Raw genomic sequence first — 57671 nt, 5'->3', positions numbered from 1 at the left:
ACGACGCGATAGCTAAGGTCGCTAAGTCCATGACTCTCTCCCCAGGCCGAGTACATAACGTGAAGAGCGGCCGGCCGATCACCACTCCAGCAACATGATGCCCCATCAGGACAGCGCATAGCAACTGACTCTCTACCGATTGCACCGGCGACGCTGAGGCAGACGAAGGCAAGCAGGACGAGGCCTCCTCGGCCGCAGCATGGCTGGTTGAACGCACGGCTACTTCTGCGCGTCCACGTGCCCGCTGCGTGTGATGCGTACTTCGTGAACCGCACACGTCACACACCATCGGCAAGAACGGATCGGAGTGGCGGCTCCTCACCCGACCTTCAGCTCCAGAGACCGTGGGCAACATCATCAAGCTGCCGATCACTGACCGGATGCCGTGCAAATCGGGATACGGAACAAGGCAGAACGGATCGATGTTCTCGACTGGAACGCCTCGCACGGACCCGCCGAACACACCGGTGTTGACGTACGGTTCGGCACCGAACTGTCGGCGCGGACGGCGACGGCGTCACGGCGACAGTGCGCACCCGTGAAAACCAAGGGGACTATCGCATCCGTGCCGACTACGCGAACGCTACCGACGGCCGTGCAGGCGCCCGGAAGCAGTCGGGCATCGGCGAGGACGGTCCCGGAGTGCTTCTCGAAAACGTATCGTTCATCTTCGAGGTCGATCTCGCCGTTCCCTACGGGAACGTGGCTTCCTCTCGCCTGCGTCGGCCAGCCGCGCACCGGCACGACTCCGGTCCCGTTGCAGTCGCTCGGCGTGCCGCGATGGCCCGCGCCACCGTGGAGGCCCCGATCTTGCCCAGGAGTTCGTCCGGCCGGTTCCCGAATGGCCGCACACGATCATCACCAGCACCGCGGGAGCCGGGGTCGCAGGCGCTACCGCAAGGACACGTGTTCATGGCCGGGGACGCCACCCACGTCGTCCCACCTTTGGTCTCCTCCGGTGCAAACACCGGCATCGCCTAGGCACACAACCTGGCCTGGAAAGTCGCAGCAGTTCTCCGCAGGCGGGCCGGCGCGGAGCTGCTGGACAGCTACGAAGCCGAGCGCCGCCCCGTCGCGGAGGTGAGAGCACGGACCGCGATTCAGCTCCTCGCAGATCGGCCTGCGGGCACCGGTGGCGACGCAGCGCGCTTCGACGACACTTCGTCCACCGGGTCGGCGACACACTCCACGACGCACAGGCCGAGTTCGCGCGCGTACGGCATCACCGACTCCGGCGCCTGGCTGCTACGGCCGGACGGTTTTGTCGTCCGGCGAGCTCGGACATTCCCCGAACAGCCGGAGCGCCGACATCAGCAGGCTGTCGCCGGGGCTTTCACCCGCTGAACCGAAGACGGCGGGACGTTCGAGCCGTCATCGGTGTAGGCATCGGCAAAGACGAAAGTCCTGCCGGAGGCCGTGCTGCTGCTCGTCGCTCTCACATCCGACGAACCGCCCATGGATTCCGGCCGTGTCCAAGAAAGTGGCCTCCACCCCGTGCAAATCGACTTCGTCTCGTTCGCCCGCTCTTCGATGCGGAAGTCGCACATACCCATGGCGCCGAGTCCGGTGCGTGAGACGTCGACGCCTCTGATTCGAGGAGGTATTCCGAACGTGGAACTTTTTCCTTCGCTCGCGTCATCCAACTCCTTGAAAGCACGGGGGACTGTTGGTCGGCACGGTCCGGCCTGTACTAAAGGAGGGACGTATGAAGTCGCGGCGTACCCGAATCGCCTACGGCCTTGCTGTCGCTGCCGCAGTGGTCGCGGTTCCGTTTTCGGCCGGCTCCGCCGCTGCCGACAGCTGGAGGACGATCGGCGGCGGTCCCCAGGTGTTCAGCAATATGCAGGAGTGCGAGGAGTACGCGGAGCAGGCGAAGGACCGGTACAAGGACACGCGCTGCTACGAGACCGAGAACGGCATCTACATGGACGCGCTGGTCTGAAGCCGTAGCCGGCTCGCGCGCAACAGGGATCACGCCACGCTGTTGGTGATGCGGGCGCTCGGTGACGTCGGCCTTCGAGACCCGGTTGCGGTCTTGAAGACCGACGTTCGTTCGCCAGCCCTGCGTTGTGCTCTCGAGCCAACACGCGGACTCGACGTGCGAGAGCACCGCTTTCCGTTATGGCACGGGCCGGTCGTCGGCTCCGTGAACACATCGCCGACTGCGGGAGGCGACGTCTTCCTCCTCTGGCACGCAACGGAAAGGGAAACCCGATGGAGCAGCAAACGCCCGACTGCAAATCCGGCACGACCGTCGAGTTCGAGGGGGACGTCTTCCTGCTGTTGCTGGAGGCGATGCGCCAGGTGGCCAAGCAGGAACGCGCGGACGTCGGCACGGAAGTCCTGCTGAGCGCGCTCGTATCGGGCGACTCGGCCGCGGGTTCCGCGATAGCTCCCGGTATGAACGCTTCCAGCTCACTCGCCGTTTCGATCGGGTGCCGGGCAGCATCCGTATGGATCAGCGACGACGCGGAGGACGGCGCGGCCGAAACCCCGGACGACGAGCGGGAGATCGACGCCTTCTGGCGCACGGTCCGGCAGGAGGAGGCCAAGAAGCTGCGCCGAAAGAACCGGAAGAAGAAGGAGCAGAAGCCGGAAAGCATCCAACTCCCAACCATGACCGGTGCGTTGCGGTCCTGCTTGCGCAAAGCGCTGGAGTCCGCACGGGAGGAGGGCACCGTTTCGGTACGCGTCCGCCACGTGGCGCGCGCGCTCTTCGAACTGCCCGATACGCGTGCCCGCGAGGCCATGACGGTGGGAAAGTTGAACATCCCCGCCGTGTCGAACGCGCTCGACGCGTTGCCGCGAGAGGGCGAACGGCCGGAGCCCGGCACGGTGTTGATACTGCGCAAGGCGGGAACCTTCGGGAAAGCCGGCAACCCGCTGACCCGCAAGTTCACCGCCTGGGTTTTCGGAGGCGGCGCGGGGTTCGGCTCCGCGATCGTGGGCGTGGTGCACTCGGAGGCACGGCGGGCGGCGGTGCGACGCGGGGCGTCGAAGCCGGAACCCGTCGACGTACTGCTGAGCATCCTGGCGCTGGACCGGTCGTTGACCGTCGCGGGACGTACGTTGCCCGAGCGTCTGACAGGAGCGAACCAGGGCGCGGAACTCCTCCGCCGATACGGCGCACGGCAGGACGCCGTCGTCCGGGTGCTGCTCCCCTCCACCGGCGTCACGGAGGAGCAGCCCCCGGAGATCGCCGACACCACCGACTTCGGCCGGCGGCTCCTGCACGTGGCGGAACTCACCGCCGCCGCCCAGGACTCGCCCACGGTCGGCACGACCCACCTGCTGGCCGCCCTGCTCGACGAGACCGGGACGGACGCCGAGTCCGCAGCGGAGGTCCACCGTGTGCTGACCGAGAGCGGGGCGGACGTCGCCGGACTGCGGGAGGAGCCGGAGCTCCAGGTGCCGCACGGAGCGGGACGAGCCGGCTGAACCCGGCTGTCGGCAGCCCGAGGACCGATCGGCATCATGAGACCGCCCGAGGGATGAGTCCGTTCGGTCCTTGCAGCCACCGCGAGCGGCCTTCCGTTCCCCGGGGCGGAAGGCCAGTCGGAACGACCGTGCTGCCCGACGGCGGCCGTGACGCGCACGAGGACGTTCCGGCAAGGTCCATCCGGTGACGTGATGGCCTCCGTCGACGTGGCAGCGCCGTATCCCGCTGCTCGCCTGTCAGTGTCTGCGTGATCTTCTCCGATCGACTGCTCGCCGAGCGGCCGCCGAGGCCGGTTGCCTGCGGAGCGGACGTCGATCGGCGCGGGCCGACAGCTTCGGCGGGAACGAGGAACTGGTGCAGATCGGATACAAGCTGTTCACGGAGGCGTTCGGGCCTGACGAATTGGTCCGGCAGGCCGTGCTCGCCGAGCAGGCCGGCTTCGATTTCGTGGAGATGAGCGACCACTATCATCCCTGGCTCGAGGCCCAGGGGCATTCGTCGTTCACATGGACGGTGTTCGGGGTGGTTGCTGCGAAGACCGAGCGCATCGGGCTCGCCACCGGCGTGACGTGTCCGACGGTGCGCTACCACCCGGCGATCATCGCGCAGGCGGCCGCGACGCTCGCTCTCGTCTCGGGAGGTCGGTTCACTCTCGGTGTGGGGGCCGGTGAGCGCCTCAACGAGCATGTCGTCGGCCAGGGGTTCCCGAACTCCGTGCCGGAGCGCCACGCCCGGCTGCGGGAAGCACTGGAGATCATCCGGCTGCTCTGGAGAGGCGGATACCGGTCCTACCGCGGCCACTACCTGCACCTGGACGATGCCCGGGTGTTCGACCTGCCGGAGGAGTCGCCGCTCATCGCGGTGGCGTCCAGCGGTCCGCTCTCCGCTCGCATCGCCGCGGAGCTGGGTGACGGGCTCTTCGCGACCGAGCCCAAGACGGAGATCGTCGGCGCTTACCGGGCGGCCGGGGGCGACGGACCGCGTTACGCCGAAGTGCCCATGGCCTGGGCTGCTGACGAGGAGACGGCCGCTCAGGCGGCGCTGAAGACGTCTCGGTGGGCGGTCGGGGGATGGAAGGTGATGAGCGAGCTGCCCAACCCGGTCAATTTCGCGGCGGCCACGACGACCGTCACCCAGCAGGACATCCTCGCCCAGTTCGCGTGCGGACCCGATCCGGCACGCTACGTCGAGGTCGCGCAGCCCTTCGTCGACGCCGGCTTCGACCGGCTGGTGCTGCAGAACAGCGGGCCGGACCCGGACGGGTTCCTCGACTTCTACCAGCGAGAACTGAGCGAGCGCCTGCGCGCGCTCACCCCGTCCTCCGGCTGACGAGAAGGCGGGGCAGGACAGCCCGCAGCCGCGGTCCCCGCACTCCGTCCGGGAGGAATCGCCGAGCCCACTCCCCCGGCCCCGTTCTCGGCCACGCCGCCGCCCGTAAGGCCGTCGGTCCCGCGCAGGACACCACGGGCGCACACGTCACCGACCGGAACACCCCCACGAACCCTGCGAACCGGCGCGACGCCTCAGGAGGTGTCCGACGTCAGCCAGTTGGCCGCGGTGGCGGAGCCGATGCTGTCGCCGCCGTCGACCGGCACGCTCTGCCCGGTGATCCATCCCGCGTCCTCGCTCAGCAGCCACGTGATGGCGGGCACGATGTCCCCGACGCGGGCGACGCGTCCCTGGGGGCTGGCGGCGGACACCGCCTCGACGTACTCCCTCGGCACCGGGCTCAGCGTGGATCCGACGTCGACGAATCCGGGCGCGACGGCGTTGCAGCGCACCCCGAGCGGTGCGGTCTCCAGAGCGAGACCGCGCACTACCGCCTCCAGCGCCGCCTTGGACGCGGCGTAGGCGGTGGTACCGGGACGAGCGCGACGCGCGGCGCCGCTGGAAACGAACACCATGGAGCCGCTGCGTCCGTCGGCCGCGCAGAGCCGAGCGAACTCGGCGCCCGCCATCAGCGCCGAGCGGGCGTTCACCGCCAGCAACCGGTCGAAGACGTCCTCGCTCGTGTCCAGTGCGTGATGGGCCGGGTAAAGGCCGGCGCAGTGCACCAGCGCGTCGAAGCCACCGGCGTCGGCCCAGGCGGCACGGACGAAGGGAGCGGCAACGCCGGGCCGTGCCAAGTCGACGTCGTCCTGCCCGGCGCCGGTGACGCACGAGCCGTGTGCTTCCAGGCGAGCGCGGACGGCCCGACCGATGCCTCCGTCGGCTCCCAGCAACAGGGTCCGCGCGGGTGTCCCGCTCATCGGACCGCCGCCAACAGCGCCGGACCGTGTTGCCGGGCGACGTCGGCACAGGCGGCGAAGCGGACACCCAGCTCGCGGCACTGCCGGAGGAACTCCTCCAGGGCGAGCATGCGGTCGCCGCGGCCGATCGCCTGCGGATGCAGGGTGACGGTCAGGACGCCGTCCGGCTCGTTGCGCACCATCCAGCGCACGTCGCCGAGGAAGCGGGCGAACATCGCGTGCGGGTCCTGCAGGCCAGGCATCACCATGCTGCCCGTACGCACGAACTCCAGGTGCGGATAGTCGTCCAGGGTCCAGGACACCGGCAGCTCGACGATCCCGCTGGGCCGACCGAAGACGTACGGGCCGTCCGGATCGTGACGATCGCCCGTGCGGGCCAGGTAGGGCTCGCTGTCGGTGCCCATCAGCGAGGAGTCGTAGGCGACGCCGATCTCCTCCAGCAGGTCCACGGTGTGCGGAGTGAAGTCGAAGCTGGGGGTGCGGTGGCCCGCGGGCGGGGACCCGGTGAGCTCTTCGACGAGGGCGGACGAGCGGCGCAGTACGGCCAGTTCCGCCTCGCGGTCGAGTGCGGAAACCGGTTCGTGGAGATAGCCGTGGAGGCCGATCTCGTGGCCCGCGGCGTGGACGGCGCGGCACTGCTGGGGGTAGGTCTCGACGGTGTGCCCGGGCACGAAGAACGTGGAGGTGATGCCGTAGGTGTCCAGCAGGCGCAGGATGCGGGGTACGGCGTGCGCGCCGAACTCGCCGCGGGAGACAGGCCCGGGGGTCGTCATCGCGCGGGCGGCCCACAGTGAGATCGCGTCGAAGTCGAAGGTGAGGCAGACGGTTCCTCGCTCAGGCATCGGCGGGCACCTCCGGGGGGAAGTCGACGGCGGGTTCGGCGCCGTGGTCGAAGAGGGTGTCCAGGTCCCACCGGGTGTAGGCATGCTCGCGGGGCGGGCCGGGGGCGATCCAGAAGGTCCGCGCGCTGAGGTCCATGACCACGGAGTAGACGGTGCAGACCTGGTCGGCGAGCGGTACGTCCGCGTCGGGGTAGCGGCAGATCCCGTCCGGGTGGGACCAGTCGTCCCGCAGGACCGCGACGACGTCGGCAGGACGCACGGTGCCGGCGGCCGCCGCGGGGGCGAGCAGATGGCGGGCGCGGCTGGGGCGGAGCTGGGTGAGCGCGCTGGTGGCGCCCTTCAGGTCGGTCAGCGGCAGGTCGGCGATGAAGTGGTTGGCGTGGGTGAGCAGGCCGTCCTCGGGCAGCAGGGTCGCGAAGACATCGGGTGCGAGTTCGAAGTCGACGGCTTCGCCCACGGCGTCGGCGAGCATGATGTTGCCCGAGGAGATGCGCTTCACGGGCAGCAGTTTGCGGTGCGCCTTGGACATGGTCGGCGCGTTCAACGCGCCGCGCAGCAGGAAGTGGTAGGGAACGCCGTCGCCGCCGGTGTCGCGGTCGGAGACCAACAGGTTGGCGCAGATGCCGAGTCCGGCGGAGTTCAGGCCGCTCTTGGCGAGCATCCCCGCCTCGGTCAGTGACAGCGCGGTGAACCCGGTGGTGTCGCGGGTGGCGAGCAGGAAGGTCACGTCGGCCTGTTCGGGATGCCAGTCCCAGTTCTGGGCGAGCAGCGTGTGGCCGTCGGCCGTCCGGGTCGGCAGTACCGACAGCGAGGTGCAGCCTTCGTCGCGGTAGCCGGTGCCGTAGAGGAGTTCGGTGCGTGCGTTGAGCGCGGCGAGCCGGTGGACGCTCTGTCCTGAGCCGACGGCCATGCCCTCGAGCATCGCGGCGATGGCCGGGTCGTAGGCGCGGGCCACCTCGTAGTAGCGGTGTCCCCAGCGGTCGATGTCCGCGTCGGCGAGACCGGCCTGGTGGCGGAAGCGTGCGTGGTAGGCGTCCAGGTTTCGGGCGATCATGTCCGCGGTGCGCGAGCCGAGTTGCTCGCCCATGTCGTGGTGGTCGCCTTGGACGGCGACCAGGGCGGGGCGGGTGGTCATGGCGCGGTTCCTTTCAACGCAGCGGGGAGCGGTAGGACTCGGGCATGGTGCACACGGTGAGGAAAGTGACGAGGGCGGCAGCGGCGGGCAGTGCCGCGACGGCGAGAGGGACACCGGTGGCGGCAACGATGCCGGAGGCGATGAAGGCGGCGGTGCCGCCGAAGGCCATGACGGAGAAGTTGTAGCCGATGCCCAGCGCCGAGTACCGCACGGACGTGGGAAAGAGCTCGGCGAGAGCGGCCGGGCCGGGGCCGGAGAAACAGGCGAGTGTCAGCGCGATGAGTATCTGCCCGATGTAGACGGCGGCGGCGTGGCCGGTCCCGAACAGCATCATCACAGGGAACGACAGGACGACGAAGCCTCCCGAGCCGACCAGCAGGAGCCTCTTGCGGCCGATCCGGTCGGACCACAGCCCGAACAGCGCGATGGAGACGGTGAGCACTCCCGTGCCGACCAGGTTGGAGACGCTCACGACGTCGGGGTCGATACCGGCCTCGGTACGCAGGTAGGTGGGCAGGTAGGTGAGGAAGAAGAAGTAGGCGACGGTCCAGCCGACGGTGAAGCAGAAGCCCTGGAACATGGCGGTCTTCTGCTGCGCGAAAGCGGTCCGCAGCGGGCTGCGGCGGGCCCCGGCCTCCTCGTCCTCCACGAAGGCCGGTGTCTCCTCGAGGCCCATGCGCAGCAGCACGGCGACGGCGGCGGTGATCCCGCCCAGCAGGAACGGCACGCGCCAGCCGTACGCGAGCATGGCTTCGTCGCTGAAGACGGCCGAGTTCGCGGCGACGACGGCCGCTGCGACGAGGAAGCCCGCCGCGGTGCTGACCTGGTTGAAGCTGCCGAAGACACCGCGCCGTCCGGGCGGAGCGAACTCGACGAGCATGGCGGCCGAGCCGGCCCATTCACCCGCTACCGCGAAGCCCTGGAACAGGCGCAGGACGACGAGCAGGACGGGGGCGAGGGCACCGATGGAGTCGTAGGTGGGCAGGCAGCCGATCAACGCGGTGGCCAGCCCCATCACCACGACGCTGAGGACCAGGGCGGGACGGCGGCCGAGGCGGTCCCCGATGTGCCCGAAGACGATGGTGCCCAGCGGCCGTGCGAAGAAGCCGACGGCGAAGACCGCGAAGGTGGACAGCACTCCCACGGCGTCGTTCTCGCTGGGAAAGAACAGCGCACCGAGAACGGTCGCCGAATACGCGTAGACGAGGTTGTCGTACTGCTCCATGAGATTGCCGACGCTGCTCGCGGCAAGCGCGCGCCGATGCTGTCGCAGGCTGGTGGGCGGTGCGCTCACCGCGTTCGTCGATGTTGACACGGCGCCTCCTGGAAGTGGTTTGAGGAAGGGGGTTGGCGAGTGGCGAGGCCCTCTAGGAGGCCGCGAGGTAGCCGCCGTCCACGGGGATGAGTGCGCCGGTGACGAACGAGGCCCCCGGGCCGGCCAGGAGTTCCACCACCGGTCCCAGTTCGGCGCTCTCGCCGGGCCGGTCCAACGGGGCGCCGCCGACGCGGACTTGGAACTCGTCGGGCGGAAGGTCGGCGAGCAGTTCGGTGCGGAAGACCCCGGGAAGGACGGCGTTGACCCGGACACCGCGTGGTGCCAGTTCCACGGCCGCGACCTTGGTGATCTGGTGCACGGCCGCCTTGCTGGCCTGGTACGCGACGGAGGAGGGGGACACCTGCGACGGAGGAGCGGTGGTGGCGCCGTAGACGGAGCCGACGTTGATGACGCAGCCACCGGTGGCGGCGAGATCGTCGGCGAACGTCTTGATTCCGCGCCACACGCCCCACACGTTGACCCGCAGGATGCGGGCGAAGTCCTCGTCGTCGGTGCCGACCACATCGGCGCGGGCGCTGATGCCTGCGTTGTTGATGAGGACGTCGAGGCGGCCGGCGCGCTCCCGGACCCGGGCGGCGAGACGCTCCCAACTGTCCGCGTCGGCGACGTCCAGAGCGACGCGGTCCGGCCAGTCGTCGCCGGGGAAGGACCGGTCGGCCCGGATCACGTGGGCCCCCGCCGTCTGGAGGCGGTCGGCCACGGCCGCGCCCAGCCCGCGGGCGGCTCCGGTGACCACGAGGACCTTGTTGCGCAACGTCACGGTGCATCCTTCCCTTCGAAGTGCGGATCACCGTAGGCGGGGGACGAGCCGCGGGGATCGGGCATCTGCCCGATGTGCGCCGGCGCCCGGGCGTGCTCTGCGGGTCGCGGGCGGACGCTTTCCTTGAGGCGGTACCGAGGTCGGCCTAAACTCGCCGACGGAGACCCCAGCAGCATGCGCGGTGGCTGGGCCCGGGCAACTTCCTGGACGGCTTCCGCCCCGGCCGGACCGGAGAGCACGCCTTCATGCCCGACACCACCGCACGTTCCTCGCCCTCTCCTCCCTCGCCCGAGCGCCGCTTCATGGAGATCACGGCGGCCGGTCGTCGCTACGTTTCCGACAGCGGCTTCTTCGCCGCCCGTCCCCACCTGGAAGAGATCGCCGGCCGCGCTCTGTCCCGCGCCGAGGACGAACCGGTGGGGTTCCTGGACGTCCGCGGCTCGTCGCTGATGCGGATCACCGTGGAGAGCACCGGTGGGCCACCGCGCACAGTGCGTCTGGAGGCGCAGCCGGCAACGCCCCCGTTCGGACTGACCGGACGGGAGCTGCAGGTGGCCACGTGCATGGCCGGCGGTCTGACGACACCCGAGATTGCGGGCGCGCTGGGCTGCTCGCGCACTACCGCTGCCACGCACACGGAGCACGTCCTGGCCAAGAGCGGCCTGAGGTCCCGGGCGGCCGTCGCCACGATGATCACCGCACTGCGGGCCCACACCCTGCCGGTCCCCACCGACGACCTCGTGCTCCCGCCCGCTCTGGCCGAACTGCTGAAGGCGCCCGTGCGGAACGTCCCGGCGCGGACCGGGCCGGAACGGCAGCCGATCACAGTGGGCCTGGTCTACCCGGCTGGTTCGGCGGCGGGCGTGACGGACCAGCGGCCGATGCGCCAGGGAGCGCTGCTTGCACTGCGCGAGCTGGAGGAGCGCGGCCTCGCCGGGCGCGCTGTGCGGTACACGGCGGTGGAGGCCACGGCTGACCGGCTCGCGCACGCGGTGGGCACCCTCGCCGAGGCGGGCGCGAACGCCGTGTTGCTGGGCAACTTCCAGGGCACCGCGGTCCCCTCCGCTGTTGCCCGTGCGGCGGGGCCGGGGACGCCGGTGCTGCACTCGATGATCGCGCCGGCACTGGCGGCGGCCGTCGACCGCGACCCGCACACGCTGAGCCATGTCTTCCAGGCCTGCGCCGACGAGAACGCGTATCTGTACGGGTTCCTGCGTACGCTGCGCGTCCTGGAGGCTTCGAGGGCGTGGCGTCCGCGCGCCAGGCGGCTGGCGCTGCTGCTGCGCCGCAGCACCTTCGACGACGTCTTCGTCGACGGGCTGGCACGGGCGGTGGAGCGGGCCGGGTGGGACTTGGCCTTGGTGGAGCGCGTCGACGAGCAGCACACGGCTTGGGACGCGGTCGCGCAGCGCTTGGAGCGCGCCGACCCCGCCGCGGTCTTCTTGTCGGTGCTGCCGGAGCACGCGCTGCGGGACTTCCTCATGACGACGGTCGCGCTGCGCACCCGCACACTGGTGCACACGGCCTGGGCTCCGACTGCGCCGGGATTCACCGAGCGGCTGGGCAAGCTGTCCCAGGGACTGGTGTGGTCCACCATCGTCGGGGTGCACGACACCCCGCAGGCCGCCGCGTTCGCACAGCGCTACCGCGCCTCCTACGGCGGCGACCCGGGGCTCGGCGCAGCGGCCGTCCACTACGACTTGGTGCACGCGCTGGCGGCGGCCTGGGCGAGTGTGGACCGGCCGTGGAACCACCGCGCGGTCCAGCAGCACCTGCGGACCGTCCCTTACCGGGGGGTGGCGGGCGTGTGCTCCTTCGCCGGCCCCGGCCAACGGGGCCTGGCCTACCCGGACGACACCCACGACCCGTCGACCGCACACCCTCACCTGGCATACCGCATCACGGGCGACCGACACCATCTGCTGCCCGGCTGATCGGCGGGGTTGGGCAGCTCCGCGGGCCACCGGCCGTCTCGGCCCTCCGGCCTCGACCCGGAAAATCGGGTCCTGCTCTCGGCCCCGACCGGTGACTCGCGAGACGACGCTCGACGAGCCCGCCGGCCGGAGCCGTGCGGCGACGCGGGCGCTGTCCGAGGGCAGGCCATCGTTGCGGCACCAGGGGTACCGCAACGATGTTCACCAGGACTGCGTGCTCCTCATCGGCCGCCTCGACCCCGGCCGGGGGTGATCGGATCGCTGGGCTCGCTTGCTTCGCCGGGGCCGGCCATCGTGCGGGCGGTGACGGTGAAGGTGTAGCGCTCACCGGTGTCGAGGCCCGGCACCTTTGCGCGGGTGGCGTGCGCCCCCACGCGGATCGGGTGCAGTGCCTCGCCGTTGCGGTGGGGCGTGACCAGGTAACCGGTGATCGGGGCGCCGCCGTCGAACTCCGGTGCCTTCCAGGTGACGGTCGCGCCGCCGTCCGCGGGCTCGGCAGCCACCCGGGTGGGGGCGTCGGGGGCCGAGGGTACGGAGTGCACCTCCAACTCGCGGAGTCCGTTGTTGCCTTCGCCGCCGCCCTCGCCTGTGAAGCGGACCCAGTCGAAGGTCTTCATGCCGAACGTGACCTTCTTGGAGCCCCCCGCCGGAATGTCGTCGACACGGATTTCGCTGCCGTCGGAAAAGGTGAGCACACCGCCCTTGATGTCGTCCACGGTCTCGCGGTCGGACAGCACGATCCGGTCCGCGCGGATCTTTTCGGACCAGTCGAGTCGGACCCACGGTTCGCGTTCGCCCTTCGAGGCCCAGTCGTCGTCCGAGCCCCAACTACCGTCACCGTTCTGGCCGTCGTTCTCGCCCTCGCAGCCGTCGTACACGTTCGTTGCCGGGTACTCGTCGCTGTATTCCGACGATGCGGTGGCCTCGACGTCCGGCCGGCAGGCGGCGTTGCCGCGGAGCAGCTCGACGTCGAGGTCGAGCGCGATGAGGGCAGAGGTCCGTGCGTCACCGCTGTCGGCCGAGCGGGCGGTCACCCGCACCTTTCCGCTGCGGTGGTTGGCGGTCAGCTTTCCGTCGTGGTCGATGGTCGCCTTCTTCGTCGGTGAACCGTCGGGCTCTGTGACCTTCCACGACACTTCCTTGAGGTTCGCGTCGTCGGGTTCGACGGTGGCGTCGAGGTCCAGCGAACCGTACGGCTCCCTCAGCTTCCTCGGTCCTTCGATCTCGATGTCCGAGACGTGGGTGGGCGTGCGGCCTTCGGACTTCGACTCGGAGGGCGGGAGTTGCTTCGTACCCCAGTTCTTGTCGGGCTTGTCGCCCATCCAGAGTTCCAGTGTTCCTCCGTCGGCGAATTCGTCGTGGTGGAAGAAGGCGTTGTCGAGTCTCTCCCCGTCGAGCTCGGCCTTCTGGATGTACTGGTTCGCGGCCGAGTTGCCGTGGGTGACGATCCGGAACTTGTCGCCCTTGTAGTAGTCCTCGTGGAGATCGATGGTGATCTCGTCGAAGACCGGTGAGGTGATGTCGTAGACCGGGTTCTCGTGCCCGCCGCCGGTGACCTCGAACAGGCCGATGGCCATCAGCGCGCTGAGGGAACCCATCTGGCCCTGGTCCTCGTCGTGGTGGCCGTAGCCGTCGGTGGTGCCGGTGGAGCCGTAGGTCTTCTCCTTCACCTGCCGCACCCAGTGCTGGGAGAGCCATGGCTTGCCCACGTAGTTGAACAGGTGGGCCATTTCCAGGCCCGGCTGGTTGCCGTAGGAGACGAAACCCTCGCCGTACTTGCCGATGAAGTCGTCCTTCTCCGACTGCTCGAAGGCGTAGTTGAGCTTGTCGGCGTAGGTTTCCTCGCCACCCATGAGGTTCGCCATGCCCATCACGTCGTGCGTGGTGAACCAGGTGGACTGCCACGAGTTCGCCTCGACGAAGTCGTCGTCTGCAAGCGGGTCGAAGGGGGTGCGCCAGCTTCCGTCGGCGTTCTTGGGACGGATGAATCCCGACTCCGGGTCGTAGAGGTCGCGCCAGTTCGTGGATCGTTCCTTCAGGTATTCGTGGACGTCGGTGTCGTCCCAGGCCTCGAACTCGTTCAGGCCCACGTTCGTTCCCTGACCGCCGGTGGCGGTGAACTTCACCGACGTCACCTCGCGCGGTGCGAACTCGACGGTCTTCTGCTTGCCGTCCGCCGGGACGTCCCGCACGTCGACGCTGGAGCCGTCGGAGAACTCGAGCGTGCCCGAGCCGACGTCGCTGCCGGCTTCCGGCCGGTCGCTGAGCTTGACCTTGTGCAGCGTACGCGGCTTCTTCCAGGTCAGCTCCAGCCACGGCTGCCGCTCGCCGTCCGACGCCCACTGCCGGTCGTCGGGGGCACGGCCGGGCCTGCCGTCGACGGCACGGGCCGCGCCGTGCGCCTCGTCCAGCTCGGACGATGCTTCGGCCTCGGCGTACTGGGCGGCGTTGATCCCCTTCTTGCCCAACTTTCCCGCCAGTTGGGCAAGCGCCCAGTCCTGGTGTGCGTACTCGAGCGTCTGGCCGGCGCCCTGTCCTGTCGTGTCGTTGGACACATGGCCTCGGTCGAGGTAATCGCGGATTCCGCCGGTCCCCCAGTTCTCGTAGTCGAACCACGCCTTGTCGAACAGGCCGCCCACGGAATGGGCGTCGAGCATCGCCTCGTAGGCGAGGTCGACGTCGAAATCACGGATGCCCTTGTTGAGGGCGCCGGTGATGAACGACGTCACCGGGGATCCGGACATCACCATCGAGTAGTTTCCGGCAACCGGTCCGCGGGGCAGCAGCCCACCGTCCTTGTACATCTGCAACTGCGACTTGACCAGACTGGAGTAGATCTCCGGATAGGCCAGTCCCAGCACGGAGTTGAGGTTCCACTGGGTCAGCCACAGCGCGTCGTAGTTGTACATCGCGAACTCGGGCTTGCCGTCCTTGCCGAGCGGAATCCGCTTGACCCGGCCGGCGCCCCAGGTGTCGTCCATGTATCTGCCGTCGACGTCACTGATGGCGCTGCGGCCTGCGAGCGCGTGGAACAGATCGGTGTAGAACTTGACCTGCTGACGACGGGTGCCGCCGGAGACGTCGATACGGCCGAGCATGTCGTTCCAGCGCTCCTGGGAGGCCTCCTTGACGGCCTCGAAGTCCCACCCGGGGAGCTCGCTGTCCAGGTTCCGGGCCGCCCCTTCCGTTCCGGTGAGGGACAGGCCCACCTTCATCCGGACCTGCTCGCCGGCCTTCAGGTTGTCGTAACGGGCGTAGACGCCCGTGTCGTCACCCGCGACCTGTTCGATGGGCTTGCCGGCGTCGGCGAGCTTGCCGTCGGTCCAACCGCGCAGCGAGTCAAACGGCTTGTCGAAACGGATGTCGAAGAACAGCTTCGTCTCGTGCGTCTTCTCGTATCCCTCACCGTGCTGCACCACGTAACCCCGGACTCCGCGGTCGCCGACCTTGGTGACCTTGGCGTTCTTCATGACCGCCTCGCCCAGCTCGCCGCCGAGGTTGACGAGGATCTCGCCGGGTCCGGACTTGTTGTAGGTGTAGCGGTGCAGCCCGGCACGGTCGGTGGCGGTCAGTTCGGCGTCGATGTCGTACCGGTCGAGGTGCAGTTTGTGATAACCGGGTTCGGCGATCTCGCCGTTGTCGTGGTCCACGTGCGACTGCCAACCCTTGTCACCCTCGAGTTTGGGCACGTCGGTGCCGGTGGTCGGCATCACCTGCACTCCGGAAAGCTGCCAGTCGTGCAGGTGGCTGAACCCCTTCACCTCGTTCTCGTTGCGGTGGTAGCCACTGTTCCTGGTCTGGTACGTGCTGGTGTCCGGCCGCAACTTGACCATCCCGAACGGCTGGCTCGCCGACTGGAAGTAGAAGAACCGGGCAATGTCGGACTCCACCCACGGGTTCACCAGCTTCACGTAGTCCTTGCCGGAAGGGGAGTCCACCGCTGCGGACGGCGAACCCCCCGCGGCGCCCACCGCCGTCGTCGAGCCGACCGACAGGGCGAACACGGCAGACAGCACAGTCACCGGACGGATCAACCGAACTCTCACGGACGTCACTGCTCCTCACGGCTGGGGCAGGGGGCGTTGCGGCCGGCCGACGCCACCCTGCGAGGGCGCGGTCCGCGAAGATCACGGCGCACCTTGCGTGTGTTACCGTTATCACGACCGAAGGTGAGCGTGCCGCCTCCCGGGGCCACTGTCAACGGGGCGGGCGCAACTCGCCGCGATCCACACGCGGTTACGGGCCTGAGCGAGCACACGCGGGCACGGAACGACCGGCTCCACCCCGCTGGCCCCGCCGCCGGGTCACCGGCACGCGTCCCTGCTGACCTGCCAACTCCCGCTACTCGCCGGCCTCCACGTCCAAAGCAAACGGGCGCACTCATCTCGCGACGCGGCGTCAACCTCCCTGCCGGCACGGACGATTGACCAGGGCGGAGAGGCGACCACCGGCAAACGCACCACGGAACGCCGCAGGATCGCCGCTCCCCGACTCTTGACCCCTCGTTTTGGTGACGTTAACTTCCGCTCTGAGCCTCGACGCCAGGAACTCGCGCCACCCGACGCCCCTGGTCTCTTCCCTTCTTCCAGACTCGGAGGCCGTGCGATGTCACAGGCTGCAGTCACAGACCAGAAGAGCATCGGCAAATCCACACGACGGATCTACTTCTTCGGCGCCCTCGGCGGCCTGCTCTTCGGCTACGACACCGGAGTCATCGCCGGAGCGTTGCTGTACATCCGGCGAGAGCTGGACCTGACCCCGCTGGTGGAGGGCGTCGTCGTCAGCTCCCTGCTGGTGGGGGCGATGGTGGGGGCCACGACGGCCGGGCGGCTGGCCGACGCGCTCGGCCGGCGCCGCGTCGGCATGGCCGCGGCTGTCGTATTCAGCGTCGGCGCACTCGGTGCCGGCCTCGCCCCGAACGCCGCCGCACTGGTCGCGACGCGCATCCTGCTGGGGCTCGGGGTCGGCGCGGCTTCCGTGGTGGTACCGCTGTACCTCTCGGAGATGGCTTCCACCCGCGTCCGCGGTGCGGTGTCCACGCTCAACCAACTGATGATCACGGTGGGCATCTTCGTCGCCTACGTCAGCAACGCGCTGCTCGCCCCCTACGAGGCGTGGCGGTGGATGCTGGGTCTGGCGGTCGTGCCCTCGGTCGTGATGCTGGCCGGCCTGATCCTCATGCCCGAGACTCCGCGATGGCTGCTGCGCAACGGGCGCGAGACGGAGGCCCGCGCGGTCATGGCCAGGACCCGGCGCGCGGACGAGGTCGAGGCCGAGCTCGCCGAGATACGCAACGTGGAAACAACCACCTCCCGACGGGCGGGGCTGCGCGACGTCTTCGCCGCGTGGCTGCGCCCGGCGCTCGTCGTGGGCGTCGGACTGGCCGTCCTCAACCAGATCGTCGGCATCAACGCGATCATCTACTACGCGCCCACCACGCTCACCAACGTCGGCTTCAGCGACTCCGCCGCCATCTACGCCAACACCGGGATCGGCGCCGTCAACGTGCTCATGACGCTGGTGGCCATCTGGCTCATCGACAAGGTGGGCCGGAAGCGGCTGCTCCTGGTCGGCGCGGTGTGCATGAGCGCGAGCCTGACCGTCCTGGCCACGGCCTCACTCCTGCTGCCCGAGCCCGAGGGCCTCAGCCTGGTCGGGGTGATCACGCTGGGCTGCCTCGCCGCGTTCATCGTCAGCTTCTCCGCTTCCTGGGGTGCGGTGTGCTGGGTCGTGATCAGCGAGGTCTTCCCGCTCCATGTGCGGGGTGCCGCCGTGGGCTTCTGCACCATGCTGCTCTGGGCGGCCAACTTCGTCGTCTCGCTCAGCTTTCCGGTGCTTCTCGACGCCGTCGGCATCGGCTGGGTCTTCCTCGGCTTCGCGGTGATCTGCGCCTGTGCCTACGGGTTCGCCGCGCGGTTCGTCGTCGAGACCAAGGGGCGCAGCCTCGAGGACATCGAGCTCGCCCTGCGGGCACACACCCCCTGAGGCAACGGCCCCTGGCGCGGCAACTGCGCCCGGTCCGGGGCACCTTGACGGAAGGCGCCCCACGTACCTTAGAGTTATCGATAACATGAATATTTCCGGCTCACCGGGCCAAACCCTTCGGAGTAGCGAAATGTCTCGTTCCTACCAGCGCAATCCCCGTTACGCACCCCTCGGCGGGACGGTTGTGCGCGGATGGGAGGCCGCCGCCGAGACGCTCCCGCCCGGCCCGGCGGTGGTGGCCGTCGACGGACCCGCCGCCCTGGACTGGAACGCCGCCGCAGCCGGACTCCGCGGAGCGCTCGAAGCCCGGGGCGTGCCCGTCCACGTGGTCGACCTGCGCGACGCGGAAGCCGACTGGGCGACCGTCCTGGAACGCACCGGCGACGGCCCGAAGGCCGACCCCTACTACCTTCCGCTCGCAGACGCGTGTGTCACCGAGGTGTACCGCGCACTGCCCGCGGTGGAGACACCCGCCGAAGGTCTACTGCTCGTCTTCGGCCCGGGCGCCGCGCTCCTGGAACACGACGTGCTGTGGTACGCCGACCTGCCGAAACGCTACGCCGAGGCGGCCGTCACCGCGGGCGAACTGCCGGTCGGCGTCAACCTCGGGCGGCACAGCACCCCGGGGGATCTGCGCCGCCTCTTCTACGCGGACTGGCCCGTACTCGACGCGCACCGCGACGCGCACGCCGCCCGCATCGACCGCTGGCTCGACCTCCAGAACGCCGAACCCGCCTCGCTCGACGGCGCCACGCTGCGCGCCACGCTCCGGCACCTCGCGGGCGGCCCGGTCCGTACGCGTCCGTACTTCAACTCGACGGCGTGGGGCGGGCATTGGGCAGAGCAGCGGCTGGGCTTCGCTCCGCAGAACGGCAACACCGCACTCGGCTACGAGCTGATCGCGCCCACGGCCGGCGTCCTGGTGGGCGACGGGCCGCAGGCCGAAGTCGAGCTGCCGTTCCCCCTCCTCTGCGTTCTGCACCCCCAGGAGTTCCTCGGCCGCGAGGTGCACGAGACGTTCGGCACCTCTTTCCCCATCCGGTTCGACTACCTCGACACCGTGGGCGGCGGCAACCTCTCCGTGCATCTGCATCCGCAGGAGCGGTACATGCGCGAGCAGTTCGGCTGGCCCTACACGCAGCACGAGACGTACTACCTCACCGCCGTCGACGACGAAGAGGCCCGGGTCTACCTGGGCCTCCAACAGGACGCCGACCTGGGGTTGATGCGCAAGCAGGCCGTCGCCGCCATCGAGCGCGGCGAAGAGATGGACGTGGAGCGCTTCGTGCAGAGCCACCCTGCCGAGGAGGGGCAGTTGTACCTGATCCCGGCGGGGACACCGCACGCCTCAGGCGTCGGAAACCTGGTCCTCGAGGTGAGCGCGACGCCGTACCTCTACTCGTTGCGCTTCTACGACTGGCTCCGCCAGGACACCGAGGGCGCCCCCCGCCCGCTGCCGTACGAGCACGCCTTCGCCAACCTCGACACCGGCAGGCAGGGCGAGGCGGTCCACCGGGACCTCATGCAGCGTCCGCAGACCCTGCGCGAGGGCGAGGGCTGGCGCGAGGAACTCCTCGGCTCGCTGCCGGAGATGTTCTACGAGGTGGCCCGCGTCGTCCTCGATCCCGGCTCCGCGGGGGCGCCGCAGAACACCGGAGGCCGGTTCCACGTTCTCAACGTCTCCTCCGGCGCAGGCGTCGTGGTGGAGACCGCCGAAGGACGCGTACACGAGCTGGTCTTCGCCGAGACGCTGACGGTTCCGGCGTCCGTCGGCGCGTACCGTATCCGCCCCCTGGGCGAGGAGCCGGTGCACGTGGTGACCGCCTACGTCCGGGAGCGGGCATGAAGCAGCCGGTGCTGGAGGTCGGCGGGACGCACGTGACCGCGGCCCTCGTGGACGTGCAGGCGTCGGCGGCGCCCGAGGAGCTGATTCGCGCCTCGCTGCCGGCTCAGGGGACGGCGGCGGACATCCTGGAGCGGATCGCTGCGGCTGCCACCCGGACCGGGGCGCCACCGCACGCACGCTGGGGCGTGGCAGTGCCGGGCCCCTTCGACTACGCAGCAGGTATCGCCCTGTTCGAGGGGGTCGGCAAGTTCGAAGCGCTCTTCGGCGTCGACATCGGCACCGACCTGCGGCGGCGCATCCGCCCGGAACCGGCGTCCCTGTGCTTCCTCAACGACGCCGACGCCTTCGGCTTGGGCGAGCACGCTTCCGGTGCCGCCGCCGGCCACGCCCGCGCGGTCTGCCTGACCCTCGGGAGCGGCGTCGGCTCGGCCTTCCTCGCCGACGGCACACCGGTCAACGACGGCCCCCTGGTGCCTCCGGAAGGCAGCGCGCACCGGCTCACCTGGGACGGGATGCCTCTGGAGGACACCGTCTCCCGGCGCGGCATCCGCGCAGCGTACGCACGCGCTGCGCTCGACGGTACCGGGCCCGTGCCGGACGTGAGCACCATCGCCGCCCGCGCACGGGAGGGCGACACGGTGGCGGGCACCGTTCTGGAGCGGGCCTTCCATGCCCTGGGACGCACCATGGCGCCCTGGTTGACCAGCTTCGCGCCCACCGTGCTCGTGGTCGGCGGCTCCATCGCCACCTCCTGGGAGGTGGTCGAAGGGGCGCTGCGTGCCGGTCTGGAGGACGCCGGAGCTCCACCGGTGCGGCTGAGTCCCGCCCGACTTCCCCGGACGGCACCGCTGTTGGGGGCAGCGCGGTGGGCGGCCCAGCCCGCTCCACCGGGCAGCAGGGGCGGAACGCCCCTCCCCCTATGATGGATCGTTCTGGCAGGCGGCAGGTGTCTGCCCGTTTGTCGCCCGAGGAGAACGAGGACGCGTGTCCGGGTCCGAGCAGTCCGGAGCTTCGCGCTCCGTCCCGACGATGCGGGACGTCGCAGCGCACGCCGGGGTGAGCGCCATGACCGTCTCCAGGGTCCTCAAGGACAACCCTCGCGTGGGGGAGTCCGCCAAACAGCGGGTTCTCGATGCCGTCAACGAACTGGGCTACCGCCGCAACGAGGTCGCACGGAGCCTGCGCCTGGGCCAGAGCAGCGGTCTGGTCGGGCTCGTCGTCACGAACCTGGCGAACCCGTTCTACGCCCGGCTCGCGCTCGGGGTCGAAGAGGTCGTCCAGGCACACGGCCTCCGGCTGGTGCTGGGCAACACCTCGGGGCAGGTGACGCGCGAGGACGACCTGGTGCAGGACCTCGTCTCCCGCAGGGTCAACGGGGTCATCGTCGTCCCCGCGGGGCCCGATCAACGGCACCTCGGGCACGACGCCGTGGACGGCATGCCCGTGGTGCTCGCCTCCCGTCCGCCGGAGGGCATCGAAGCCGATGCCGTGCTCGTCGACGACTTCGGCGGGGCCCGGGCGGCAACCGAGGAACTGCTGAGGAACGGTCACCGGGCGCTCGGCTTCCTCGGGAACCCGTTCACCCTCTTCACGGGCGCCGAGCGGTTCCGCGGCTGGTGGTCGGCGATGGAGGACGCGGGTGTGCAGCCACGGGACGAGTGGGTTCGCCGCGGTCTCGACGACGTCGCTTCGGCGGAGTCCGCCGCGCGCTCTCTGCTGGAACTCCCCGACGCACCGACCGCGCTGTTCTGTGCCAACAACCGCATCGCTCTCGGAGCCTGCCGCGCCATCCGCGGCCTCGGCACGTCGACGGCGGTGGCCGGGTTCGACGACATCGAGGCCGCGGACATGCTGGGTGTCCGGCTGACCGTGGTCTCCTACGACGCGGACGAGATCGGGCGACGGGCGGCGCGCCTCCTGCTGGACCACCTGGAGCCCAGGAAGGGCACCGGCCCGCCGGGCCCCCCGCGCCGGACGGTCGTCCCGACGACGCTGATCAACTACTGACCCGCCGGCTGCACCCCGCCCGCCTCCGGCGGTACCGCCGGGGCCGACGCGGAGTCGAGAGGCAGCTCGGCCACGCCGTACCGCGCGAGCCGGATGCGCAGGTCGCCCTCGGCGTCGGGTTGGGGAGCGTCCGGATGCGACGGGCGGTATCCGTGCGGGAGTCGGAGCACGACCCCGTTCTCCTCGGCGCGGAGGTTCGCGAGCCGCAGCACGAGCCGGCCCTCTCCGGCGGAGGACAGGCCGACCCGGCAGTCGGCCGGGGAGCCCGGACCCGGCAGGGTGCCCTCCGTGAAGTGCGGGGTCCTGCCTTCCGGGAAGCGGTCCAGCAGACTCGTCTCCTGGGCCAGCGCACCGAGGCGTGCCTCGGCCCCGAACCGGGAGGCGGCTTCCGGTAGATGCTGCGCGACGGGTGCGAAGACGTAGCGGAAGCGCACGGGCCCCGGCTGTGCCGGTGGCGTGTTGCACGGCCAGAAGTTGTTCATGACGTAGGCGTACAGATGCCCGTTCGTCGCGGTGAACCGCGTCGGCCAGGCGCCGCGGACCAGGTCGGAGGACGAGAACAGCGGGTTGTCGGGAGCCGACCAGACGACTCCCGGTCCGTCGGGAGCGGTGACGGTGACGGCGGAGGCTGCGGACAGCCACTCGTTGGACGAGCCGGGGCCGTGGTCGGAGGCCGGTTCCACCCAGCCGAGCTGCCTGTCGTAGCGCACCGTCGGATCGGGGACGAGGAAGGGGAAGGCGACGGACGTCGACTCCATGTCGAGGACGGGCTGCTTCGCCAACTCGACGGTCAGTTCGCAGGTTCCGGTGGAGTCCCGGAGCAGCAGCTCCACGGTGATGTCGGTGAGCCCCGCGCCGGAGCCTTCCCAGCGCAGCCGCATCCCGTCGGGGGTGTTGCGGGCGCCGAGCAGCCGCATCGACGGCCGGTCCTCCACGACGGGTGTGGGGGCGCCGGAGCCGTAGCGGGAGTCCAGTTGGCCGATCATCGTGCGGTCGTGCGGCGCGCTGTCCGCCGCCCCGGCGGCCGTCAGCCGGACCAGCTCACCGAGCGCGAACGGGGCGTCCTGGTCGAGGAGTTCCCTCCCCGAAGGCCGATGCAGCAGACCCGTGGGAAGGCCGTCGAGGGCGCGCAATCGCACGTCCCACACCCGGCTGGTCACGTTCTCGCCGGCGGACAGCTCCCGCACGGGAGCGCGTTCCGCAACGGCTGGTACGGCGGCCCGCTCGCCGGTGGGCGCCTCGGTCGGCTGTTCGCCGGCGGGTACGGTCCCGGCGTCGGTGCTCAGGGGCATGCAGCGGTAGCCGAAGGCGGGCAGCTCCTCGAGCAAGAGGCGGACGCGGAGCATCCCTGCGCAGTCGCTCAGCACTTCGAAGGGCACGGGCCGGCCCTCGGCGTCCAAGGGAGCGCTGCCCTCGGGCAGGTCCAGCTCCGCTGTGAGCGTCGCCGGCCAGGGGTGGGGGTTGTGGACGAGTACGCACGGCCCGTCCACGCCGAGTGAGGCGGCGAGTTGGCTCAGCGTGCGGCGGCTCTCGTCGAGCGGGATCCGGGCGGCGTCGTCGATGGCCCGCCGCTTCCAGTGCAACTGGTCCTCGATCTGGGGCGCGTGCGGGTGCGCGGTGGCGCGGGCCCATGTCCAGGTGTGCTCGCCGCCGATGATCAGCCCCTCCCAGGCCCGGTCCAGCGCTTCCCGGTGCGGACGGTAGGTGTCGTCCAGCAGTTGGACGGAGGCGGCGAGGTGTTCGGCGGCGGGAAGCAGCACCTGGGCCTTCCGGTAGGTGGCGGCGTCCGCCGCTGAGGAGGCGGGGCCGTCCTCCCAGAAGCTTCCGCCCTCCGCGCGGTGCACGGGCAGCCTGTCCCGCAGGGGCGCGACCGCGCCCAGGTAGTCGGCGAACGTGGAGACCCGGACCCGGGGATAGGCGAAGACCGCGTTCCAGCGCTCGGCGAACCCGGTGTCGCCGTCGGCGAGGTCCTCGTTGTCCGCGTGGGTGCCGATCAGGGCGAGGTCCGACGGGAGATAGTCCGGGCGCTCGTAGCGCTCGAGGTAGCGTTCCAGGCCGTTCACCGCTCCCGCCACCGACTGGGGGTCGGCGGCGATGAACCGTAGCTGCGAATAGTGATCGGCGAAGTGGGCCAGCACCTCGCTGCCGTCCGGTGCCTGCCATCGCACGGGGGACGCCAGGTGGACCTCGTCGCTGTCGTCGGTGGCCGCCCGGTGGTGGTTGGACATGCCGACGAACGCGTCGATACCTGCTGTGCGCAGCACGGAAGGGAGGGCGCTCGTCCAGGTCGGTACGTCGGTGATGTTGGCGTAGCGCGGGACGGCGCCGGGACCCGGCGGGAGCGTGCGGCCGAAGTCCAGGGCGCGGCCCAGCTCTTCGAGGTGGGTGATGCCGGTCAACAGGTTGCTGTGGAAGGCGTTGACGCCGATCAGGCCGGCGCCGATCGCCTCGCGCAGGCGGGCGCAGCGGTGCGACGAGCGGGTCCGCAGGTACTCCCGGACGACGAATGCGCCGTCGACGCTGAACCGGAAGGCAGGGTCCCGTTCCTGGCGGTCCAGCGCCTTGTCGATGTTGCGGCAGTGCAACTCGACGGCCTTGGCCTGGTTGTCGGTGAACCCGAGATCGAGGTGTACGTGGGGGATGAGATGCAGGCTCCACCGACGCGCCGGAACGAGGGTTGCGCGGTGCACCTCCGCACCGTCCGCCCGGACGACGAAGTCGCTGCTGTCCGTGAAGCCGGGGACGGGAAGCCGCCGGCGGACCATGCCGAAGTCCCGTCCGTCCGTGGAGGCCGGAACCGGAATGCTGCCTCCGGGGTGTTCCAGGGTCAGGCGGGCGGGCAGCGCGCCGTCGGCGGGCAGGTTGACCGTCAGTTCGACGAGCGGGACCGGGTCCGGATCGCCGTGCAGGTGCAGCGGCGTGGCCCGCAGCGCGTAGGTGGGCGTGCTGGGCTGCGGGGCGGTGGCTCGCTCCAGCCGCACGGCTGTCCAGCGCAGGTAGGAACCGAACCACTTTCCGTACTGGGTGCGGGGAAGGGGCAGTTCTTCGCCGGGCCGGTGTGCGACCTCCGAACGGGCCGAGCTGATCGCGCCGGTGGCGGCTGCCTCGTCCAGGGCGGTGGTGACGGTCAGTTCGTGGCGTCCGGGGGCGAGCCATCGGGCGGGAAGCTCCACCCGGAGTACGCCGTTGCCCGTCACCGGTCCCGGATCGCCTGTTCTGGTGCGGTCCTCGCGTTCCACGGTGAGGTGGTGGAGGGAGCGGTGCCGGCCGTCGAGGGATATCTCGAGATCGGAGCAAGGGCCGCGCTCCGCGGCGTATTCCAGGTGCAGGACGGCGTCTTCGGAAGAGGCGACGTCGAAGGCGGCCACGATCCGGTGCGCCCGATGGCCGCCGTCGGCGTCGTGGATGCCGGGATGCACCGTCGGCCAAGGAGCGCCGGTGTCGACGGAGAGGGTCGGGATGCCGTCCACGACCGGCCAGGGCTCGGAGTGGGTCGCGAGGGTCGCCTCCCACAGGAAGCGGTCGGGTGTCATGGTGCGTACCTCCTGAGGCCCGGACGGGGCGCGCGGCGAGACGTGCGGGTGGCCGGTGCGGGCCCGTGCCGTTCGGTGGGGCAGGACGTCGGACGGGGGCGGTGCGCCCTGCTGCGGTGTTCCGGCCGGCGCCGACGGAGCGGGCCGTGCTGGTACTGCACGGTTGCTCTTGGACAGACGGACGGTCAACGCGCTTCAGGGAAGGAGAAGGTAACGATACCAATTTTCCTTTCCTTGACCAGCTCTGTGTTCGGGGAATTCAGTGAGCCGCTGAACTGCAGTATCAGGGAACGTACGCACCTCCCTGACGTGATGCCCTTGTGAGGCGCCGTTGTTGGCGTTAACGTCCTCGCCACGCACCGGCCCCTCCTGCCGTCACCTGGCACGGAGCCGCACCTCAGCGCGGCACTCGCTGCGGCCGGGCAGTCTCCGGGGGCGGCAGAACCCCGGCAGGACGTGACTTGCATCCGCCACACTCCGGCGAAAGGGCGGCAATGAGATCGTTCGACACCGTGCGGGCGGGGACGCCCCCGGCACTCGCCCGACGTCACTTCCTTGCCGCTGCCGGCGCGGGCGCGGTCGGGCTGGCACTGACCGGCTGCGCCCGGGGCAGCAGCGCTGCCGCCGTGCCGGGGGAAGTGAGCATCAGCACCGACAACTCGGACTGGGACGACGGCTTCCGCCGGGCCGGCGACGCGTTGCAGTCCCTGACCGGTTACGGGCTTCGCCCGGAGTCCAGCCCGGAAGCGATCGCCTACAAGCAGGTCACGCAGATGACGCTGGAGACGTCGCGCGCTGCCGACGTGATCAAGTGGGGAGCGGGCTACGAGCTCAAGTCGCTTGCGCGCGGCGGCAAGTTGACCGACCTGTCACGACTGTGGGAACGGTACGAGCAGAAGGGCTGGGTCCGCGGCGGGCAGCGTGCCTCCATGTCGTACCGCGGCGCGGTCTACGGCGTCCCGCTCTACGAATCGCACTACGTCGTCTTCTACAACAAGCGGCTCTTCACCCGTCTCGGTCTCGGCCCGCCCGCCACCTGGGACGAGTTGACGCACTGCGCCGACACCCTCAAGCGCAGAGGCGTCACCCCCTTCGTGGCCACCCAGTTCGGAGGCTGGCCCGCCTACCAGTGGTTCCAGGAGCTCGTCAGCAAGATCGACCCCGACTTCTACCGCGCGCTCGTGGCGGGCAGGGCGCGGTACACCGACGAGGTCGCCCGGGAGGCGATGGACATCTGGCAGGGCTTCATCCGCAAGGGCTGGATGACCTCGCCCGACTTCGACCAGGGCAACGGCGCCGCCGCGCTCAAGGCGGGCCGGGTCGGCATGTTCCTCTACGGGACCTGGGGCGCGAAGGGCTTCTCCGACCTCGGCATGCGCCCCGGCAAGGACTACGACGCGTTCGTCCTCCCGACCGTCAGGAAGACCACGCGCAAGTCGGTGATCACCGAGAGCGGTGTGCTGGCCGTCCCGCTCGGTGCGACCCGGCACGAGGCCGGAGTGGAGAGCGTGGGCGCTTGGCTGGCCCCGTCCGTCCAGCGCGTGTGGGCCGACTACCTCGACGACGGCTCCGCCAATCCTGCCGTGCGGGCGGGCAACCCGGTGGTGGCCGAGGTCAGGGAGACCGTCGCCCGAGAACGGATGCCCCGACTGATCCGGTACGGCGAGGCCAGTCCGCCCAACCTCGTCCAGGGCAACACCCAGGATCTCTCGAGCTTCATGACACAGCAGAGCTCACCCGGCGACACCCTGCGCAGCATGGCCGAGCGCTCCGAGGACGAATGGGCCGCCTGGAAGCGGGACGAAGCATGAGCACCCCCACCACCCGGTCCCGGACCGGCACCGACCATGAGTCCGCTCCCGCCGGCTCCGTTTCCCGCACGCCGATACGGCCGTCCACGAGCCGGGGCGGAGGCGCGCAACAGCCCCCGGTACGCGAGCGGTTGGCGTCCGGCGCCTTCCTGGCCCCGGCCGTGCTGCTCGTCGGGGCGCTGCTGCTCGCGCCGTTCGCCGCCACGTTCTACCGCAGCTTCTTCAACGACCACCGGACGTCCGGCTTCGCCGGGTTGGACAACTACGAGCTGTTCTTCACCAACGAAAGCCTGGTGCGCTCGGTCGAGAACACCCTCATGTGGATGGCGGGCACCGTCGTGTTGCCCTGCGTCCTCGGGTTGGCCGTCGCCTGGTTGACGAACGCGACGCGCTGGTCCCGCTTGGCCCGGCTGTGCGTGGTCGCGCCGTATGCGCTGTCGGGCGCGGCCGTGGCCGTGGTGTGGAACTTCATGCTGACGTCCGACGGGGCGCTCAACCAGCTGCTCACCTCCGTCGGGCTCGACCCTCCCGCTCAGGGCTGGCTGCTGGAGTGGCCGAGCAACACGGTGGTGCTGATCCTCGCCAACGCCTGGCAGGCGACCGGTGTGGCAGTCATCCTCTTCCTCGTCGGCCTCCAGGGCATCCCCCCGGAGACCCTCGAAGCCGCTTCGCTGGACGGTGCGGGTCCCTGGCAGCGGTTCCGGCACGTCGTCCTGCCCCAACTCCGCCCGGTCTCCGTCATCGTCATCGGGATCAGCCTCGCGAACGGCCTCAAGTCGTTCGACCTGATCTGGGTGCTCACCCGGGGCGGCCCGGGCCGGTTGACCGAGACCCTGGCCGTCTCCATGTACCAGGAGACCTTCCTCCTCCAGCACGCCGGAGCCGGCGCCGCCATCGCGGTGGTCCTCACGCTGATCGTCCTCGCGGCCTCCTGGCTGTACCTGCGACGCCAGCTCGACGCGAAAGGCGACTGACCATGCTGACGACATCCCGCGGCCGCATCCTGCGCAACACCACGGTGATCCTGCTCGCGCTGGTGTGGGCGGTACCGACCTGGCTCGTGCTCAGCAACGCGATCGTTCCCGCCGCCGAGTACGGCAGCAGCCCGCACTGGTGGCCCCAGGGGTTCGCCCTGTTCGACAACATGGCGCAGGCGTGGAACAAGGCGCAGCTCGGGCCCGCCATGGGCAACAGCCTGCTGTACGCCGTGACCAGCTCCCTGATGGCCGTCCTGTTCGCCGTGATGGCCGCCTTCGCCGCCGTCATCATGCCCGTACGCCACGGCACCCTGTGGTTCTGGCTGATCTACTCCGGGGCGCTGCTGCCCCTCCAGGTCTTCCTCCGCCCGCTGTTCCTGTCCTACGCGAACTTCGACCTGTACGACACGCAGTTGGGTCTGGTGCTCGTCTACGCGGCCATCGCCGTCCCCTTCGCCTTCTTCATCATGCGCAACTACGCCATGACGATGCCGCGTGAGGTGGTCGAGGCCGCGCGCATGGACGGCGCCTCGTGGTGGCGGTTGTTCTGGCAGATCCACGTGCCCCTGTCGAAGTCCGCGATGGTGGCCGCTTTCGTCTTCCAGTTCGTCGCCGTCTGGAACGACATGTTGTTCGGCATCACGCTCAGCACCAGCGGCAACATCCGCCCCGTCATGGCAGCACTCGCCGAACTCCAGGGCACCTACGTCTCGGTGGGCCCGCCGGTCGTGCTGGGCGGCGCGATTCTCGTCTCGCTGCCCACCGTCGTCCTCTTCTTCTCCGCACAGCGCTTCTTCGTCAACAGCCTCAAGCTGACCAGCTGAGGGGTCTCGTCCGCCTCGGTACCACTCTCGCCAAAAAGCGAGTTCCCGCCAGCGGTCCGAGCTGACGGGAACTCCTGAACGATCGGTGCCGGCCCCGGCCGGCCGTGTCACGGCTACTCCGTCAGCAGCGGATAAACCCCGTTCTCGTCGTGGTCTTCACGTCCGGTCAGCGCCGGCGTGAAGATGCACAGAAAAGTGCTGTCCACGATCGGCTTGATCGTGTGGTTGTCGGCGTCGTCCAGAATATGCAGCGTGCCGGGCTCGATCAGGTGCTCCTCCTTCTCGTCCCGGTCGACCAGGATCATCTTCCCGGAAATGCAGAACACTGCTTCCACGTGGTTCGCATAGCAAATGTCGGTTTCGGTGCCTGCATACACCACCGTCTCGGAAACCGAGTAGCCGAATCCGTCCGACGCGAGCAGGAGGCGCTTGCTTCGCCACGTACCTGATGCGGCCTTGACATCCCGCTCAGTGCCCTCGATGTCCGAAATCCTGCGGACCTGCATGACAGTCCTCCCAATCTATTTCACGTGTGAACCCAGGTGAACCTGTGTGAGCGAGCATTCTCGGTGATCTCTCCTACCGAGCTTTAAGCGCTTTCACAAGCTCTATATAGAGGCGGTTGTACCGAGCACCTTCGTCCATGTACGCGACTCCGCCTACAACATCTTCCCGCAGAAACTTGACGAGCACTCCCTGGTCCAATCGATCCAGATCTCCCCGGACAATCTCCATGGAATCGCATGCCTTCGGATCTCCGGCTATCTGGATACGCAACCCGAACACTTCGGTACTCATGCTGGGGAAATACTTGATCTGCGAGACTTCCGACTCGTAGCCCAAGGCAGAAGCCAGAGACCTGCCCGCGAGCTCGCCGGTTTCGACCGCGTTCTTCCAGAATTCCATGCGCGTGAGACTTCCCGTCGCCCACGGATCCGGGTAACGAGCGACGTCTCCGGCCGCGAACACGCCCTCCCGTTCCGGCACTCGCATGTATTCATCCACGCGAACACCGTCTGATAGATCCAGACCGTTCCCGCACAACCATTCCACGTTGGGGACGCTTCCGATCGCCTCGACATAGAGAGACCGATCGGACGAGGATTCCGGATTCAACGCTTCCGAACTGCCGGAACACATCGACTGCCGCGCGGAATCACCGGTCAGGAAGGTAACACCGTGCTGGACGAGCCAACGCCTGAGCGCCTGAGAGATGTTCCTTCCCAGCATGCTCTCGAACGGTCCGCTGCGACGCGTCTCCAGCACGGAGACTTCACAGCCGTACTCACCGGCCAGCGAAGCGAGTTCACAGGCGACGAAGCCGGCGCCTGCTATCGTGACCTTCTTACTCGCTCGCAATTCGTCATGTATGTATTGCGCATCGTCCAGACCACGCAGCGTCCTGTGGGTATGGAAAGCGCATTCCCTGCCGACCTCGGCCGAAGTACGCGGGCGCACTCCCGATGCGATCACCAGACCGTCGTACTCGAACGTCCCGCGCGTACTCAGCCGCAGCACCTTGCCGGACAGATCCGCTTCCTCGACCCTGGTGTCGAGGCGCCAGGTCACACTGTCATTTTCCACCTCCTTGATCTTCAAGTTCTCGGCGAGTTCACTCTTCGGAGAACCCGAATTCGGATACCGCTTCTTGGTCAGCCCCGGCCGGTTGTAGGTACGGTGGTTCTCGTCGCCGAAAATCACGACCCTGGCGTCATCCTTACGTTTGAGCAGCGCGTTGGCTGCTCGCAGTCCGGCGATGCCGGCACCGACTACGCCGATGAGCGGTCCCCTCTCAGGCATAGGTCGGATCCCGGTCCAGGGAGATGGCCTGCAAGGGACAGGAATCGATGGCGTCCTCGATGTCGTGGAGATCCTCCTCTCCGAACGATTCCTGGTACCTCAAGTTCCCGTCAGAGTCGAGCTCGAAGTTGTTCGGGGCCGAGATTGCGCACTGCCCATGGTTCTCGCACTTGGCCATTTCAACGAATATCTTCATGGCTTCCCCGCCTTTCACTGCTCGGATCCCTGACCTTTTCTCCATCTGACTCAATTCTGAGACACTCCAGGCGGACAGGGAAGACGCCAAAAGCGACCTGAAGCGGTCCTGGCCTCTTCAGGCCCGTACCCGGATCGGAAAGCAGTGCCCACGGCGACGCACCACAAGCGCGATGCGGGGAGACGTATCGGACGTCTCCCCGCATCGGAACGTTCAGGCGTACGTGAGAACGATCTTGAGCAGTGTGTCAGAATCGCCGACTGAATGTGATCGGCAACTTGTTGGCACCCGTATTTCCGGAGTCAGGCAGCCACTCGGCACCTTCTTCCACTCGCAGATCCTTCATTCGGGTAGCCATCGCCGAGAGAGCGATACCGATGTCCGCCCTGGCGACGAAATGCCCGAGGCAATGATGTATGCCGCCACCGAAAGCGAAATGCGGTGCACGTTCGGCATCGAGATCGATGCGATCCGGGTTGTCGAATGCTGCCGGATCAGTGGCCGATGTGAGGGTGAACAGATGGAGCGTCGTTCCCTTCTCGATCGTGCGCTCCTTGTGTTGGATGGTATCAGCAGCCTCACGCGAGATCCATCGGCCGATCGGATTGACGCGGAGCGCCTCTTCGACCGCCTTGGCCGCATAGTGATCAGGGTTCGCGGCCAGTTTCTCCCACTGATCGGGTTGTTTCGAGAACGCCTCGACAGACAGTGCGAGTTGGTTTCGGGTCGTGTCGATCCCGGCAAATATGAGCAGGATGATGAGATTGATCAGTTCCTGGTCCGAGAGTTTTCCGTCATCCGTGTCCCTGGTTTCCACCAAAGTGCTCAGGATGTCGTCCCGAGGCGACTGCCTCCTACTTCTGACCAGAAACTTCGCGTACCGGGTCAATTCAGCGATGGCTTCGTCGATCCGTGCGATGTTCTCCTGAATCGTGATACCGAGACCGAGTCCGATCGTGGAAGCAAGCTGATGAATCTTCTTCCAGTCACGTTCGTCGATTCCCAGAATCATACACAGGATCCTGGTCGCATAAGGCGCCGCGAAGCGACTGGCGAATTCAGTCTTCCCGACTCCGACCCAGTCGTCGATCAGACTGTTCGCCAGGGACCGGAACCGTTCGTGCAACGGCTGAATCCGACGCGGCGAGAATGCCGGATTGACCAGTCGTCGAATTCTGTTGTGCTCGTCGCCCTCCAGGACGAGCAGAGTCTTTTGCCACCAACGGTCGAAGTGTCCCTCCGTCACTCCGTGCTGAGCCGGCCACTTGGCTGATCCTTGTGTCAGGAGCGGGTGCTTCAGAAGGAAGCTGCTGTCCTCGTAGGAGAGGACGGCCATACCCCAGTCGGTTCGTGCGTACCAATGAATACTCCGAGCCTTCCGCACTTCTTCCGAGTCCATGCGGAAGTACTCGGAACTGATGTCGAGATGCAGAGTTTCCGGTTCCTGCGCCATGGCGTGTGTTCCCTCCCATCGAGTGTTGTCCGGTCGGGTTCGGTATCGATCCGAACGGATCGATGTCAACCAGCACTCAACGGGCCGATACGGTAGAGAACCTCATCGTGGTGACTGTCAGGGAAGAGGCTGCTGGGAAACAGCACGCGCTTCTCGACAGGGACCGAGTGCTTCTTGGCGAACTGCTTCAGCACCATGATGATCGCCTTGTTCTGGGCGGATACCGTGGCCTCGACGTAGCGCACGCCCTTGGCCACCTGCTGGTCGGCCGCGGCCTGGAAGAGCTTCACGCCGAGGAAGGGGATACCGTGGCGCGGATTGACGGCGGTCTGCCACACGAAGTAGGTGTCGGGCTCGTCAGGACGCCGATACCCGGTCAGGAAACCGACGAGCTCGTCATCCACGGTCGCCACCAGCGAACCGTCGGCGAAGTCCCGGAACCACAACGTGTAGTAGTAGACGCTGTTGGAGTCCAGGCCGGGGGTGTTCTCGACCAGCTCCCACACGATCGGCCCGTCCGCGGGAACCGGCGCTCGGAAAGCGACTTGCTTGTTCGTGTCGGTGGCCCGATCCGCTTCGACTTCGGTTCCGGAAATGGTCGTGATCGTCATGGTTGAACCGCCTCGGTCAGCAGTGGGTGTACACCGTTCTCGTCGTGGTGCTCGCGGCTGGTGACCAACGAGTTGAAAACACGCATCGTGGAGTGGGTCCTTTCTGTCTCGGCCGTACCGGACGTGGTCACGCCGTTTCGTAGACGGCGCGCTGCACTGTGCGCAGCCCTTCGTCCAGTTCGTCGGTGGTGATGATCAACGGCGGTAGCAGCTTGAGGACCTGGTCGTTTACTCCCGAGGTTTCGACAAGGAGTCCCAGGTCGAAGGCCCGGCGTGCGGCGCGGCCGGCGTGCAGTGGGTCGGAGAGCTCCAGGCCCCAGACCATTCCGCGGCCGCGGTAAGCGGAGCCGCTGTGGTGAGCGGCAGTGTCGCGCAGCGCAGCCTCGATGATCTGCGCGTGCGCCGAGGTCTGCTCCTCCAGCTTGTCGTCGGCCCAGTAGGTGTTGAGGGCAGCGGTCGCGGTCACGAAGGCAGGGTTGTTGCCGCGGAACGTGCCGTTGTGCTCGCCCGGCTCCCAGACGTCCAGTTCCGGGCGGAACAGGCACAGGGACATGGGCAGCCCGTACCCGCTGATGGACTTGGAGACGGTGACGATGTCCGGAGTGATGCCGGCCTCCTCGAAGGAGAAGAACCCTCCGGTACGGCCGCAGCCCATCTGGACGTCGTCGACGATCAGCAACATGTCATGTTCCTGACACAGTTTTCCCAGGGCACGCAGCCACTCGGCGCGAGCCACGTTGACGCCGCCCTCCCCCTGGATCGTCTCCACGATCACTGCGGCCGGCCGGTCGAGGCCGGAGCCGCGGTCGCCGAGCAGCCGCTCGAACCACAGGAAGTCAGGTGTCTTCCCGTCCAGGTAGTGGTCGAAAGGCATGGAGGTGGCATGCCCGAGCGGTACGCCGGCGCCGGCCCGCTTGAAAGCGTTGCCGGTCACCGCCAGCGAGCCCAGTGACATGCCGTGGAAGGCGTTGGTGAAGGAGACGACCGTCTCGCGCCCCTTGACCTTGCGCGCCAGCTTGAGAGCGGCTTCGACGGCGTTGGTGCCCGTCGGGCCCGGGAACATCACCTTGTAGGGCAGATCCCGCCGACGCAGGATCGTGTGGCCGAAGGACTCCAGGAACGCGCGCTTGGCAGTGGTCGACATGTCCATGCCGTGTGTGACGCCATCGCGCTGCACGTAGTCGAGCAGAGCGCGCTTCAGTACCGGGTTGTTGTGTCCGTAGTTCAGAGATCCGGCGCCGGCGAAGAAGTCCAGGTACTCGTGTCCGTCCTCGTCGTACATGCGGCTGCCTTGGGCCCGGTTGAACACGGTGGGCCAACTGCGGCAGTAGCTTCGCACCTCCGACTCGAGAGTCGTGAAGACGCTCAGGTCGGCCTGCGTGATGGTCATGCCGCCACCTCCCGGAGCTGTGCGGAGAGCACGAAGTCGGTGAAGGTGTCCACCGAGAGGAAGTCGTCCGCGTCCAGATCCTCCGGATCGACGACCAGGCCGATGGAGTCCTCCAGGTTCATCAGCATCTCGAGCATGGTGGTGGAGTCGAGGTGCAGGTCGTCGAAGAGCTTCACGTCGCCGGTGAGTCCAGTGACGGAGCGCTCCAGGACATCGGTGAGGGCGTTCTCGAGGGCGGTGACAACATTCTGACGGTCCATGGTCATGTCCTTACGTCTCGTGAGAAGTTGGTTGAGATCAAGGTCAGTAGGCGAGGCGGATCTACAAGGCCCCGGTACTGGATGAGGCGGCTGTGGCCTTCCCGATCAGGGCGGCCAGCTCCTTGCGGTCGACTTTGCCGTTGCCGTTGACGGGCAGGGCGTCGAGGCGGACGCAGCGTCGCGGGATCTTGAAGGGCTCGATGTGTTCCTGCATGCCGTCGAGCACCTCGTCCGCGGTGATGTCGGCGACCACCGCAAGGAGCGCGGCCCGCTTGCCCTCGGGCGGCAGCACGGCGGCGGAGGTCACTCCGTCGACACGAGTCGCGGCGGCCTCGACCTCGGTGGCGCTGAGTCGGAATCCGCGCTCCTTGTACAAGTCGTCGCGGCGGCCGGAGAAGTAGAGGTAGCCCTCCTTGTCCTGCCAGCCGTAGTCGCCGGTGCGCAGCTCGGGAAAGAGTCCCTCAGCGCGGGGGAAACGCTCGGCGGTGAGCTCGGGGCGGCGCCAGTAGCCCGCCATGACGTTCGCACCGCGGACCACGAACTGGCCGATCTCGCCCGGCGGCAGGCGTTCGCCGTCGTCGCCGATGACGAAGACCTCGGTGCCGGGCAGCGGTATGCCGCAGGAGCCGGGGTGGGTCAGGTCGCCGTCAGGCGGCATGATGGCGGCGCGCTTGCACTCGGTCAGGCCGTACATCACCTGGACCCGTAGCTGCGGCAGCGCCTCGCGCAGTGCGGACATGGTGCTGTCCGACAAGGCGGCGCCGGTGTTGGTGAGCAGGCGCAGCTTGCTGAGCTTGCCGGCATTGCGGCGCAGCAGCCAAGCGAGCCGGTCCGCGACGGAGGGCACGCCCGGCAGAACCGTGGCACCAGCCGTTTCCAGGCTGCGCAACAGCGGCGGGCCGGCCTCGACGACGGTGCCCAGATGGAGCCGGGCGCCGCTCAGCGCGGCCAAAAACACCTGGTAGAGACCATAGTCGAACGACAGTGGCAGCGGGCAGTACACAACGTCATCGGCGCGGTACTGCAGGCAGGTCTGAATGGCCGTCGCCGCGAACAGAACCTGCTGGTGTGTGCTGACCACGGCCTTGGGCAGGGCGGTGGTGCCGGAGGTGTAGATGAGACTGACCGGGTCGACGGCGAGAGGGCCGACGTCCTCGAGCAACGGGGCGGTGCCGGACCGGGCGTCGAGAGCGGAACGTACCAGCTCCTCGATCCTCAGGAACGTCAGCTCGTGCCGCACCGCGGTGTGCGCCACCTCGGGGTCGTCGGACACGAGGAGTTCGGGCTCGCAGTCCTTCACGACGTGCTCCAGCGGGGCGCCGCGCACCTGCTCGTGCAGCACACTGAAGACGGCGCCGAGGCGGGATGCGGCGTACACGAGAAGCGTGATGCCGATACCGTCCGATGCGGTCACGACCATCCGGTCGCCTCGTCGCAGGCCCTCCTGATGGAGTCGGGCCGCCATGTGCGCGCTGGCGTCGGCGAGTTCGGCATAGGTGAGACTGCTGCCCTGACTGCTGAGCGCAACGGAATGCGGGGTCCGCTCGGCAGCGTGGTCGAGGAGTTCGTGCAGCAACTGCGCTGTGCGGGTCATCAGCTCTCCTCGGTGGTGCGGTCGAGGACGGTTGTCGTCTTCGACCTGGGGTACGGGACAACGGTGGTAGCGGTGGCGGTGCAGACGAGTTGGGGCGCGTCCAGGACTGCGGCGGCACTGTCGCCTGCTTCCGGGAAGGCGCTGAGGACCGTGTGCGCCTCCAACTCGACCACCCGGCGCAGCCTGGTCTGCCGCACGAGCCGGCCGCGTGCCTCGATGTAGTCGCCGGGCTTCACGGGGCCGGTGAAGCGGACGTCGGTGTACTGAGCCAGCAGGCCCTCGTCGCCGTCCGTGCGGATGGTGATCTCAGTGACCAGGTCGCCGAACAGGCGCAGGATGCGGGCGCCGTCCACCAGGTGACCGCCGTAATGGGCGTCTTCCTGGCCGATGCGCACGCGGAGGAAGGCTGTGGTCTCCGGAGTTTGTTCGTCGGGGGCGTTCTGCTGAATTACGGCGGTTGAGCCGATGGTGGGCGAGGACACGGCGTCAGACTCCTTTGCTGTTGTTCGTCCTTTTCCGACCACTGCGTCGATGGAAGAGGAGAGACCGATGGCGACTGCGGCCACGACGTCCCGCTTGTGAGTGATGGACACCGAGATGGCGAACGGAGCGCGTCGGGAGGCCCGTTCCTGAAGGCGGACGACCGGGGCACCGTTCGGTGTGTGCTGCACGCAGATCTCCCGCGGCGCCACGCCTTGCAGGAAACCGGTGCCCAGAACCTTGAGGACGGCTTCCTTGGCGGCGAACCGGCCTGCCAGGAACTCCAGACGCCGGCGGGCGCCGAGCGTCTCGGCGTGGGCCAGTTCCTCGGGTGCGAAAACGAAGCGCAAGAACCAGGGGCGTTCGAGCAAGCGGCGTAGTTCCGAGCGCTCGAGGACGTCCACGCCGACCGCGACGCCCCGGTCCGCTGCGGTGCTCATCCGGCTGGGGTCCGTAGATCGACGAGGCGCTGCTTGGCCAGCATGTCCTCCGTGCTGTCGCGTTCCCGAACCAGATGAGCCCGCCCGTCGTGCACCAACACCTCGGCGGGGAAACCGTGGCTGAGGAAGAGTCCGGGCGAGGCCGAAGGCCCGTACGCCCCGGACCGCTCAACCCCCAGCAGATCTCCCGGGCGTACCTCCGGCAGGCGGGCCTTCTTGGCCACCACGTCGTTGGGGGTGCACAGCGGTCCGGTCACGGTGTAGAACCGCAGTTCCTCGTCCTCATGGTTCTCGAGATGGCGGATCGGGAAATTGCGCTTGACGAAGCTGCCGGTGCCGACGGCGGCCATGTGGTGGTTGGTGCCGCCGTCGGCGACCACGAAGGTCTCGCCCGCCGAGGCCTTCACATAGCGGGCTCGGACGACGTAGGTGCCCGCCATGGCCGTCAGGTATCGGCCCAGCTCCATGATCGTCCGGCAGTCGGGGTTGCGTGCGGAGAAGGAGGACAGCGCGTCCGCCATTCCTCTCCCGAGTGCGGCGAGGTCCAGATCCTTCTCATTGTCGAAGTAGGCGATGCCGAGCCCTCCGCCGAAGTCCACGGTTTCCAGCGGAAATCCGAGCCGTCCGGCGAGGTCTTCCGCGAGGGCGAGGATCCGGCGGGTGTTGTGGACGACGTTCTCGTGGTCGAGGAATCGCGTCCCCATGTAGGCGTGCACCCCCTTCACCCGGATGTGGCGCAGCTCCGCCAGCCGGTTCTTGGAGTCACGCAGTTCGGCCTCGTCGATGCCGAACTGCCGCGGCTTTCCCCCCATGGCCAGTCCCGAACCCTTGCTGCCGAAGGCAGGGTTCACTCGCAGGAGCACAGGAAAATCGTCGCGGCCGGACGTGGCCAAAAGCGAGTCCAGCAGGTCGAGTTCATCCAGCGACTCGCAAACGACCGCATGGATTCCGGCCTCGATGCATGCGGTCAGCTCTCGCTCCTCCTTGCCAGGACCGAGGAAAATGATGTCCTCGGGCGCGACTCCGGCCCGCAGAGCGGTGACCAGTTCGACATATGAGGACACTTCGGCGCCGGCACCCACTGAGTTGAGCACGGCGCAGACGCTGACGTTCGGGTTGGCTTTGAGCGAGTAGAATATGTCGGTGCCGGTGGGGAGTACGTGGCGCAGCTCGCGGAATGTGCCCTGCAGGGTGTCTGCGTCGTAGACGAACAGCGGGGTGCCGAACTCCTCGGCGAGCGCGGTCATCGTGTTTCCCTGGATATGGACCTTCGAAGGATTCATAAGATCACTGCCATCCGCCGTCGTCGATTCGGCGACATACTGTCCGCTGCTCTGCGAGCGCGTTGTCTGGAGTGAATATCCGGAGTTTCATCATTCCCTCTCTCGCAGATCTCGTCATCAGTGACCACTATGTTGTGAGCGAACAGGCGAGGACGGAAGGAGGAGCGAATGGACCGAATCGGTCGTGACCTGTTTCGTCCGTGGTACCAGGCATCCGACTCCTGGATTGTTCCGCGCGGGACCAGGCCGCCGGCGTCACCGTTCGCGCCCTCTCCTACCGCCGCCGCGAACTCCTCGAGGCGTTTTCGATCTGCGGTTGAGCTGGTGTGATGCAGGGTGAGCCCGGCCTGAACGAGGGTCTTGTGCGGGGTGGTCGAGCACCGAAGTGCGCACAGTAACCGCCAAGATCTGAGGAGTGCCTTGGCCGGCTCGCCGAGGGCAAGAATCTTGGTGATGGGTCGGTCCGCGGCCTGCTGGCCGGTCGAGAGCGCGCGTGCGGAAGGAATCCGGCCGCGCCACGGACACGATGGCCCGCATGTTCATGCCTCGCGGTTCTTGCCGGAAAAGAAGGGCCGATCGACCGCGATTCTGTCGATCGGCAGGAGCGTGCGCCGGTGAGCGGGTTTGTCCCTTCCGTCTCAGGTCCTGGCGACCACTGCGGCGAGCAATCGGTTCAACCGGCCGCACCGGCGCAGTCGTCGGACCTGTTTTCGTCCTCATGTCTGAGGCACTGAAAATGAAAACAGTTCATTGGCACATTCGAGACTTATTCCAGTTCGAAAGGAAGCAACGGCACTTCAGCGCGCCGCAGCCGCCATTCGGCCAACTCGGGAAACGCAGTGGCCGCTCGTTCCCAAATAAGCTTCGCGGTCGCCTCGGCCTCGTCCAGGGAAGCGACACGGAGAAAAATACCGATCACCAGGTGACGTCGCGTCCTGGGGTGCACGCTGACGTGTTCGAGAACGTCAGATGCGACGGATTCGAGTGCCTGCCTGATCTCAGCAGGCGGGCAGGCATCGCCCGGGGCGGAAATAGCGAGATGCACTAGATACATGAGGCAACTGTCCTATTGTAAGTATTGTCAATCTCCTTCGACTGCTTGTCGTTGACCAGTAGACGCATGCATCGTCAAGGCCAAATCATTCCTTGCGCGACCGCATGCACACCGGCCTGGAACCGGCTTCGGGCACCGAGGTCGTTCATGAGTTTCGTGGCGATGCGGCGCGCCGTGCGCGTCGAAACACCCAGCCGCGCCGCGACGGACTCGTCGGTGTGCCCGAGCGACAACAGTCGCAGGACTTCCGTCTGTTGCTGACTGGTCCGCTGCGTAGCGGCAGGTGTGTCGGTCTCGCCCAGCGGCTGGGCGGACTGCCAGACGTTCTCGAACAGGGCTTGCAGCGACGAGACCACTCCTGCTGTCTGCAGAACCACCGCTCCGGCCGCTGTGTCATCGGAGTCAGCGGCGACGACAGCGATCCTGCGGTCACAGATGATCAGACGGTTCGGCAGCGAGGGAACGGTACGGATCCGTCCGCCGTGCGCCGCCAGCCAGTTCGCGTGCTCCATCGTGTCCCGATCGTTGCGCGCACTGTCCAAGTACAGGGTGCGCAGTCGGACTCCGCGTTTTAGCAGGTCCTCGGCGAACGGTCGCGAGCTGCGCACATTGTCCGCCGTCTGCGCGCCGTCCGGAGCGAAGGTCAGCAACTCACTGTCGATCTCGGTGTACAGATTCGCCAGGTAATCGCGGACATGGTCGACTCCCCGCAGACGGTGCAATTCCTCTCTGTCCTGGGTGAACTCCGATTTGAGCTGTACGACGACGGTCTCGGCCTCCTTCACACGTTGCTGTTGCGCGGCGAGCTCGGCTCGTTGCCTGGAGAGCAAGATTTCTGCGGCCAGATGCGGATCAACCGCATGGAAATTGCGGGAACCTTCTGATGAGTTGCGCACCAGGGCCATTTCGCTCAGAGTGTCGAGTGCCGCCAGTACAGCATGTTCGGAAAGCTGAAGACGGTTGATCAGCTCGGCCACGCCATCCCGCGGATGCGTCACCATCTCGCGGTACACCATTTCTACCGTGGATTCCATTCCGAGAACGTCAAACATGTGTCTTCCTATCTTGAGCAGCCCAAGTTTTTTCGACTTCGCGACGGTGTGAGATGAAGAAGGGAATGGCTCCCGTGATGCCGGTGGTGCGGTGAGGGACCGCTGCTGAGGTCTCAGCGGAGATCCCGCGGCGGTCGCCGGCTCTCCACGAACCACGGCCTGCGCGAGGAGAGAAGATGCGGGGTTGCGGTGTCGCCTCCCGGCGAGGGCCACCAGTCGCGTGCCGCAGGTTCAGCCGTTGCCGTCGTTCTCCTCCACCGTGACGGAGGTGCTCGTCAAGGACGCGGAGACGCCGGAGCTCTGCAGGACGGTCCGAGGCGTGGCGGCGACGGCGGAGGAAGCGGTGCCCCCTCGACGAGTGCTCCGCGGACGATGGACGTGGCGCATGAGGAACTCCTTTGAAGGACGAACCTGTCGACGCCTCGGATGCTGCCGATCCGTCTTCCCGACCTCTTCCCCTCTTGATACCCGCCGATCCCCGAGCTGTGGGCCGCCCGGCTCGACGTGTCGTTTCCTGCGCACCAACACATGGGCTCCGCGGGTGAGTCGAAGCGAGGAGCAAGGGAGCATTTCCAGCTCCGGGAAACTTTTCAGAGCCATGTGAGCCCGGGCATCGCTTCCTCGAACCGTCAAAGCCACACCGAGCTCATCTCTGCTGCGGTCACCGTCAGGGGTCAGCTCTCAGCGTTCTGAGTCTTTGATTCTGCTGCGCAAGTGAAAGTTTGTCGTCTGGATGTCAGACGATCTCGATGGCGCGAACTGCTCCGGTGCGACCCGTCTGACCAGAGCGCCGGCGGGATCTCTCGAGGAGGACCCTCCAGCGCTCCAGGCAGGCCAAGACCTGAGCGGGCGGCGCCGGGGTCGGGCGCTGCTCGCAGCGCCCGACCCCGGGCCCCGCGAGTCGAGTCCGGTCTCAGCGGCAGCCGCGGGCGGCGATTCGGGTGCCGGCCGCGCCGACTACTCGGACCTGGAGTGCGCCGCAGGTGCAGCGCAACCAGATCGTGATGCCCGTGGACGTGCGGTGCCGGGAGAGGGTCTGGAAAGCCTCGTCGCGGTCGGCACCGCAGTGCGTGCACAGCGGAGGCTGCGGGCTCGGGGCGATGCCGCCACGGGTGGGCTGAGTGGTGAGGACGGGGGCGGTCTGAGCGGTCATTTCGGGTACCTCCTGCGAACGTTTGGCGAGTGCGGTGTTTGAGGCAGGGCCAGCGGTGTGGCGAGGTCGGACTAGTCGGTGGACGGGGCAGCGGCGGGCCGGGCGGAGCGAGGGGCGCGTACGACCAGCGCCAGCAGGGCCGCGATCAGACAGGCAGCGCCGAGTGCGGTCCACACCACGTCGTAGCCGCCGAACACGTCGCGGGCGGCGGCTCCGAGGTAGGCCGAGGCGCCCGCACCCAGTTGGTGCGTCGAGTTGACCCAGCCGAACACGATGGGACCGTCGTCACCGTAGGCGCGCTGGCACAGCGCGATGACCGGAGGAACGGTGGCCACGTCGACCACTCCGTAAATCACCGAGAAGGCGATCAGAGAGGGATCGGCGGTCGCGGCGAGGAGCTGAGGCAAGGCGATCAGCGTGAGCGCCCGCACGGTGAAGTAGACGGTCAGCAGCCGACGCGGGTCGAAGCGGTCGGTGAGCCAACCGGAGAGGGCCGCGCCGATGGCGGAGAAGATGCCGATCAGGGAGAGCAACGAGGCCGCGACGGTGGCGTGCATGCCGTGGTCGTGGGCGGCGGGGACCCAGTTGCTCCACATGATGCCGTTGGTGGAGGCACCACAGATGATGAACATTCCTGCCAACAGCCAGAAGAGTCGGGTGCGGCCGGCCGAGAAGAGGACTGCCAGTGTGCGCCGTGCGGCGCCCTGAGCAGGGACTGGCTTGGGCACGAACTCCATACCGCCGTACGGCCTCGCGTTGATCTCGGCCGGGTGGTCCCGTAGCAGCAGCGCGACCAGGGCGGCGACGGCCAGTCCGACGAGCGCCAGGGTGACCACCGGGAGCCGCCAGTCGTAGCGCTCGATCGCCCAGGCGAGCAGCGGCAGGAAGAGCAACTGTCCCAGGTGGCTGGAGGCGCTGAGCGCCCCGGTGACCAGACCGCGCCGTCGGACGAACCAGCGGCCAGTGATCAGGGCGGCAAAGGTCATGGTCAGGCAGCCGGTGCCCAGTCCGATCAAGACGCCCCAGTAGAGCAGGAGTTGCCACGGCGAGGTCATCCCGCTGGTGAGCAGGGCACCCACTGCGATCAGCAGCATCGCGCCGGTCGCCACCCGGCGGATACCCACGCGCTCCATCAGCGCCGCGGCGAAGGGCGCCGTGAGGCCGAACAGGACCATGTTGATGGAGGCGGCCATCGCGATCTGGTCTCGGTCCCAGGCGTACTCGTCGTGCAGCGGCGTAACCAGGAGACCGGGGACGGTCGTGAAGGCGCCGGCGATGACGATGGCCGCCCCTGCCACCACTGCGATGGCCCAGGCGCGGCGCGAGGCAGCGCGCGGGGGCGGTAACGCCGTGGGCTGTGCGGCGACGGGAGTCGGAGTGTGCTGAGCCATGACTCCAGGCTCGCGCCGCAGGCTCGCACCAGCGAGTGTCCAGACGGCCATGCTGCGCAATAATGTGGCCATGTCCAACGCAACGGCGTTCAGTCACCCCGACCGGCACCACATCGCGATACTCGCTCGCCAGATGACCCTGCCGATCGAGCTGGGCATCATCCACCAGCTCTTCGGCCAGGCCAAGGCCGGCGCCTCGGCGGACGGCGAACCGCTCTACGAGGTCGTCACCTGCGCGCTGCGCCCCGGAAAAGTGCGCACAGACGCGGACTTCACCATCGACGTCGAGCACGGCCCGGAAGCGCTGGCCGAGGCCGACACGGTAATTGTGATGGCCTCCTACGAGGACTACGAGCAGCAGAAGCCCGAGCTCGCCGCGCCGCTCGCCGAGGCCCTGGCCGGCGTCCGCTCCGGCACCCGTGCCGCCTCGATCTGCACCGGCGCCTTCGTGCTCGCCTCGGTCGGCTGGCTGGACGGCCGGCGAGCCACTACGCACTGGCGCTACGCCGACCAGTTCGCAAAGCTCTTCCCTCAAGTGGAGATGGACGCCGACGTGCTCTACACCGACGGCGGCGACGTACTCACCTCGGCCGGTTGCGCCGCCGGCATCGATCTGTGTCTGCACATGATCCGCAGCGACTACGGCATGGCAGTGGCCAACGACGTCGCCCGTCGCACCGTGGTCCCTCCGCACCGGGAAGGCGGACAGGTGCAGTACTTCCGTCTGCCCGTTCCCGAGCCGACCTCACCTTCCACCGCGGCGGCGCGCAGCTGGGCGCTGCAACGGCTGGAAGAGCCCATCACGCTGGGACAGATGGCCGCTCAGGAAACCATGAGCGTACGGAACTTCACCCGGCGGTTCCGGGAGGAGGTCGGCACGACGCCGATGAACTGGCTGACCCAGCAGCGCATCGAGCGTGCCAGGGAACTGCTGGAGGAGTCGGACTTGGCCGTGGAGCAGGTGACTGAGCGGACCGGACTCGGCACAGCCGCCAATCTGCGCCAGCACTTCCACCTGGCGCTGGGCGTCTCCCCGAGCACCTACCGCGCCACCTTCCGCAATCCAGCAGCGACTTGATCTCGTGTCGCATCCGACCAACCGGGGCGCCAGCGCCGACCGCCGGCCTGCACCGTACTGACGCCGCCGGATTGGTCGGTGGGCCGTTGCCCGGCGGGCTGGTCAGGACGGTGGCGGGGCATGGCAGGCGGCCCGTGCTCGTCGGCCCGAGCACGGCAGGATCCCGGTTGTGCTCTCACTCGACAAGCAGGCCACCGGACGGAGAGCGCCCGCCGGCGGGGCTGACGGGAACTCGTGAGCGGTGGCGACGGGTTCGGTTATGCGGTGAGAACCCCGCGGTTGAAGCGGCAGATCCAGCCGACGACGGCGACAGTGATGGCGGTGATGACGGCCGTTTCGGTGACCGAGCCGGTGACTGCGAGGAGGGCTCCGAATCCGGCCACCCCCAGCGCCGCCCCCACCGCGAGGCTGGTCTCTTGGAGAGCCGCGGCGCGTGCGACATCCCGGGGCGCGACACTTCCGAGCAGGTACGCGTCCCCGGACGCCATCCCGACTCCCACGCCCAGACCGATCAGGAAACCGGCCGCCCACAAGTTGACAAAAGCGGCTACGACCAGGCCGAGAGCACAGGCGGCCAGGCTGACCTGCAGGATGTGCACCGGAGAGAATCGCGACTGCAGTCTGTGGAAGACGAATCCTCCGCAGGACACCCACAGCGCCAGGACCGCGACCGGCAGGATGGACACCAGCGAGTCGGCCTCGGAGCTGAAGAGATAGACCGATCCGGTGTAGCACGCCGAACCGAAGACGAGCGCGAGCGAAGGAACGCCCAGTCGCGAGAAGTTGAGCATCCGTACGTCGATGAGTGGGTCGTACGAACGAAGTTGGCGCACACAGAACGCGGCCAGGACGGCGCAACCGAGAACTGTCGCGAGCAGGCGTACATATACCTCGCCGTGACTCTGCAGACCACCCACGAAGAGTCCGAAGCCAAGAAGAGCCAAACCCGAAGAACCGAAATCGACCTTCGCCGATGAGGCCTGCCCCAAGCTGATGCCGCGTAGTAGCGACCATCCGAAAAAGGCACACACCAGCGCGACCGCAGCCGGCAACCAGAACAGCAGCCTGTAGAGGCCGAGTTCGACGAACGCCATGCCGATCAGCGGCCCAGCGCCGGCTCCGATGCTGTACGTGCAGATCCACAGCGAGTAACCCAGAGTCCGCTCCGCGGTGTTCGGGAGACCGCCGATGACCGAGGCGACGCTGGAGACGATCAACGCGTAGCCGAAGCCCTGGACGAACCGGGCCGCCGTCCAGGACGCCGATCCGTCCAGCAGTGCTGGAGCGGCGCCCGCGATCGCAAACACGACAAGTCCGACCGCCAACGTGACGCCGGGGCCCATGCGTGCACCGAGACGGGAGCCGAGGACGACGCTGGACGCGAGCGCGATCGAGTATCCGTCGATGAACCAGAGGCGCCAGGAATCAGTAAGAACCGGCAAGTCGTGGGCGACGGAATTGAACAGGGTCGAGTCCACACCGCCGAGGAACATCGGAGCCAGGAGCAGCGGGAAGAGAATTTTCTTGGGTACGGCGGACCGCGCCGGCAAAGAGGTGGTTGTGGACATGCTGAACCTCGCCTTGGCTAATGCCGTGCGAAACGGGGTGGTCAGTGGAATCTCGGCCTTCGCATGTGTCATGGCGGTGTTGATGCGCCAGGAATCGTCATCTGCTCGTCACGGTCCTCCGCACGGCTTATGAGGCTCGGCCCCAAGTTGATCCTGGGGGCGTCATAGGCTCTCCGAGCCTGCATGGAACCGCCTATGATGGTTCTATCACGCCCGCGTTGCGGCGGCAACCGGCCAAGGTGGTTCCCGGTCGACCATCGGGCAGCCCGTCCCGCTGAACGAGCACGCGAAGCTCCTGGTGACCAACGGGAGCCCTGCCACGACCTCGTCACCGGGAGCCTCAATCTCTCTCAGCGGGTCAGTCCTGACGACCGAGCAGTCACGCTGGTTTGCCGTGAGTGCGGGTGAACATCCGTGAGGAAAGGCTGCGACGGCGGTGGGTCCCAGCTCGGCCTGTTGCTGGAGCAACAGGCCGAGCTGGGGCGGCGGTTGAGGCCCCGGTGCCCGGCGGTCGACGAGGTGAAGCGGGCCGGGAGGAGCCGACTGCCGGCCGGAATTCGTCCGCTCTACTTACCGCCTGAGTCACCGGAATTGAGCGCACCTTATGCCTGAGGCGCTCGACTGAGTACGACACCCTGCCTGTCGCACTTTGACACGACGAGCCACCGCGGTTAATTGGCCGGGTACGGGAACTCGCGGTTGCTGAGGTGCTGAGGACGCGGCTGGGGCACGGAGAACGGCTCTTCCAGCGTGTTCTCCACGCTGTTGTAGACAATGAAGATGTTGGAGCGCGCGAAGGGCGAAAGGTTGCCGTTGGAGCCGTGCAGCAGGTTCGAGTCGAACATCACCGCTGATCCGGCCGGACCGGTGATCTGCTGGATCCCGTGCTCGTCGGCCATGCGCGTGAGGTGCTTCTGATCAGGAGAACCGACCGAGGGAGCGGCTACTTGCAGCGACTCCTTGTGAAAGTCCAGCGGTGTCGCCCCGACCGTGGGGAAAAACGTCTTGTGGGTACCGGGAATGACCATGAGCGGACCGTTGAACGGGTGGTTCTCGGTCAGCGCAATGGAAACACTGAACGCACGAGGCTGCGGCATACCGTCCTCGGAGTGCCAGGTCTCGAAATCCGAGTGCCAGTGGAACGGGGCACCGCCGAAGCCGGGCTTGTAGTTGACCCGGCTCTGGTGAATGTAGACATCCGAACCGAGGACCTGCCGAGCGATGTCGGTGAGTCGGGAGGAATGCAGTAGTTCAGCAAAGAGGATGCTGACCTTCTCGACTTCGAAAACGGACCTGACCTCGTCGGAATCCGGTTCCAGAATCATGCGCTCACTCGCACGCAGCTCCGGATCCTCGCTGAGTCGCTGGAGTTCGGCGCTGTACAGGCTCACTTCCTGCTCGGACAGCAGATCGTCGAGAACCAGATAGCCATTCGACTCGTACCGGTTCAACTGCTCGCCGTCGAGCGGCCCCGGACCCTGCCCCCACACGGTCGGATCGACTCGCTGCTGAGGAATGGACTCGCCGGTGACTCGGGTCGGATAGAGATCGCGACGCACGGTGGTGCTCATACGGAAGACTCCTTTGCGGAAGAGTGGCGATTGTTTCCCGCATCCATTCATGAGGCACCGGCCATGCGGGGCATCAAGCCCCTCAGTGCTTTCTTGGTCGCCTCATTCGCTGATTCGTCTTTTCCAGCGATCTCGATTCTGCAAGCTCCCGCGCGGCGAAGGAAGACGCGACGGGCGGACTGAAGCGGCCCTGTCCCAGTCAGGCCGCTCCGCCCGCAAGGGCTCGCCGATCCTCCACGACGAGCTCGGCGTTCGCGGCGGTTGAGCTCTACAATGGAACCGTCTACAGTGGTTCCATGTCCGCCGAGCGATTCCCCGAGTTCCGTCTTGGCAGCGTACTGGCGACCAGCTACACGGCGACTCTGACCGAGCGCCGCGGCAAACCGGTGGAACGCCTCCCAGTGCCGTCCCGACTGGTGGACTGGCTGGCAGTGAACGGACTCGTGGTCGAGTCCTGTAGTGAGTTGCAGCTCGACCGTGCCCGTGAGCTGCGGGAGGCGATCCACACCGCCGCCACCAACGTCGCGGAACAGAGCCCGCTTCCCTCTTCAGCCGTCCGCTTGCTCAACCACTACAGCACTCACGGTGTGTCCGCCACGACCCTGACGTCTGACGGTCGCCGGGAGTGGTGGCTGGGCTCCGGTTCCGTGGAGGATGCGCTCAGCGTGATCGCCGCGGATGCGATCAGCATCGTCTCCGGAGAACGAGACGGAAAGATGGCCTTGTGCGCCTCACCGACATGCCGGGCCGCGTTCTTTGACACAAGTAGATCCCGCACACGTCGATGGTGCGAAATGAACACGTGCGGGAACCGCGAGAAGAAGGCACGCTTCCTCGCCAACAAGCATGAGAACGCAAGCTCTGCCGGCTGACCAAGAAGCACCTCAAGACACCGGCACCATACCCGCGCCGCATACTGTCCTGGTGACTGGCAGGCTCAGTGGGGCCCTCACTCGCGGCAGCACCGACGGCAGGTCAAGGCGGATCTCAGCGGTCGGTCGTGCGAGGTCAGTCACAAGCTGGTCCCGCAGACTTCCGCCCTGACTCGTTCGCACCCAATCCGTACGAGCCGACCTCACCGGCAGCACTGCACACCTGTCCAACCCTTCTCCAAGCAGGACTCGCGCAGACTCGCGCCGAATACGCATTCGCCTCTCGGACCGACCTCCGGACACGAAAAAGCCCAGATCACACTGCGTGTGACCTGGGCTTCGCCGGAGCCGCCTGGGGGAGTCGAACCCCCGACCTACGCATTACGAGACCGAGAGCGTTCATGTCGGGTGGTGCCGCACAGTGTCGTCTGGTGACGTCTTACCTGATCAGACGATGCGTGTCAGTCTGCCCCGTGCGGCCCCGTACTGGCCCCTCCGAAGGCGTCTGTCCACCGGCTGTCCACCGGAGCTGGTCACCGTACGGCTGTCAGTGATCAACCGCTTGCGCTGATGCAGGGGTCGATGCCGATCGCGTGCACCGTCCGACGTGATTGTCAGGGTTCCACAGTCGTCACATTGGTTCCTGCCGATGGCCGATGATGCGGCCGGCCTGGGCACCGGCGAGTCACTCCACCTCCGTGCCCAGTGCGCCATCGGCATCGCCGGCGTGGCTCGAACCTAAAGGTCCTTGATATGCGTATCGGCGATCGCGAGAGCGATTTCGGGGCCGTAGGCGGAGGAAGGTGACTGGAACCCCGGTGTGAAGGAGCCGGCCAGCACACGGCGGGCGATTTCCACGGACGACAGCTGGGTGAACCGGTAGCCGGTGGGCGTGTCGATGAGGGAGCGGGCCACGCTGCCGTCCCGGCCGGTGACCTCGGCGACGACCTTGCTGCGGCCCACTTCCCGTTCTTCGGCGGTGGGACCGTCGGGCAGTGCGGAGAGGTCGAGGTCGATGGGCAGCGGCTGCCCGGCCTGCACGTAGACCTCGATCGAGGGGATGCCGGTGGCGAAGTAACTGGTGACCAGGTCGCCCATGGACGCGGACACGGCTTCCTCGGGACCGCTGTCGCCGAAGTCGAAGGAGGCGACCTTCGGCTCCTTCAGGGTGACGATGTCTCCGTCGGTGCGGACGAGCACGCCCAGGTCACCGATGCCTTCGGTGGCGCTGACGATGGAGCCGCGGGAGAAGAGGTTGAGGCCTGCCGCTTCCTCGGGGGTGGCGCTGAGAAGTTTGAGGGCGAGTCGGAGACTGACCGGGTCGGTGACGCGCGCGGCGGCGTGGGTGGCCACGCTGTCGCTGGGTACGACGTCCCACCCGGCGCCGGACATGATCATCACGCCGGCCGCGTGAGCCTGGGCATGTCGGGAGCGTGCGGCGGCGAAAATGTCGTACTCGGCGGTGGTGTCGAGGTAGTGCACCCCGGCGTTGATACTGGCGTCCATCAGCGGGCGCGCGGTGTGGCGGAAGGGGCCGGCGACGTTCAGGACCACGGTGATGTCGTCGAGCGCGGCCCGCAGGATCTCCGGGTCATCGAGCGCGACTGCTCGGCTTTCGACACCGAGTTCTTCGCCCAGCGCGGTGATGCGCTCCCTGTTGCGTCCTGCCACGACGACATCGAGGCCCGACTGCTTGGCGTGTTCCGCCACCAGCCTTCCGGTGTAGCCGGTTGCTCCGTAGACGAGCAGGCGGGGAATGGCTGCCATGGGGTGCTCCTGTGAGAGGTACGGCTGAAGGGGGAGGGCCCGGCCGAGGGGTTCGGCCCTCGGCCGTGGGCGCCTCTCCTTCAGGCTAGGAGCAGATCCGGACAGCTACGGTCCTTGTCTTGTGCCGCCTGGCGTTGCTTCGCCGGTGCGGCGTCACGCGCTGGCGGCGCCCCGCTCGGCCGGCGTCCGCAGGGACTCGATCGCGGCGGCGCTGGCGCTGCCGGGCTCCGGAACGCCGACCAGGAGCTGCTGTCCGGGGGCGTCATGGACGTCGAAGGTCTGGTAGGTCAGTTCGACGCGGCCGATCTCGGGGAGCACGAACACCTTGAACGCTCGGGCCATGTTCTCCACCTGGTTGTCCTGCCACAGCTTGCGGAACTCTCCCGAGGTCTCGGACAGCTCGGACACCAGGTCGTCGATGTCCGGGTCGTCGGGGAACCTGCCTGCGTGCAGCCGCAGCGCATGCACCGTGGCGCGCGCCACCGTGGGCCATTCGACGAAGACCTCACGCGCGCGGGGGTGTCGGAACAGCACGCGGACCATGTTCGGGGTGCCCTCGAAGGGGGCAAGAAGGGCTGCGGCCACGGCGTTCTTCGCCAGGACGTCGAAGGCGGGGCTGAGTACGTAGGCGGCGGCCGCCGGAAAGGCATCCAGGAGGTGGAGCAGGGAGGGATGGACCAGGTCGCGGTCCGCAGCCGAGGTGAGGGCCGGATGCAGACCCGCCAGCCGGAAGAGATGGGTGCGCGCATCCGGCGTCAGTCGCATGGCCCGTCCGACCGCCTCGATGACCTGTGGCGACGGGTTCCGCTCGCGCCCCTGCTCCAGGCGCGCGTAGTAGTCGGCGCTCACTCCGGCCAGGACGGCCACCTCTTCCCGGCGCAGTCCCTTCACCCGGCGGGCCCCACCGCCGGGGGGCAGGCCCACGTCGGCGGGCTCGATACGGGCGCGGTTCGACCGGAGGAAGTCGCCGAGTTCGTTCTGTGCCTGCTGCATTTCCGACCTACTGGCTGGTGGGGAAAGGGGTGCCGAGGAGCGGCGGTGTCGTCGGACGCTGCGCCCCGCTGCCAGGACGGTACGCGCTATTCGCTTCAGGTGGTCGCGTACGGAGTCGGGATGGTCCAGGTTACCTCCGGCCACCGCCCCGCTCCGCAGCAGCACCAGCCCGGTGGTGGGCTCGCTGTCCGGAAGACCTCCGTCACCGCCGTCCTGATCTGCGGGTCACGCTGCTCGACATGGACGAGTACCAGATCGTTCTCGCTGGTCGCAGGCGTTGCTGGGGAGCAATAGCACCACCCACATCCCGTACCTCGAACCACCCCACACGACACGTCCGGGCAGTTCGCACGAGTCGTGTGGCCGCCCCTGCTCCGAAGGCCTGCCGGGCGCGGCACCGAGCGGATCGCCGAGCCCTGGTAGAGCTCGCGGCCCGCGAGGCGCTGATCAAGCCCCGGCCGGACCGCTGAACCTGGGTGCCGCACACCCAGGTTGACACGTCCTTCCCAGCCCGGCGCAGCGGCGAAAGACTCAGGTGAGAGAAGACCACGGCCGGGAGCCACTGGGCGACACAGATCCTCACCCGCGGGCCGGCACGGGAATACGCGTCACGCCCCGGAGCAGGGGCTGATAACGGAGCACATCACCATGGCCGAGACACTCGAAATCACCACCCTGCGCCCCGCTGAAGGCCACACCGCCAAGGACTTCATCGAGGCGAACGCCGACATCAACGCCTACCTCCACCGCCGGCCCGGATTCCTGTGGCGACGTATCGTCGAGACCGACGACGGACGCATCATCGACATCGTCGCCTACGACAGCCTGCCCCACGCGCGCGCCGGGGCGGCCGGCATCACTGGAGAGATGGCGGACTCCCCCGTCCACGCCACGATCGACCACGACAGCGTGGACTGGCAGATCACCCGCACACTGCAGCGCGTCGCGTAGGGCCCCACTCATGCCTTTCGCCGACCAGCTCATCAGCCGCCACACTGCCCGCAACCTCACCCGCGCGATCCACGCCGCCGCCCCGGATGCCGACCTCACGACGCTGCGCGCGGCGCCCCCGCAGATCGACGCACTGCCCCTGCGCAAGCGCGCCGACCTGTTGCGCGACGCGCTGCTCGCCGATCTTCCGGGCACTTACGCAACGCTGGCGCGCACCGTGCGTATCGCTCGCGAAGACGCACAGTTCACCGGCTGGCTGATCTGGCCGGTCACCAGCGCTCTCGCCACTCGCGCCGTCCAGGAGGACGAGCCGGCGGTCTTCGACGACGCGATGGAACTGCTGGCCGGCCTCACCGGACGCCTCTCCTCGGAATTCGCCGTCCGGACACTGCTCCGGCACGATCTCGACCGGGCCCTCGACACCATCGTCAGCGGCTGGACCGGCTCACCCGACCCGGACGTGCGCAGGCTCGCCTCCGAAGGAACGCGCCCCTATCTGCCCTGGTCGGTCCGCATCCCGCACCTCCAGGCCCGCCCCGAAGCGACCGTCCCTGTCCTGGACGCCCTCTACCGGGACGAGAGCGAGTACGTGCGCCGCTCGGTCGCCAACCATCTCAACGACCTCAGCCGCGACCACCCCGAGGTGGTTCTCGACACAGCCAGCCGCTGGCTGAACCACCCGGCGGCCACCACCGAACGCGTGGTGCGCCACGGGCTGCGCACTCTCGTCAAGCGCGGCCACCCAGGTGCGCTGGAACTGCTCGGCTTCGCTCCCGCAACGCTGGACGTCGATGGACCCCACCTGGACCAGGAGACCGTTGCGTTCGGTGGGACGGTCCGCTTCACGGCTTCGATTCGCAACATCGGCGAGGCCGCGGCACGGCTCACCATCGACTACGTCGTTCACCACCGCAAGGCCAACGGGCAACAGCGCGGCAAGACCTTCAAGCTCACCACCCGCGCTCTTGCTCCGGACGAACAGATCGAGGTCGCACGCGAGCACTCCTTCCGGCCGATCACCACACGCCGGTATCACCCGGGCCGACATGCGATCTCCCTCCAGATCAACGGGATCGAATCGCCTCACGCCGAATTCGAACTGGCACCCCCGGATACGCCATGACCTCCACCACGGGAGACATACCGCTCTCATCGCATCACCGGCCAGGACACGCGTTTCAGCGCGGCCAACCCGTGACGTCACGCCGAGACGTTCGGTGAACACCTTGACCGTCGGCCATGCGCTGAAGGTCCTCCATGTGCCGACCCATTCGATGGCCCCAAGAGCAAACCAGGACTGATCGCGACCGCATCTGCTTCTAGCGTCGTTGATGACACGGACATACCTTCGAGAGGAAGCCCAGATGAGCGAGACGCCGGCACACGAGAACAAGGCTGGACTTGGAGAAGCTGACGACAGGGCCCTGGAGGTCCGAGCCCAGTACGAGAAGATCGAACAGCGAGTTCTGGGCAGGACCTGGACCCTGCCGGAACTCGCGGTCGGCTTCACCAACGACGCCGCCTACGTCGGGCGTCTGGTGCTGGCCGCCGAGCGCACCTGGGGCATCGACGGGGATGTGGACGCTGAACTGCAGCACAAGCTGGCCGAATGCCTGTGGTGGGTCTTCGTGCTCGCCGACCGTCTCGATGTCGACATGCCCGAGGCATACGCAGCCACCATGGACCGCATCAACGCCGGTCTTGAGCGGACCCTGCGTGGCATGGGCGCTTGAGAGCGGATGCGCACATCCGCGGGCCAGGAGCGGCCGCATCAACTTGCCAAGAACTCCGTGATCCCAGCGCAGGCACTGTCTTGGGTCTCTGGCACGGCCAAGCACTGGCCCACCGCGGGGCCCGGGACACCGCACGCAGATATCCCGCCCACGGGCAGACCCGTGAACTTACTCGTGAGGCGCGGCTGACAGCATGTGCCCTGATCGAGAAGAACCGCCGACTACGCCAGACCAGCCGACGCTGAGCGGTCAGCACGTGGTTCTCCTCGCGCCCAGTCGAAGGTCTCCCTCGGCCGAGCCCATTGCACCGCTCACAGTTCGCCGCGTTTCAGCGGCCCTGGCATGCCCACGCCCGTCCGGGCGTCCTGCTCACATGAAAGCTTCGCCTTTCGGCGCGTCGATCAAATAGACCGGAAGCGACTGACGACTGTCACGCCTGGGGAACGTGCCCTCCAGAGGCGGTACGAATCGGCCTCGACGAGATCCTTCCAGGGGAGAAACTCCATTCCTGGGCGTCGTACACCCCCTTTCGCACAGCCTTCTACGCAGGCGCCTGAGCAGCGAACGTTGTCTTCGAAGGAAGAAGCACCCGCCTCTCCCGGTCAGACAAGCCGCCGTGAACACGGGTTCCGGGAATCGCCTCCGTAAGTACCGGAGCCAGCCGCCGACATCGCGCTGGTTGTTCAGGCTTCTGCCCGCAGACCGCTCACAAGGAAACGACGATGACCACAACCTTCATCACCGGTGCCAACAAGGGCATCGGCTATGAAACCGCACGCCAACTCATCGAGTTGGGCCACCACGTCCTGGTCGGGGCCCGCGACCCTGAGCGGGGCAAGGCGGCCGCTGTTGAACTCGGCGCACGCTTCGTCCAGATAGACGTGAGCAGCCAGACGTCGGTCGAGGCGGCAGCGGCGGACGTCCTCGACCAAGAGGGCGGCATCGACGTCCTCATCAACAACGCCGGCATTCCGGGCCCGCGTGTCACCAGCATGCTCGAGGTGACTGCCGAGCACGCCGAGCGAGTGTTGCAGACCAACTTCCTCGGGACGCTCCGCACCACGCGTGCCTTCCTGCCGCTCTTGGAGAAGTCAAAGGCCCCTCGCATCGTGAACGTGTCCAGCAGCATGGGATCCTTCACCCGTTCCGTGGATCCGAGCACGATTGAGCATGCGAACCCGCTGCCCTACTACCAGCCGAGCAAGGCAGCCATCAACATGCTCACGCTCAAGTACGCGGAGGCGTATCCCCACTTCCGTATCAACATCGCCGACCCGGGCCCGACTGACACGGACATCAACGACCACATGGGTACCCAGACCGTTGCCGAGGGCTCCGAAGCCATCGTGCGACTGGCCACACTCTCTCCCGATGGACCCACCGGAATCTTCCTCAGCCGAGAAGGGGTCGTCCCGTGGTGAACCAGGTGCCGACGGTGCCCGCGGAAGACCGGGCGGCCATCCAGGAACTGATCCTGGCGCGTGCCCGGGCGGTCGACGACGGCGACAGGGACGCTTTCTGCACACTGCTCCAGGACGCGACCTTCGTCGCCGGCCCTCACCAGGTGACCGGGGCCGCCATCGCCCGGCTCATCGAAGCCGGCCCGCAACCCACACGGCACCTGGTGACCAACCACCGCTTCCGGTATGTCTCGGGCCTGGACACGGTCGAGGCCGAGAGTCACTTCGTTCTGCTGAGCGGAATCGGACTGCCGGGATCCAGCCATCCGCAGCCCAGGACCATCGCGGCCACCGGGCGCTATCTCGACCGATTCGCCCGGCAGGACGGCCGCTGGTCGACGACTCGGCATGAGGTACTCGTCGACCCCTGATCCATCGGTGGGGAACGGCCCCCAGGACCTCACCCGGCCCTTGCCGTCCATCCGTCTTGGCCTGCGCAGGCGACCGCCCTGCGCAGGCCAAGTGGTTCGCACCGTCTCCCGGCCACGCGGGAGGAAGGTCGTACACGAGACGCACGTCTTCCGGCCTGAGCACCTGACGGAGCAGGCCTCACGCCCCAGGGCCTGCACCGGGCCGTCCGAGCCCCACGGCACACGGCACACGGCATGCACGGAGATCGGACGTCATCGTGGCCCCCCGGGTTCCGGTCGCGGCATGTCATTGGCGTGGTAGAGGGTGTCGAGGCGTGCGCGCAGTGCTTCACGGACGGAGTCGGGCGACAGGATCTCCAGGGGCGTCCGCAGGCCGAGCAGGTAGCCGGCGAGCTGGTCGGGGTCGGATCCGCCGATGGTGATGATCGTCCGGTCCGGTCCGTCGGACTCGTGGGTGGCGACGATGGGGGCGACCAGCCGTCGGGAGTCGTCGAAGGACAGCGGAAGTCGCACCCGCGCGAAGAGGGGGTAGCCGGTGCGGGTGATGGTGTCGGAGACCAGCTGCGCCGCGTCCGGGGCGTCGCTCAGGTCGACCGCTTCGCCGGTGGACTCGACGTCGATCACCCGGTCGGCACGGAAGGTCCGCCACGCGGAGCGTTCGACGTCGCGGGCCACGAAGTACCAGTGGACTCCGGTGTGGACCAGGCGGTACGGGTCGACGCACCGGACCGTGGTGGCACCGTGCATGTCGCGGTAGGTGAGTGTGGCGCGTTCGGATGCCCGGCACACGGAGGCCAGGAGGAACAGCACGTCCGCGGAGGCCCGGGGAGACTCACAGCGCGGGGTGTGTTCGACGGTGGCGTCCAGGCTCTCCAGGCGCCTGGCCATCCGGGCGGGGAGTATCTGACGGAGTTTCAGCAAAGCTGACAGGGCCGCCGGATCGGCGCCGAGGGCGGCGCCCTGAGCTGCTTCCCGCAGCGCCATGGCAACGGCGAACACCTCGTCGTCGTCCAGGTTCAGCGGAGGTATGCGGTTTCCGGCCCCGAAACGGTAACCGCCGCCCGGGCCGGGGACCGACTTGACGCCGTAGCCGAGTTCACGCAGCCGGTCGACGTCCCGGCGTACCGTGCGCTCGGTGACGTCCAGGTGCCGGGCCAGCTCCGCGTTGGACCACGTGGGCCTGGACGAGAGCAGTGAGACCAGCCGCAGCAACCGTGCAGAGGTAGCGATCATCGCCTGTCCAGCCGCTGTTTCCGCTGCTTCCCCGCAAGAACCGACAAGCTGAGGGCCGGGTAGTCGGTGTACCCCTCCGGGCCGGACGTGTAGAACAGCTCCTGGCGCGGCTCGTTCTCCGGGTGTCCGCCCTGCCAGCGTTCCACCAGGTCCGGGTTGGCGATGGCAGCCCGGCCGACGGCCACGGCATCGGCGTGAGCGCCTTCTATCAGCTCCGTCGCCTCCTCGCGTGTGGTCATGAGAGCAGTGCCCCTGTTGACCACCAGCCGCCCGCCGAAACGGCGACGCAATTCCTGGACCAGCGTGCCGCCCAGGTCCTCGTGTCGGATGGACAGGTAGGCCAGGTTCAGCGGGCGCAATTGGTCGAGCAGGTGGCCGTAGGTGGCCAGGACGTCGTCCCTGTCGGTCTCCAGGACGTCCTGGATGTCGCGCTGCGGTGAGACGCGCAGCCCGACCCGCCCGGCACCGATGGCCTGTGCCACGGCCGTCACCGCCTCGATGACAAAGCGGGCTCGGTTCTCGGGCGGCCCGCCGTAGGAGTCGGTGCGCCGGTTGGAGGTGGACGAGAGGAACTGGTGCAGGAGATAGCCGTTGGCTGCGTGGATCTCCACTCCGTCCAGGCCCGCCTCGATCGCATGTCGGGAAGCGGCGACGAAATCCGTGAGGACCGAGCCGGCCTCAGCGGCTGTCAAGGCCTGCGGCACCGGAAAAGGCTGTTTGCCCCGTGCCGTGTGCCCCGCGCCGTCGATGGCGATCGCACTGGGCGCCACGACCGGCCGGCCGCCGTTGATGTCGGGGTGGGTCACCCGGCCGCTGTGCACGATCTGCATGACAATGCGGCCGCCGTGGGCGTGCACCGCCGAGGCTACTCGTCGCCAGCCGGCCACCTGCTCATCTGTGACGATGCCCGGCTGGCCGACGAATGCCTGGGACTCGTGACTGCAGTAGATCCCCTCGGTCACGATCAGGCCGAGAGAGGCCCGCTGCCGGTAATGCTCGACCATCAGGTCGCCGGGGACGCCAGAAGCTCCCGCCCGCATTCTGGTGAGTGGGGCCATCACGACACGGTTGGCGAGTTCGATGTCTCCGAGTACGACAGGCGCGTAAAGCGACGGGCTCACCGAAGCGGACGCAGGCGTCACCGACACTGGCTTCCTCCGGGTCGAGTAGTTGTTGGCGCGGGTGCCGGGCCGTACGCACGAGGGCATCGCCCTCACCGCGAAGGCGCGGGCCACGCAG

At 67.8% G+C, this 57671-nt stretch carries 46 protein-coding genes and 2 pseudogenes; 19 read left to right on the top strand and 29 right to left on the bottom strand.

Going from position 1 to position 57671, the window contains the following annotated elements:
• Positions 1 to 501 precede the first annotated feature (501 nt).
• The 4 genes and pseudogenes from UWG_RS34235 to UWG_RS0106895 form a co-directional block, all read left to right on the top strand.
• Positions 502 to 1344: pseudogene (locus UWG_RS34235) on the top strand (FAD-dependent monooxygenase); the annotation flags it as partial.
• A gap of 361 nt (positions 1345 to 1705) precedes the next feature.
• Positions 1706 to 1942, top strand: coding sequence for a hypothetical protein (locus UWG_RS0106905; RefSeq protein WP_016906470.1), 237 nt, complete (start codon positions 1706 to 1708; stop codon positions 1940 to 1942).
• 272 nt (positions 1943 to 2214) lie between these two features.
• The gene (locus tag UWG_RS0106900; RefSeq protein WP_016906469.1) at positions 2215 to 3438 is read left to right on the top strand and encodes a Clp protease N-terminal domain-containing protein; all 1224 of its coding nucleotides are present in this window, start codon (positions 2215 to 2217) and stop codon (positions 3436 to 3438) included.
• Positions 3439 to 3793: 355 nt separating this feature from the next.
• A complete protein-coding gene (locus UWG_RS0106895) occupies positions 3794 to 4768 on the top strand; it encodes a TIGR03557 family F420-dependent LLM class oxidoreductase (RefSeq protein WP_016906468.1) in 975 nt (324 codons plus the stop codon).
• A gap of 194 nt (positions 4769 to 4962) precedes the next feature.
• On the opposite strand, the gene UWG_RS0106890 is transcribed toward UWG_RS0106895, so the two are convergent.
• The 5 genes from UWG_RS0106890 to UWG_RS0106870 are packed head-to-tail and all read right to left on the bottom strand — an operon-like array spanning position 4963 to position 9761.
• Positions 4963 to 5688: an SDR family NAD(P)-dependent oxidoreductase gene (locus tag UWG_RS0106890; RefSeq protein WP_029391229.1), complete on the bottom strand. Its 726-nt coding sequence runs from the start codon at positions 5686 to 5688 to the stop codon at positions 4963 to 4965.
• Positions 5685 to 6530, bottom strand: a complete 846-nt coding sequence (locus tag UWG_RS0106885) for a polysaccharide deacetylase family protein (RefSeq protein ID WP_016906466.1) — start codon at positions 6528 to 6530, stop codon at positions 5685 to 5687. Before UWG_RS0106885 ends, UWG_RS0106890 begins: the two co-directional genes overlap by 4 nt.
• Positions 6523 to 7665: a C45 family autoproteolytic acyltransferase/hydrolase gene (locus tag UWG_RS0106880; protein WP_016906465.1), complete on the bottom strand. Its 1143-nt coding sequence runs from the start codon at positions 7663 to 7665 to the stop codon at positions 6523 to 6525. The genes UWG_RS0106885 and UWG_RS0106880 overlap by 8 nt, the downstream gene beginning before the upstream one ends.
• Before the next feature lie 13 nt (positions 7666 to 7678).
• On the bottom strand, positions 7679 to 8980 hold the full coding sequence (locus tag UWG_RS0106875) for an MFS transporter (protein ID WP_237720009.1): 1302 nt from the start codon (positions 8978 to 8980) through the stop codon (positions 7679 to 7681).
• A gap of 52 nt (positions 8981 to 9032) precedes the next feature.
• On the bottom strand, positions 9033 to 9761 hold the full coding sequence (locus UWG_RS0106870; protein ID WP_016906463.1) for an SDR family NAD(P)-dependent oxidoreductase: 729 nt from the start codon (positions 9759 to 9761) through the stop codon (positions 9033 to 9035).
• A gap of 245 nt (positions 9762 to 10006) precedes the next feature.
• On the opposite strand from UWG_RS0106870, the gene UWG_RS0106865 reads away from it, so the two are divergent.
• Positions 10007 to 11695, top strand: coding sequence for an ABC transporter substrate-binding protein (locus UWG_RS0106865; protein ID WP_016906462.1), 1689 nt, complete (start codon positions 10007 to 10009; stop codon positions 11693 to 11695).
• A gap of 221 nt (positions 11696 to 11916) precedes the next feature.
• Here UWG_RS0106865 and UWG_RS0106855 read toward each other — a convergent pair whose 3' ends face one another.
• Positions 11917 to 15717, bottom strand: a complete 3801-nt coding sequence (locus UWG_RS0106855; RefSeq protein WP_237720008.1) for a glycoside hydrolase domain-containing protein — start codon at positions 15715 to 15717, stop codon at positions 11917 to 11919.
• A gap of 583 nt (positions 15718 to 16300) precedes the next feature.
• Here UWG_RS0106855 and UWG_RS29590 point away from each other — a divergent pair.
• The 4 genes from UWG_RS29590 (at position 16301) to UWG_RS0106835 (ending at position 21533) form a co-directional block, all read left to right on the top strand.
• Positions 16301 to 17680 (top strand): sugar porter family MFS transporter, encoded by a 1380-nt coding sequence (locus UWG_RS29590; RefSeq protein WP_016906459.1) that lies wholly within the window; start codon positions 16301 to 16303, stop codon positions 17678 to 17680.
• Between the two features lie 130 nt (positions 17681 to 17810).
• Entirely contained in the window at positions 17811 to 19526 is a 1716-nt protein-coding gene (locus UWG_RS0106845; protein ID WP_029391228.1) for a class I mannose-6-phosphate isomerase, read from the top strand.
• Positions 19523 to 20449, top strand: coding sequence for an ROK family protein (locus tag UWG_RS0106840; RefSeq protein ID WP_016906457.1), 927 nt, complete (start codon positions 19523 to 19525; stop codon positions 20447 to 20449). Before UWG_RS0106845 ends, UWG_RS0106840 begins: the two co-directional genes overlap by 4 nt.
• Before the next feature lie 61 nt (positions 20450 to 20510).
• Positions 20511 to 21533 carry a LacI family DNA-binding transcriptional regulator gene (locus UWG_RS0106835; RefSeq protein ID WP_016906456.1) on the top strand — a complete coding sequence of 341 codons (1023 nt, stop codon included), beginning with the start codon at positions 20511 to 20513 and terminating at the stop codon, positions 21531 to 21533.
• Here UWG_RS0106835 and UWG_RS0106830 read toward each other — a convergent pair.
• Positions 21527 to 25066, bottom strand: coding sequence for a glycoside hydrolase family 38 N-terminal domain-containing protein (locus UWG_RS0106830; RefSeq protein WP_016906455.1), 3540 nt, complete (start codon positions 25064 to 25066; stop codon positions 21527 to 21529). The two genes, UWG_RS0106835 and UWG_RS0106830, sit on opposite strands and share 7 nt — an antisense overlap.
• A gap of 638 nt (positions 25067 to 25704) precedes the next feature.
• On the opposite strand from UWG_RS0106830, the gene UWG_RS0106825 reads away from it, so the two are divergent.
• Genes UWG_RS0106825 through UWG_RS0106815 form a run of 3 tightly spaced genes read left to right on the top strand, consistent with a single transcriptional unit; the run spans position 25705 to position 28678 of the window.
• A complete protein-coding gene (locus tag UWG_RS0106825; RefSeq protein WP_106429931.1) occupies positions 25705 to 26877 on the top strand; it encodes an ABC transporter substrate-binding protein in 1173 nt (390 codons plus the stop codon).
• Positions 26874 to 27851, top strand: coding sequence for a carbohydrate ABC transporter permease (locus tag UWG_RS0106820; RefSeq protein WP_029391227.1), 978 nt, complete (start codon positions 26874 to 26876; stop codon positions 27849 to 27851). The genes UWG_RS0106825 and UWG_RS0106820 overlap by 4 nt, the downstream gene beginning before the upstream one ends.
• Before the next feature lie 2 nt (positions 27852 to 27853).
• A complete protein-coding gene (locus UWG_RS0106815; protein ID WP_016906452.1) occupies positions 27854 to 28678 on the top strand; it encodes a carbohydrate ABC transporter permease in 825 nt (274 codons plus the stop codon).
• Positions 28679 to 28791: 113 nt separating this feature from the next.
• Here UWG_RS0106815 and UWG_RS0106810 read toward each other — a convergent pair whose 3' ends face one another.
• From UWG_RS0106810 to UWG_RS0106740, 16 genes and pseudogenes are all read right to left on the bottom strand, one after another.
• Positions 28792 to 29184 carry an ectoine synthase gene (locus UWG_RS0106810; protein ID WP_016906451.1) on the bottom strand — a complete coding sequence of 131 codons (393 nt, stop codon included), beginning with the start codon at positions 29182 to 29184 and terminating at the stop codon, positions 28792 to 28794.
• A 73-nt stretch (positions 29185 to 29257) separates the two neighbouring features.
• A complete protein-coding gene (locus UWG_RS0106805) occupies positions 29258 to 30478 on the bottom strand; it encodes an NAD(P)/FAD-dependent oxidoreductase (protein WP_078495601.1) in 1221 nt (406 codons plus the stop codon).
• Positions 30471 to 30719, bottom strand: coding sequence for a ferredoxin (locus UWG_RS0106800; protein ID WP_106429930.1), 249 nt, complete (start codon positions 30717 to 30719; stop codon positions 30471 to 30473). The genes UWG_RS0106805 and UWG_RS0106800 overlap by 8 nt, the downstream gene beginning before the upstream one ends.
• A gap of 202 nt (positions 30720 to 30921) precedes the next feature.
• Positions 30922 to 32127: a cytochrome P450 gene (locus tag UWG_RS0106795; protein WP_016906448.1), complete on the bottom strand. Its 1206-nt coding sequence runs from the start codon at positions 32125 to 32127 to the stop codon at positions 30922 to 30924.
• A 65-nt stretch (positions 32128 to 32192) separates the two neighbouring features.
• Positions 32193 to 32738 carry a diaminobutyrate acetyltransferase gene (gene ectA, locus UWG_RS0106790; protein WP_016906447.1) on the bottom strand — a complete coding sequence of 182 codons (546 nt, stop codon included), beginning with the start codon at positions 32736 to 32738 and terminating at the stop codon, positions 32193 to 32195.
• A 127-nt stretch (positions 32739 to 32865) separates the two neighbouring features.
• Complete coding sequence (gene ectB, locus UWG_RS0106785) at positions 32866 to 34128, bottom strand: diaminobutyrate--2-oxoglutarate transaminase (protein WP_016906446.1); 1263 nt, start codon at positions 34126 to 34128, stop codon at positions 32866 to 32868.
• Positions 34125 to 34388, bottom strand: coding sequence for a phosphopantetheine-binding protein (locus UWG_RS0106780; protein ID WP_029391226.1), 264 nt, complete (start codon positions 34386 to 34388; stop codon positions 34125 to 34127). Before UWG_RS0106780 ends, ectB begins: the two co-directional genes overlap by 4 nt.
• Before the next feature lie 61 nt (positions 34389 to 34449).
• A complete protein-coding gene (locus UWG_RS0106775) occupies positions 34450 to 35982 on the bottom strand; it encodes a class I adenylate-forming enzyme family protein (RefSeq protein ID WP_016906444.1) in 1533 nt (510 codons plus the stop codon).
• Positions 35982 to 36902: a 4'-phosphopantetheinyl transferase superfamily protein gene (locus UWG_RS0106770; protein WP_016906443.1), complete on the bottom strand. Its 921-nt coding sequence runs from the start codon at positions 36900 to 36902 to the stop codon at positions 35982 to 35984. Before UWG_RS0106770 ends, UWG_RS0106775 begins: the two co-directional genes overlap by 1 nt.
• Positions 36899 to 38149 (bottom strand): type III PLP-dependent enzyme domain-containing protein, encoded by a 1251-nt coding sequence (locus UWG_RS0106765; protein WP_016906442.1) that lies wholly within the window; start codon positions 38147 to 38149, stop codon positions 36899 to 36901. The genes UWG_RS0106770 and UWG_RS0106765 overlap by 4 nt, the downstream gene beginning before the upstream one ends.
• 353 nt (positions 38150 to 38502) lie before the next feature.
• Positions 38503 to 38793: pseudogene (locus UWG_RS34230) on the bottom strand (IS5/IS1182 family transposase); the annotation flags it as partial.
• A gap of 158 nt (positions 38794 to 38951) precedes the next feature.
• Positions 38952 to 39239, bottom strand: a complete 288-nt coding sequence (locus UWG_RS0106760; protein ID WP_016906441.1) for an Rdx family protein — start codon at positions 39237 to 39239, stop codon at positions 38952 to 38954.
• Between the two features lie 74 nt (positions 39240 to 39313).
• Positions 39314 to 40291: a LuxR C-terminal-related transcriptional regulator gene (locus UWG_RS0106755; protein ID WP_016906440.1), complete on the bottom strand. Its 978-nt coding sequence runs from the start codon at positions 40289 to 40291 to the stop codon at positions 39314 to 39316.
• Between the two features lie 231 nt (positions 40292 to 40522).
• Positions 40523 to 40678 (bottom strand): hypothetical protein, encoded by a 156-nt coding sequence (locus UWG_RS32980; RefSeq protein ID WP_016906439.1) that lies wholly within the window; start codon positions 40676 to 40678, stop codon positions 40523 to 40525.
• A gap of 526 nt (positions 40679 to 41204) precedes the next feature.
• Positions 41205 to 41444 (bottom strand): hypothetical protein, encoded by a 240-nt coding sequence (locus UWG_RS29585; RefSeq protein WP_016906438.1) that lies wholly within the window; start codon positions 41442 to 41444, stop codon positions 41205 to 41207.
• 71 nt (positions 41445 to 41515) lie between these two features.
• Positions 41516 to 42835 carry an MFS transporter gene (locus UWG_RS0106740; protein WP_237720007.1) on the bottom strand — a complete coding sequence of 440 codons (1320 nt, stop codon included), beginning with the start codon at positions 42833 to 42835 and terminating at the stop codon, positions 41516 to 41518.
• A gap of 70 nt (positions 42836 to 42905) precedes the next feature.
• On the opposite strand from UWG_RS0106740, the gene UWG_RS0106735 reads away from it, so the two are divergent.
• Complete coding sequence (locus UWG_RS0106735) at positions 42906 to 43913, top strand: GlxA family transcriptional regulator (RefSeq protein WP_016906436.1); 1008 nt, start codon at positions 42906 to 42908, stop codon at positions 43911 to 43913.
• A gap of 257 nt (positions 43914 to 44170) precedes the next feature.
• Here UWG_RS0106735 and UWG_RS0106730 read toward each other — a convergent pair whose 3' ends face one another.
• Entirely contained in the window at positions 44171 to 45553 is a 1383-nt protein-coding gene (locus UWG_RS0106730; RefSeq protein WP_016906435.1) for an MFS transporter, read from the bottom strand.
• A gap of 599 nt (positions 45554 to 46152) precedes the next feature.
• The gene (gene thpD / locus UWG_RS0106725; protein WP_016906434.1) at positions 46153 to 47052 is read right to left on the bottom strand and encodes an ectoine hydroxylase; all 900 of its coding nucleotides are present in this window, start codon (positions 47050 to 47052) and stop codon (positions 46153 to 46155) included.
• A gap of 296 nt (positions 47053 to 47348) precedes the next feature.
• On the opposite strand from thpD, the gene UWG_RS0106720 reads away from it, so the two are divergent.
• A complete protein-coding gene (locus tag UWG_RS0106720; protein ID WP_016906433.1) occupies positions 47349 to 47924 on the top strand; it encodes a CGNR zinc finger domain-containing protein in 576 nt (191 codons plus the stop codon).
• A 738-nt stretch (positions 47925 to 48662) separates the two neighbouring features.
• On the opposite strand, the gene UWG_RS0106715 is transcribed toward UWG_RS0106720, so the two are convergent.
• Complete coding sequence (locus UWG_RS0106715; protein WP_016906432.1) at positions 48663 to 49691, bottom strand: saccharopine dehydrogenase family protein; 1029 nt, start codon at positions 49689 to 49691, stop codon at positions 48663 to 48665.
• A gap of 153 nt (positions 49692 to 49844) precedes the next feature.
• Positions 49845 to 50684 carry a helix-turn-helix domain-containing protein gene (locus UWG_RS0106710; protein WP_016906431.1) on the bottom strand — a complete coding sequence of 280 codons (840 nt, stop codon included), beginning with the start codon at positions 50682 to 50684 and terminating at the stop codon, positions 49845 to 49847.
• 648 nt (positions 50685 to 51332) lie between these two features.
• On the opposite strand from UWG_RS0106710, the gene UWG_RS0106705 reads away from it, so the two are divergent.
• The 5 genes from UWG_RS0106705 (at position 51333) to UWG_RS0106685 (ending at position 55199) form a co-directional block, all read left to right on the top strand.
• Positions 51333 to 51635: a hypothetical protein gene (locus UWG_RS0106705; protein ID WP_016906430.1), complete on the top strand. Its 303-nt coding sequence runs from the start codon at positions 51333 to 51335 to the stop codon at positions 51633 to 51635.
• 10 nt (positions 51636 to 51645) lie between these two features.
• A complete protein-coding gene (locus UWG_RS0106700) occupies positions 51646 to 52758 on the top strand; it encodes a DNA alkylation repair protein (protein ID WP_016906429.1) in 1113 nt (370 codons plus the stop codon).
• Positions 52759 to 52999: 241 nt separating this feature from the next.
• A complete protein-coding gene (locus UWG_RS0106695) occupies positions 53000 to 53368 on the top strand; it encodes a nucleoside triphosphate pyrophosphohydrolase family protein (RefSeq protein WP_016906428.1) in 369 nt (122 codons plus the stop codon).
• Positions 53369 to 54090: 722 nt separating this feature from the next.
• Positions 54091 to 54789, top strand: a complete 699-nt coding sequence (locus UWG_RS0106690; protein WP_016906427.1) for an SDR family oxidoreductase — start codon at positions 54091 to 54093, stop codon at positions 54787 to 54789.
• Positions 54783 to 55199, top strand: coding sequence for a nuclear transport factor 2 family protein (locus UWG_RS0106685; protein ID WP_016906426.1), 417 nt, complete (start codon positions 54783 to 54785; stop codon positions 55197 to 55199). Before UWG_RS0106690 ends, UWG_RS0106685 begins: the two co-directional genes overlap by 7 nt.
• Before the next feature lie 252 nt (positions 55200 to 55451).
• Here UWG_RS0106685 and UWG_RS0106680 read toward each other — a convergent pair whose 3' ends face one another.
• Positions 55452 to 56432, bottom strand: coding sequence for a helix-turn-helix transcriptional regulator (locus tag UWG_RS0106680; RefSeq protein ID WP_016906425.1), 981 nt, complete (start codon positions 56430 to 56432; stop codon positions 55452 to 55454).
• On the bottom strand, positions 56429 to 57667 hold the full coding sequence (locus UWG_RS0106675) for an alkene reductase (RefSeq protein ID WP_237720011.1): 1239 nt from the start codon (positions 57665 to 57667) through the stop codon (positions 56429 to 56431). Before UWG_RS0106675 ends, UWG_RS0106680 begins: the two co-directional genes overlap by 4 nt.
• Positions 57668 to 57671 lie beyond the last annotated feature (4 nt).

Origin of the sequence: Streptomyces xiaopingdaonensis (assembly GCF_000262345.1) — a bacterium.
GTDB lineage: Bacteria > Actinomycetota > Actinomycetes > Streptomycetales > Streptomycetaceae > Streptomyces > Streptomyces xiaopingdaonensis.
Note: the sequence above shows the minus strand (reverse complement) of the source record. Positions and strands in the feature narration are given on the sequence as shown.

What these genes read in the sequence shown, in the direction of transcription:
- UWG_RS0106905 (WP_016906470.1), top strand. Translation starts at nt 1,706, where the DNA reads ATGAAGTCGCGGCGTACCCGAATCGCCTACGGCCTTGCTGTCGCTGCC.
- UWG_RS0106900 (WP_016906469.1), top strand. Translation starts at nt 2,215, where the DNA reads ATGGAGCAGCAAACGCCCGACTGCAAATCCGGCACGACCGTCGAGTTC.
- UWG_RS0106890 (WP_029391229.1), bottom strand. Translation starts at nt 5,688, where the DNA reads ATGAGCGGGACACCCGCGCGGACCCTGTTGCTGGGAGCCGACGGAGGC.
- UWG_RS0106885 (WP_016906466.1), bottom strand. Translation starts at nt 6,530, where the DNA reads ATGCCTGAGCGAGGAACCGTCTGCCTCACCTTCGACTTCGACGCGATC.
- UWG_RS0106880 (WP_016906465.1), bottom strand. Translation starts at nt 7,665, where the DNA reads ATGACCACCCGCCCCGCCCTGGTCGCCGTCCAAGGCGACCACCACGAC.
- UWG_RS0106865 (WP_016906462.1), top strand. Translation starts at nt 10,007, where the DNA reads ATGCCCGACACCACCGCACGTTCCTCGCCCTCTCCTCCCTCGCCCGAG.
- UWG_RS29590 (WP_016906459.1), top strand. Translation starts at nt 16,301, where the DNA reads ATGTCACAGGCTGCAGTCACAGACCAGAAGAGCATCGGCAAATCCACA.
- UWG_RS0106845 (WP_029391228.1), top strand. Translation starts at nt 17,811, where the DNA reads ATGTCTCGTTCCTACCAGCGCAATCCCCGTTACGCACCCCTCGGCGGG.
- UWG_RS0106840 (WP_016906457.1), top strand. Translation starts at nt 19,523, where the DNA reads ATGAAGCAGCCGGTGCTGGAGGTCGGCGGGACGCACGTGACCGCGGCC.
- UWG_RS0106830 (WP_016906455.1), bottom strand. Translation starts at nt 25,066, where the DNA reads ATGACACCCGACCGCTTCCTGTGGGAGGCGACCCTCGCGACCCACTCC.
- UWG_RS0106820 (WP_029391227.1), top strand. Translation starts at nt 26,874, where the DNA reads ATGAGCACCCCCACCACCCGGTCCCGGACCGGCACCGACCATGAGTCC.
- UWG_RS0106815 (WP_016906452.1), top strand. Translation starts at nt 27,854, where the DNA reads ATGCTGACGACATCCCGCGGCCGCATCCTGCGCAACACCACGGTGATC.
- UWG_RS0106810 (WP_016906451.1), bottom strand. Translation starts at nt 29,184, where the DNA reads ATGCAGGTCCGCAGGATTTCGGACATCGAGGGCACTGAGCGGGATGTC.
- UWG_RS0106805 (WP_078495601.1), bottom strand. Translation starts at nt 30,478, where the DNA reads ATGCCTGAGAGGGGACCGCTCATCGGCGTAGTCGGTGCCGGCATCGCC.
- UWG_RS0106800 (WP_106429930.1), bottom strand. Translation starts at nt 30,719, where the DNA reads ATGGAGAAAAGGTCAGGGATCCGAGCAGTGAAAGGCGGGGAAGCCATG.
- UWG_RS0106795 (WP_016906448.1), bottom strand. Translation starts at nt 32,127, where the DNA reads ATGGCGCAGGAACCGGAAACTCTGCATCTCGACATCAGTTCCGAGTAC.
- ectA (WP_016906447.1), bottom strand. Translation starts at nt 32,738, where the DNA reads ATGACGATCACGACCATTTCCGGAACCGAAGTCGAAGCGGATCGGGCC.
- ectB (WP_016906446.1), bottom strand. Translation starts at nt 34,128, where the DNA reads ATGACCATCACGCAGGCCGACCTGAGCGTCTTCACGACTCTCGAGTCG.
- UWG_RS0106780 (WP_029391226.1), bottom strand. Translation starts at nt 34,388, where the DNA reads ATGGACCGTCAGAATGTTGTCACCGCCCTCGAGAACGCCCTCACCGAT.
- UWG_RS0106775 (WP_016906444.1), bottom strand. Translation starts at nt 35,982, where the DNA reads ATGACCCGCACAGCGCAGTTGCTGCACGAACTCCTCGACCACGCTGCC.
- UWG_RS0106770 (WP_016906443.1), bottom strand. Translation starts at nt 36,902, where the DNA reads ATGAGCACCGCAGCGGACCGGGGCGTCGCGGTCGGCGTGGACGTCCTC.
- UWG_RS0106765 (WP_016906442.1), bottom strand. Translation starts at nt 38,149, where the DNA reads ATGACCGCGCTCGCCGAGGAGTTCGGCACCCCGCTGTTCGTCTACGAC.
- UWG_RS0106760 (WP_016906441.1), bottom strand. Translation starts at nt 39,239, where the DNA reads ATGTATCTAGTGCATCTCGCTATTTCCGCCCCGGGCGATGCCTGCCCG.
- UWG_RS0106755 (WP_016906440.1), bottom strand. Translation starts at nt 40,291, where the DNA reads ATGTTTGACGTTCTCGGAATGGAATCCACGGTAGAAATGGTGTACCGC.
- UWG_RS32980 (WP_016906439.1), bottom strand. Translation starts at nt 40,678, where the DNA reads ATGCGCCACGTCCATCGTCCGCGGAGCACTCGTCGAGGGGGCACCGCT.
- UWG_RS29585 (WP_016906438.1), bottom strand. Translation starts at nt 41,444, where the DNA reads ATGACCGCTCAGACCGCCCCCGTCCTCACCACTCAGCCCACCCGTGGC.
- UWG_RS0106740 (WP_237720007.1), bottom strand. Translation starts at nt 42,835, where the DNA reads ATGGCTCAGCACACTCCGACTCCCGTCGCCGCACAGCCCACGGCGTTA.
- UWG_RS0106735 (WP_016906436.1), top strand. Translation starts at nt 42,906, where the DNA reads ATGTCCAACGCAACGGCGTTCAGTCACCCCGACCGGCACCACATCGCG.
- UWG_RS0106730 (WP_016906435.1), bottom strand. Translation starts at nt 45,553, where the DNA reads ATGACACATGCGAAGGCCGAGATTCCACTGACCACCCCGTTTCGCACG.
- thpD (WP_016906434.1), bottom strand. Translation starts at nt 47,052, where the DNA reads ATGAGCACCACCGTGCGTCGCGATCTCTATCCGACCCGAGTCACCGGC.
- UWG_RS0106720 (WP_016906433.1), top strand. Translation starts at nt 47,349, where the DNA reads ATGTCCGCCGAGCGATTCCCCGAGTTCCGTCTTGGCAGCGTACTGGCG.
- UWG_RS0106715 (WP_016906432.1), bottom strand. Translation starts at nt 49,691, where the DNA reads ATGGCAGCCATTCCCCGCCTGCTCGTCTACGGAGCAACCGGCTACACC.
- UWG_RS0106710 (WP_016906431.1), bottom strand. Translation starts at nt 50,684, where the DNA reads ATGCAGCAGGCACAGAACGAACTCGGCGACTTCCTCCGGTCGAACCGC.
- UWG_RS0106705 (WP_016906430.1), top strand. Translation starts at nt 51,333, where the DNA reads ATGGCCGAGACACTCGAAATCACCACCCTGCGCCCCGCTGAAGGCCAC.
- UWG_RS0106700 (WP_016906429.1), top strand. Translation starts at nt 51,646, where the DNA reads ATGCCTTTCGCCGACCAGCTCATCAGCCGCCACACTGCCCGCAACCTC.
- UWG_RS0106695 (WP_016906428.1), top strand. Translation starts at nt 53,000, where the DNA reads ATGAGCGAGACGCCGGCACACGAGAACAAGGCTGGACTTGGAGAAGCT.
- UWG_RS0106690 (WP_016906427.1), top strand. Translation starts at nt 54,091, where the DNA reads ATGACCACAACCTTCATCACCGGTGCCAACAAGGGCATCGGCTATGAA.
- UWG_RS0106680 (WP_016906425.1), bottom strand. Translation starts at nt 56,432, where the DNA reads ATGATCGCTACCTCTGCACGGTTGCTGCGGCTGGTCTCACTGCTCTCG.